This window comes from Amycolatopsis oliviviridis, assembly GCF_014654365.1.
Lineage (GTDB): Bacteria > Actinomycetota > Actinomycetes > Mycobacteriales > Pseudonocardiaceae > Amycolatopsis > Amycolatopsis oliviviridis.
This window is the reverse complement of record NZ_BNAY01000002.1, coordinates 113897-171567: the sequence shown is the minus strand read 5'-3', so window position 1 is coordinate 171567 and position 57671 is coordinate 113897. Positions and strand designations below refer to the sequence as shown.

General features: G+C 68.3%; 46 protein-coding genes (2 of these 46 running past the window's edge). 34 read left to right on the top strand and 12 right to left on the bottom strand.

Features of this window, described 5'->3' with window-relative positions; genetic code table 11:
- The 8 genes in view from IE302_RS08245 to IE302_RS08210 are tightly spaced (at most 31 nt apart) and all read left to right on the top strand, a layout consistent with a single transcriptional unit that may run on beyond the window.
- Nucleotides 1–630, top strand: partial view of an MFS transporter gene (locus IE302_RS08245; protein WP_191253447.1) — the end only. It extends 630 nt beyond the left edge of the window; only the last 630 of its 1260 coding nucleotides appear in the window; the start codon falls outside the window, past its left edge; it ends in the stop codon at nt 628–630.
- 31 nt (nt 631–661) lie between these two features.
- Nucleotides 662–2413, top strand: a complete 1752-nt coding sequence (locus IE302_RS08240; RefSeq protein ID WP_191253445.1) for an ABC transporter substrate-binding protein — start codon at nt 662–664, stop codon at nt 2411–2413.
- Nucleotides 2410–3690 carry an ATP-grasp domain-containing protein gene (locus IE302_RS08235; protein ID WP_191253443.1) on the top strand — a complete coding sequence of 427 codons (1281 nt, stop codon included), beginning with the start codon at nt 2410–2412 and terminating at the stop codon, nt 3688–3690. The genes IE302_RS08240 and IE302_RS08235 overlap by 4 nt, the downstream gene beginning before the upstream one ends.
- On the top strand, nt 3687–4151 hold the full coding sequence (locus tag IE302_RS08230; protein ID WP_191253441.1) for a cobalamin B12-binding domain-containing protein: 465 nt from the start codon (nt 3687–3689) through the stop codon (nt 4149–4151). Before IE302_RS08235 ends, IE302_RS08230 begins: the two co-directional genes overlap by 4 nt.
- Nucleotides 4148–5455, top strand: coding sequence for a methylaspartate mutase (locus IE302_RS08225; RefSeq protein ID WP_191253439.1), 1308 nt, complete (start codon nt 4148–4150; stop codon nt 5453–5455). The genes IE302_RS08230 and IE302_RS08225 overlap by 4 nt, the downstream gene beginning before the upstream one ends.
- Complete coding sequence (locus tag IE302_RS08220; RefSeq protein ID WP_191253437.1) at nt 5452–6447, top strand: asparagine synthetase A; 996 nt, start codon at nt 5452–5454, stop codon at nt 6445–6447. Before IE302_RS08225 ends, IE302_RS08220 begins: the two co-directional genes overlap by 4 nt.
- Nucleotides 6444–7697, top strand: a complete 1254-nt coding sequence (locus IE302_RS08215) for a glutamate synthase-related protein (protein ID WP_191253435.1) — start codon at nt 6444–6446, stop codon at nt 7695–7697. Before IE302_RS08220 ends, IE302_RS08215 begins: the two co-directional genes overlap by 4 nt.
- Nucleotides 7694–8023 carry an avidin-fold protein gene (locus IE302_RS08210; RefSeq protein ID WP_191253433.1) on the top strand — a complete coding sequence of 110 codons (330 nt, stop codon included), beginning with the start codon at nt 7694–7696 and terminating at the stop codon, nt 8021–8023. Before IE302_RS08215 ends, IE302_RS08210 begins: the two co-directional genes overlap by 4 nt.
- A gap of 361 nt (nt 8024–8384) precedes the next feature.
- On the opposite strand, the gene IE302_RS08205 is transcribed toward IE302_RS08210, so the two are convergent.
- Nucleotides 8385–8735: an MmcQ/YjbR family DNA-binding protein gene (locus IE302_RS08205; protein ID WP_191253431.1), complete on the bottom strand. Its 351-nt coding sequence runs from the start codon at nt 8733–8735 to the stop codon at nt 8385–8387.
- Nucleotides 8719–9426, bottom strand: coding sequence for a hypothetical protein (locus tag IE302_RS08200; protein WP_191253430.1), 708 nt, complete (start codon nt 9424–9426; stop codon nt 8719–8721). Before IE302_RS08200 ends, IE302_RS08205 begins: the two co-directional genes overlap by 17 nt.
- 188 nt (nt 9427–9614) lie before the next feature.
- Here IE302_RS08200 and IE302_RS08195 point away from each other — a divergent pair, with 188 nt between their 5' ends.
- From IE302_RS08195 to IE302_RS08160, 8 genes are all read left to right on the top strand, one after another.
- Nucleotides 9615–11081, top strand: coding sequence for a tetratricopeptide repeat-containing protein (locus IE302_RS08195; RefSeq protein WP_191253428.1), 1467 nt, complete (start codon nt 9615–9617; stop codon nt 11079–11081).
- 87 nt (nt 11082–11168) lie between these two features.
- Nucleotides 11169–12737 carry a carbamoyltransferase C-terminal domain-containing protein gene (locus tag IE302_RS08190; protein ID WP_191253426.1) on the top strand — a complete coding sequence of 523 codons (1569 nt, stop codon included), beginning with the start codon at nt 11169–11171 and terminating at the stop codon, nt 12735–12737.
- Nucleotides 12738–12838: 101 nt separating this feature from the next.
- Nucleotides 12839–13996 carry an NAD(P)/FAD-dependent oxidoreductase gene (locus tag IE302_RS08185; RefSeq protein ID WP_191253424.1) on the top strand — a complete coding sequence of 386 codons (1158 nt, stop codon included), beginning with the start codon at nt 12839–12841 and terminating at the stop codon, nt 13994–13996.
- Entirely contained in the window at nt 13993–15246 is a 1254-nt protein-coding gene (locus IE302_RS08180) for an ATP-grasp domain-containing protein (RefSeq protein ID WP_191253422.1), read from the top strand. The genes IE302_RS08185 and IE302_RS08180 overlap by 4 nt, the downstream gene beginning before the upstream one ends.
- A gap of 79 nt (nt 15247–15325) precedes the next feature.
- On the top strand, nt 15326–16138 hold the full coding sequence (gene ddaH / locus IE302_RS08175; RefSeq protein ID WP_191253420.1) for a dimethylargininase: 813 nt from the start codon (nt 15326–15328) through the stop codon (nt 16136–16138).
- A gap of 10 nt (nt 16139–16148) precedes the next feature.
- The gene (locus IE302_RS08170; protein WP_191253418.1) at nt 16149–17570 is read left to right on the top strand and encodes a cation:proton antiporter domain-containing protein; all 1422 of its coding nucleotides are present in this window, start codon (nt 16149–16151) and stop codon (nt 17568–17570) included.
- Between the two features lie 6 nt (nt 17571–17576).
- Entirely contained in the window at nt 17577–18590 is a 1014-nt protein-coding gene (locus IE302_RS08165; RefSeq protein ID WP_191253416.1) for a TauD/TfdA family dioxygenase, read from the top strand.
- 727 nt (nt 18591–19317) lie between these two features.
- Entirely contained in the window at nt 19318–19677 is a 360-nt protein-coding gene (locus tag IE302_RS08160) for a hypothetical protein (RefSeq protein ID WP_191253410.1), read from the top strand.
- A 10-nt stretch (nt 19678–19687) separates the two neighbouring features.
- On the opposite strand, the gene IE302_RS08155 is transcribed toward IE302_RS08160, so the two are convergent.
- Nucleotides 19688–20551 (bottom strand): universal stress protein, encoded by an 864-nt coding sequence (locus IE302_RS08155; RefSeq protein ID WP_191253407.1) that lies wholly within the window; start codon nt 20549–20551, stop codon nt 19688–19690.
- 212 nt (nt 20552–20763) lie between these two features.
- Here IE302_RS08155 and IE302_RS08150 point away from each other — a divergent pair, with 212 nt between their 5' ends.
- Nucleotides 20764–21057: an STAS domain-containing protein gene (locus IE302_RS08150; RefSeq protein ID WP_191253405.1), complete on the top strand. Its 294-nt coding sequence runs from the start codon at nt 20764–20766 to the stop codon at nt 21055–21057.
- Here the strand turns inward: IE302_RS08150 and IE302_RS08145 are convergent.
- The 4 genes from IE302_RS08145 to IE302_RS08130 all read right to left on the bottom strand — a co-directional run bounded on the left by IE302_RS08145 (nt 21054) and on the right by IE302_RS08130 (nt 25429).
- Nucleotides 21054–22310, bottom strand: coding sequence for a PucR family transcriptional regulator (locus IE302_RS08145; protein ID WP_191253403.1), 1257 nt, complete (start codon nt 22308–22310; stop codon nt 21054–21056). The genes IE302_RS08150 and IE302_RS08145 overlap by 4 nt on opposite strands.
- Nucleotides 22311–22332: 22 nt before the next feature.
- Nucleotides 22333–22734, bottom strand: coding sequence for an STAS domain-containing protein (locus tag IE302_RS08140; protein WP_229907671.1), 402 nt, complete (start codon nt 22732–22734; stop codon nt 22333–22335).
- A 173-nt stretch (nt 22735–22907) separates the two neighbouring features.
- Nucleotides 22908–25082 (bottom strand): ATP-binding protein, encoded by a 2175-nt coding sequence (locus IE302_RS08135; RefSeq protein WP_191253401.1) that lies wholly within the window; start codon nt 25080–25082, stop codon nt 22908–22910.
- A gap of 188 nt (nt 25083–25270) precedes the next feature.
- Nucleotides 25271–25429 carry a hypothetical protein gene (locus IE302_RS08130; RefSeq protein ID WP_191253399.1) on the bottom strand — a complete coding sequence of 53 codons (159 nt, stop codon included), beginning with the start codon at nt 25427–25429 and terminating at the stop codon, nt 25271–25273.
- A gap of 263 nt (nt 25430–25692) precedes the next feature.
- Here IE302_RS08130 and IE302_RS08125 point away from each other — a divergent pair, with 263 nt between their 5' ends.
- Nucleotides 25693–26679 carry a hypothetical protein gene (locus IE302_RS08125; RefSeq protein ID WP_191253397.1) on the top strand — a complete coding sequence of 329 codons (987 nt, stop codon included), beginning with the start codon at nt 25693–25695 and terminating at the stop codon, nt 26677–26679.
- A gap of 788 nt (nt 26680–27467) precedes the next feature.
- On the opposite strand, the gene IE302_RS08120 is transcribed toward IE302_RS08125, so the two are convergent.
- Nucleotides 27468–30173 (bottom strand): tetratricopeptide repeat protein, encoded by a 2706-nt coding sequence (locus tag IE302_RS08120; protein ID WP_191253395.1) that lies wholly within the window; start codon nt 30171–30173, stop codon nt 27468–27470.
- A 334-nt stretch (nt 30174–30507) separates the two neighbouring features.
- Between IE302_RS08120 and shbA the strand changes: the two genes are divergently transcribed.
- The gene (shbA, locus tag IE302_RS08115; RefSeq protein ID WP_373307962.1) at nt 30508–31098 is read left to right on the top strand and encodes an RNA polymerase sigma factor ShbA; all 591 of its coding nucleotides are present in this window, start codon (nt 30508–30510) and stop codon (nt 31096–31098) included.
- Between the two features lies 1 nt (nt 31099).
- Here the strand turns inward: shbA and IE302_RS08110 are convergent, their stop codons facing one another.
- The gene (locus tag IE302_RS08110; RefSeq protein ID WP_191253391.1) at nt 31100–32035 is read right to left on the bottom strand and encodes an SEFIR domain-containing protein; all 936 of its coding nucleotides are present in this window, start codon (nt 32033–32035) and stop codon (nt 31100–31102) included.
- A 246-nt stretch (nt 32036–32281) separates the two neighbouring features.
- Here IE302_RS08110 and IE302_RS08105 point away from each other — a divergent pair, with 246 nt between their 5' ends.
- The 6 genes from IE302_RS08105 (at nt 32282) to IE302_RS08080 (ending at nt 42480) form a co-directional block, all read left to right on the top strand.
- Nucleotides 32282–32875, top strand: a complete 594-nt coding sequence (locus tag IE302_RS08105) for a TIR domain-containing protein (RefSeq protein WP_229907670.1) — start codon at nt 32282–32284, stop codon at nt 32873–32875.
- Between the two features lie 3 nt (nt 32876–32878).
- The gene (locus IE302_RS08100; RefSeq protein WP_191253389.1) at nt 32879–34519 is read left to right on the top strand and encodes a CATRA system-associated protein; all 1641 of its coding nucleotides are present in this window, start codon (nt 32879–32881) and stop codon (nt 34517–34519) included.
- 23 nt (nt 34520–34542) lie between these two features.
- Nucleotides 34543–35169, top strand: a complete 627-nt coding sequence (locus IE302_RS08095) for a hypothetical protein (protein ID WP_191253387.1) — start codon at nt 34543–34545, stop codon at nt 35167–35169.
- Nucleotides 35169–38249 (top strand): ATP-binding protein, encoded by a 3081-nt coding sequence (locus IE302_RS08090; protein ID WP_191253385.1) that lies wholly within the window; start codon nt 35169–35171, stop codon nt 38247–38249. The genes IE302_RS08095 and IE302_RS08090 overlap by 1 nt, the downstream gene beginning before the upstream one ends.
- 53 nt (nt 38250–38302) lie before the next feature.
- Nucleotides 38303–41722 carry a hypothetical protein gene (locus tag IE302_RS08085; RefSeq protein WP_191253383.1) on the top strand — a complete coding sequence of 1140 codons (3420 nt, stop codon included), beginning with the start codon at nt 38303–38305 and terminating at the stop codon, nt 41720–41722.
- Nucleotides 41723–41811: 89 nt separating this feature from the next.
- Nucleotides 41812–42480: a DNA alkylation repair protein gene (locus IE302_RS08080; protein WP_191253382.1), complete on the top strand. Its 669-nt coding sequence runs from the start codon at nt 41812–41814 to the stop codon at nt 42478–42480.
- Here the strand turns inward: IE302_RS08080 and IE302_RS08075 are convergent.
- Nucleotides 42449–42853: a nuclear transport factor 2 family protein gene (locus IE302_RS08075; RefSeq protein ID WP_191253381.1), complete on the bottom strand. Its 405-nt coding sequence runs from the start codon at nt 42851–42853 to the stop codon at nt 42449–42451. The genes IE302_RS08080 and IE302_RS08075 overlap by 32 nt on opposite strands.
- A 125-nt stretch (nt 42854–42978) precedes the next feature.
- Between IE302_RS08075 and IE302_RS08070 the strand changes: the two genes are divergently transcribed.
- Both IE302_RS08070 and IE302_RS08065 read left to right on the top strand, forming a co-directional pair.
- Nucleotides 42979–43560, top strand: a complete 582-nt coding sequence (locus tag IE302_RS08070) for a PadR family transcriptional regulator (RefSeq protein ID WP_191253380.1) — start codon at nt 42979–42981, stop codon at nt 43558–43560.
- Nucleotides 43553–43975: a VOC family protein gene (locus tag IE302_RS08065; protein WP_191253379.1), complete on the top strand. Its 423-nt coding sequence runs from the start codon at nt 43553–43555 to the stop codon at nt 43973–43975. The genes IE302_RS08070 and IE302_RS08065 overlap by 8 nt, the downstream gene beginning before the upstream one ends.
- A gap of 404 nt (nt 43976–44379) precedes the next feature.
- On the opposite strand, the gene IE302_RS08060 is transcribed toward IE302_RS08065, so the two are convergent.
- On the bottom strand, nt 44380–46233 hold the full coding sequence (locus IE302_RS08060; protein ID WP_191253378.1) for a glycoside hydrolase family 5 protein: 1854 nt from the start codon (nt 46231–46233) through the stop codon (nt 44380–44382).
- 71 nt (nt 46234–46304) lie between these two features.
- Between IE302_RS08060 and IE302_RS08055 the strand changes: the two genes are divergently transcribed.
- The 7 genes from IE302_RS08055 to IE302_RS08025 all read left to right on the top strand — a co-directional run bounded on the left by IE302_RS08055 (nt 46305) and on the right by IE302_RS08025 (nt 57463).
- Nucleotides 46305–46847, top strand: coding sequence for a cysteine hydrolase family protein (locus IE302_RS08055; RefSeq protein ID WP_191253377.1), 543 nt, complete (start codon nt 46305–46307; stop codon nt 46845–46847).
- A gap of 570 nt (nt 46848–47417) precedes the next feature.
- The gene (locus IE302_RS08050) at nt 47418–48395 is read left to right on the top strand and encodes an aldo/keto reductase (protein ID WP_191253376.1); all 978 of its coding nucleotides are present in this window, start codon (nt 47418–47420) and stop codon (nt 48393–48395) included.
- A gap of 9 nt (nt 48396–48404) precedes the next feature.
- Nucleotides 48405–48839, top strand: coding sequence for a VOC family protein (locus tag IE302_RS08045; protein ID WP_191253375.1), 435 nt, complete (start codon nt 48405–48407; stop codon nt 48837–48839).
- Nucleotides 48840–49220: 381 nt separating this feature from the next.
- Nucleotides 49221–50090: a MerR family transcriptional regulator gene (locus IE302_RS08040; RefSeq protein WP_191253373.1), complete on the top strand. Its 870-nt coding sequence runs from the start codon at nt 49221–49223 to the stop codon at nt 50088–50090.
- A gap of 33 nt (nt 50091–50123) precedes the next feature.
- The gene (locus IE302_RS08035; RefSeq protein WP_191253371.1) at nt 50124–51620 is read left to right on the top strand and encodes a cryptochrome/photolyase family protein; all 1497 of its coding nucleotides are present in this window, start codon (nt 50124–50126) and stop codon (nt 51618–51620) included.
- 69 nt (nt 51621–51689) lie between these two features.
- A complete protein-coding gene (locus tag IE302_RS08030; RefSeq protein WP_191253368.1) occupies nt 51690–54662 on the top strand; it encodes an NACHT domain-containing protein in 2973 nt (990 codons plus the stop codon).
- A 194-nt stretch (nt 54663–54856) separates the two neighbouring features.
- Complete coding sequence (locus IE302_RS08025; RefSeq protein ID WP_191253367.1) at nt 54857–57463, top strand: ATP-binding protein; 2607 nt, start codon at nt 54857–54859, stop codon at nt 57461–57463.
- 50 nt (nt 57464–57513) lie between these two features.
- On the opposite strand, the gene IE302_RS08020 is transcribed toward IE302_RS08025, so the two are convergent.
- Nucleotides 57514–57671, bottom strand: the end of a protein-coding gene (locus IE302_RS08020; protein WP_191253365.1) for a hypothetical protein. Its footprint extends 430 nt past the window's final position; the window shows 158 of its 588 coding nt (coding positions 431–588); its start codon lies off the right edge, out of view — the gene reads right to left on this strand; it ends in the stop codon at nt 57514–57516.

The following is a 57671-nucleotide window of genomic DNA, read 5'->3' as shown; positions in this document are numbered from 1 at the left end:
GCCGTCGACTCGTCAGAGCCGGTCGAGGCGCCTGTGCACCAGCCGATCAAGCGGCTCGCGCTGTTGTACGCCAACGGGAACATCGGCCTGATGGTCGCCAACGTCATCCTGACGACACTGATCCTGCAGACCTTCGACCAGGGCGCGTGGATGATCGGCGTGGTCGACGCGCTGGCCGGGGTCGGGTTCATCGTCGGCGCCGCCGCGTACGGCAAGGTCAGTAAGCGGTTCAAGGGCATCCACCTTGCCGTCCTCGGCACGCTCGGGAACCTGATCTGCCTAGCGATCCAGCCGCTGCACTACATCGCGCTGATGGTGGCCATCCCGTTCGCCGGGTTCTGCTTCGCCCAGGGGCGGATCGCCGCCCGCACCCTGCTGATGCGGGCGAGCCCGGAGGACCGGGTCGGCCGGATCTTCGGTGGCACTCAGGCGGTCGGCCTCGGTCTGGGTGTCGCAGCGACCGTCGGGCTGTCTTCCCTGGCGGACGCGACCACCGTGCCCTACGCGTTCTGGGGTCTCGCGATCCTGCAGGGCGCGATCGTGATCGGCACCTACTTCAGTCTGGCGAAACCGCTGTCGGCGCAGGAAAAGAAGCAGCCGGCCGAGGTTCTCGAGGCGACCGCCGCCTGAGCGCGGCCGAAATGCGGAGGAAGCGAAAGTCATGACGGACAAGCCGATCAAGGGTGGCGTCGCCACCTGGGCCTGCCTGCCCGGGTTCCCGCCCGCGGTGATCTTCCCCTTCACCCCGGGCGAACGCTTCGGCGTGCGGAGCCTCTACGAGTTCCAGATGCTGATGTACCGGCCGCTGTACTGGCTGGGCCGGGACGGCGCACCGGAGATCGACTGGGACCTCAGCGTCGGCGAAGAGCCGGTCTGGGACGAGACCGGCCGCACCTGCACGGTCCGGATCAAACCGTGGAAGTGGTCCAACGGCGAGACGGTCTGCGCGGACAACGTCATCTTCTGGATGAACATGCTGAAGGTGAAGGGGCCGAGGTTCGGCGCCTACTCCGAGGGCTACTTCCCGGACAACCTGGTGTCGTTCGGGAAGGTCGACGACGACAAGGTCAGCTTCACCTTCGACAAGGCGTACTCGAAGAACTGGGTGCTGCTGAACCAGCTCACCATGATCACGCCGATGCCGAAGGCGTGGGACCGCACCGCGGACGGACCGGCCGACGCGACGCACGACATCGAGCAGGCCGAAGCGGTCTACGAGTTCCTGATGGCGGAGAACGGCGACGTCGTCGAGGAGGACAACTCGCACCGCACCCGCTGGGCCGACAGTCCGGTGTGGAGTGTCGTCAACGGACCGTGGCGGCTCAAGAGCTACACCGAGGAAGGCGTCGTCACCTTCGTCCCGAACGAGCACTACAGCGGACCCAACCCGCCGCATCTCGACGAGTTGCGCCAGGTGTCGACGACGTCGGACGAGCAGCAGTACGAGCTGCTGCAGTCCGGTGACGTCCAGGTCGGCTTCCTGCCGCCGGGGATGGGCGTGCAGCCGGACGGTGACCCGACCAAGGGCGGGCCGAACCCGCTGGGCGAGGGTTTCCAGCTGGAACCCCAGATCCTGTTCAACATCAATTTCATGGCCGTCAACTTCAGCAACCCGACGGTGGCCGGGAACATGATCAGGCAGCCTTACGTCCGGCAGGCGCTGCAGAGCTGTTTCGACCAGGAGTACGGGGCCCGCGAGGTCTACCAGGGGTACGGCTGGAGCCAGACCGGATCGATCCCGGTCCTGCCCAAGAGCGACCTGGTGTCGCCGAAGATCGCCGAACGCGGCGGGTTCTGGCCCTTCGACCTGGAGAAGGCGCGGCAGCTGCTCGCCGACAACGGCTGGGACGTGAGCGCGTCGCCCGCGGTGTGTGTGCGTCCCGGCACCGGTCCCGGTGAGGCGGGCGAAGGCATCCCGGCCGGCACGGAGCTGAGTTTCTCCCTGCGCTACTGGGAAGGACGGCCCTCGCTGGCGCGGCTCATGGCGCAGTTCCGGGACGACGCGGCCAAGGCCGGGATCGAGATCCGGCTCGAAGAGGTGATGGGTTCGGTCCTGGTGGCGGAAGACGGGCCGGGCGAGAAGCGGATGTGGCAGCTGTCCTGCTGGGGCGGCGGCTGGGTCTACAACTACCCGACCGGCGAGAACCTCTTCCAGAGCGGTGCCGCCTGCAACTTCAGCAACTGGCGTGACGCCAAGGCGGACGAGCTGATCGCGAAGACGGTCACCACCGACTCCCTCGAAGCGCTGTACGAGTACCAGGAGTACATCGCCGATCAGGCGCCGGTGATCTTCATGCCGACGTTCCCGCGGCGGCTGTTCGAGGTCGCGGGCAACCTGCGCGGCTTCTCGCCGATCAACCCGTACGGGCTGATCAATCCCGAGAACTGGTACTACGTGGAGGAAGGATCATGACGCGGCCGGTGGTGCTGGTCGGGTTCGTGGCCGCCGCGCTGGGTTCGTCCATCAAGGACTTCCAGCCGGACGGTTCGGTCATCTTCGTCGAGGAGCCCGACGTCGTCCGCAAACGCGGCGCGCGGGAGACGGTGGCCGGTTCGGCGCTGGTGCGGGAACTGATCGAATGGGAGTTCCACCTTCCCGGCAAGGCTGACGAGTTCTACCACGTCCACCGCGATCTCGATCCGGCCGCGGTGGTGCCGCTGACCGAGTACGCGACGCCGTTCGCGGCCCGGCTCGCGGAGCGCTACGGCCTGCCGGGCGCGGGGTTCGGGGCGGCGCAGATCCTGCGGGACAAGGCGCTGCTGCGGCTGGTCAGCCGGGCGGCGGGGATCGCGAACCCGGCGTCGGCCCGCGTCGAAAGCCCGGAGCAGGTCCGCGAGTTCATGGCGCGGCATCCGGGGAAGATCGTGCTCAAGCCCGCGAACCGGCAGGCGTCGGTGGGGACGCGGGTGCTCACCGACCCGGCCGAGGCCGAGCAGGCGTGGGCGAACTGCGTCGTGCAGGACGAGGGCGTCTTCGTCCCGGACCGCGCGATGGAACTGAAGATGCTGGCCGAGAGCTTTGTCGAGGGTGACGAGTACAGCGTCGAGATGCTGCTGCGGGACGGCGAACCGCTGTTCGCCAACGTCACCGGCAAACAGCTGTTCCCCGGGCCGCGACCGGTGGAGCTCGCGCACATCGTTCCCGCCGACATCCCGGACGAGCTCACCGCGACGCTGAACGAGGAGACGCGGCGGCTCACCGACGCGGCCGGGTTCCGCACCGGGATCGTCCACTGTGAATGGATCGTCTCCGACGGCGTCCCGTATCTGGTCGAATGCGCCGGTCGGTTCGCCGGCGACGGCATCATCGAACTGATCCAGCGCGCCTATCCGGTGGAGCTCAACCGCGCCTACTTCTCGGTGATGAAGGACGAGCCGGTCGTGGACGTGCTGCCGCGCCGGGCCGAACGCGGGGCCGCGGTCCGGTTCGTGTCCATCGAGCCGGGGCTGATCGAAGACGTGCGCGGGGTGGAGAAGGCGTCGCAGGCCGAGGGCGTGTTCCTGTGCGACGTCAGCGTTTCGGCCGGTGACCGGTTCGGCGGGCTGCGCAGCTCGTGGGACCGCGTCGGCGATCTGATGGTGACCGCGGACAGCCCGGCGGAGGCCTCGCGCCTGGCCGAAGAGGCGGTCGCGCTGATCGAGATCGACGTGCGGCCGGACGGCGAAGAGAGGGAGAAAGCCGCACGATGAGTATCGAAGCCGTCCAGCCCGCACTCCCGGTCGCCGGTCTCGACGTGGTCGTGACCGGGCTCTCGTCCGACGCGCACACCTGGAACCTGGTGTACCTGGAGCTGTTGCTGGAGGAACTGGGCTGCCGGGTGACCAATCTCGGCGCCTGCGTCCCGGACGCGACGATCGTGCGCGAATGCGCGGTCCGGCGGCCGGACCTGGTGGTGATCAGCAGCCTCAACGGGCACGGCTGTCAGGACGGCGTCCGGTTGATGGACACCTTCCGCGCGCACGCGGAACTGGTCACGACGCCGGTCGTCATCGGCGGGAAGCTCGACGTCGTCGGCGGCAGCAACGCGGCGCGGCTGCTGGAGGCCGGCTTCGACGCGGTGTTCGAGGACTCGGGCGGGCTGACCCCGTTCCGGACTTTCCTCCGCACCTTGTCCGTGCGCACCTCCGGTGTCCCGCTGGGCGCCGGATGAGCGTGCTCGCCCCGCGGCGGGGACTTTCGTTCGGCGAGGTGGTGGCGCGCCACCACGCCAAGGGGGACCTGGTCGTCCAGCCCCGGATGGGGTTCGCCGATCCGGGGCGGATGACCAGGGGGCTGCTGGCGACCAGGGCGGCGCGGGCCGCGACGGTCGGGACCATCACGATCGACAGCTACACCAGGGTCGGCGACCACGAGGCGGCCCGCGCGGCGCTGGCGGCCGACGCCGATCTCAACGGGTACCCGCTCGTCGACCACGATCCCGTGACGACGACGGCGTTGCTCGACGGCGTGCTGACCAGGGATTTCCCGGTGCAGATCCGGCACGGTTCGGCGGACCCTCGCCGGATCGTGCGGACGCTGCTGGACTTCGGGCTGCACGCGACCGAGGGCGGGCCGGTGTCGTACTGCCTGCCGTACAGCCGGATGCCGCTCTCGGCGGCCGTCGACAACTGGCGGCGTTCGTGCGAAACGCTGGCCGAGGCGCGTGGCCCCGAACTGGAGCCGCATCTGGAGACGTTCGGCGGCTGCATGATGGGCCAGCTGTGCCCGCCCGCGCTGCTGGTCGCGCTGAGCGTGCTGGAGGGGATCTTCTTCTGGCGGCACGGGATCCGGTGCCTGTCCTTCAGCTACGCGCAGCAGACCCACGCCGGGCAGGACGAGGAGGCGATCGCCGCGCTGCACGCGCTGATCAGGGAGTACGTGCCGCACGCGCGGACGCATGTGGTGATCTACGGCTACATGGGCGTCTACCCGAGGACCCCGGGCGGCGCGCTGGCGCTGCTCGCGGAGTCCGCGCGGCTGGCCGCCCGCACCGGGGCGAGCAGGCTGATCGTCAAGACGACCGCCGAAGCGCACCGGCTGCCGACCGTGGCGGAGAACGTGACCGCGCTGGAGCACGCAGCCGAGGCCGCCGGGGCCGTCCCGCGGATCGGCCATCTCGGCGACACCGGGATCCACGCGCAGGCGAAAGCGTTGGTGGACAACGTTCTTTCGCTCGACAGCGATCTCGGGAGGGCTTTGGTCACCGCGTTCGCGCGGGGGCAGCTGGACGTCCCGTTCTGCCTGCATCCGGACAACGCCGGCCGCGCGCGTGGACGGCTGGACGCGAACGGGCGCCTGGAGTGGCAGCGGATCGGCGCGATGCCGCTGGGCGACCTCGTCGACCTGCCCGCGGACCGGCGGATGACGTCGGGCGATCTGCTGGACGCGCTCCGGTACGTCGAGCGGACGTTCGACGAGAAGTACGGGATGCCCGGAATCGAAACCGCGAAACTGATACAGGGGAGCAGAACATGACCGGAACACCGGAAGCGGCGCTGCCGCCGGGCACCCGCGAGCACCTGACGTCGCCGGTGACGCAGGCGGCGTTGCGCATCCAGAACAGCATCACCGCGGGCACCCGCGAATACCTCGGCATGAACGGGTTCGTGGAGCTCCAGCCGCCGCTGATCGGACCGGTCACCGACCCGGGCTGCCGCGGTGCCAAACAGGTCGACGTCGACTACTACGGGCACAAGTACAAGATGATGACCAGCGTCATCCTGTACAAGCAGGCGTCGCTGCTCGCGTTCGACAAGATCTTCTACGTCGCGCCGAACGTGCGGCTGGAGCCGCTGGAGACCTCGACCACCGGACGGCATCTGGTGGAGTTCACCCAGATCGACGTCGAGGTCGCGCGGACGAGCCGCGAGGACGTCCTCGACCTGGCGCAGGGCCTGCTCCGGCACGTGGTCACGTACACGCTGCGGGAGTCCAAAGTGGACTTGGCCACGCTCGGCCGGGACCAGGCGGCGTTCACGGCGCTGCTGGACGAGGACTTCGAGCGGATGACGCATCGCGAGGCGGTGTCGCGGCTGCAGGGCTTGCTGCACGGGCAGAGCGCCGACGCGGAGATCGACTGGCAGGGCGAGCGGATCATCTCCGGGCAGACGAACCGGCCGTTCTTCATCGTCGACTACCCCAAGGGGTCGCGCGGTTTCACCGACGGCGAGTCGAGCACCGAACCGGGAGTGCTGCGGAACTTCGACCTCATCGCCGCGGAAGGCTTCGGGGAGCTGTGCAGTGGCGGTGAGCGCACGCACGAGTACCGGCGGCTGATCGAACGGATGCGGGAGACAGGGGAGAACCCGGCGAAGTACGCCTGGTATCTGGATCTCGCGCGCGAGGGCCTGCCGCCGAGCGCGGGCTTCGGGATGGGCCTGGAACGGGTGACGCGCTACATCGCCGGGCTGGACGCGATCTGGCAGGCCAACGCGTACCCGAAGCTGCCCGGGATCGCGGCGCCGTGATCACCGCGCGGCAGCTCCCCGAAGACGCGATCCGGGCCCGGGCACGGGAGGGCAGCGCGGCGATCTTCCCCGACGTCGGGGGATATGGCCGGTCGCTGTTCGGCGCGGACGTCGACGCGGGTGGCGATGAACTCGACCGCGCGCGGATCGTGCCGCCGGTGTTCGTCCCGCGGCGGCTGGAGAAGATGTTCGACCTCGCGCGCGAACCGGTCTACGGCGATGTCGGTCTCTCGACGGTCCTGGGCGGCTTCACCGCGCCGTCGCCGGTGTTCCTCTGCGCGTTCGGATCCACGCAGGTGGCGGGCAGCGGTCTCGGGATCGCCGCGAGCGAGCAGGCTGGCAGGCTCGGAATGCCGATGGTGATCGGCGAGAACGTCGTGCCCATGCACGGCTACGGCCGGATGGGCGAAAGCGCGGAAGACGGCCTGCTCGGCCGGATCCGCGCGTACGCCGGCGCGGTGCCGGACGGGCTGGGCGGCGTCGTGGTGCAGCAGAGCACCGAAGACGCCGACGCCGAGGTGTGGAACCTCGTCTACAGCGACCCGTCCGCGACGAAACTGCTGGAAACCGGGCGGCTGGCGTTCGAGCTCAAGGTCGGTCAAGGCGCTAAACCGGGGCTCGGCGGGATGACCGTGCTCTCGCGCACGGCCGCCGGCGAGATCGCCGAACAGTACACAGTGGACGAAGCCTTCGGCACGGACACGGCCATGGTGCTGCGTTCCAGCAGCCCCGGCACGTTCACCGGGGAGATCCTGCGCCAGCAGATCCACCTGATGCGCAACAACTACCCGCGTGCCCGCGCCTGGGTGAAACTGCACCCGGGCCGCGACGTCGGCGACGCGGCCCGGGTCGCCTGGGCGGCGGGCGCGGACGCCGTCACCGTGGACGGCGCCGAAGGCGGCACCGGCTGGGCGCCGTCGGTGTTCCTCGACCAGGTGGGGTTGCCGCTGGTGGAATGCCTGCGCCGGGTCGGCAAACCCGACTCGTCGCTGCTGGTGTCCGGGCGGATCTGGGAAGGCGCACGCGCGCTGAAGTGCCTGGCCATGGGCGCCTCCGCGGTCGGCCTCGGCCGGGCGGCGCTGCTCGCCGTCGACGAGGACGCGACCGAAGGGCTCGTGCGGCTGGTGCGGTGCCTCGAACTCGAACTGCGGCTGCTCGCCAGCGCGCTCGGGAAGTACGACCTCGCGGAGCTCACCCCGGACGACCTCTGGTTCCCCGGCTCTCCCGGACGAATGGAGCAGGACGGATGATCAACTACGACGGCAAGCGGTTCCGCAAGGTCAGCACCGACCCGGACGCGCCGGTCACCCTGTACCGGCAGAAGGACGACCTGGTGTGGGCGGAGCTGACCGGCGGCGGTGTGCGGCTCGGGTCGCTGACCGGGAAGTGCGGCGAGGACGGCACGATCGACATGGCCTACACGATGGTGCTGGCCAGCGGTCAGGTGATCTCGGGGCACAGCACGAACACCCCGGAGCTCCTGCCGGACGGGCGGATCCGGCTGAACGAGGTGTGGGAGCGGTACGGGACCAACGGCTCCCGTGGTACGTCGGCGATCGAGGAGGTCGACGAGTAGGTCCAGTGGGTTTGCGCGTGAAGGCCCCCTTCCCTCGGCTCAGCCGAGGGAAGGGGGCCTTCACGCGCTTCCGCCTCGGCGCCGCACTCGCGTGATTGGAGACGGAACTCGCGTGCTTGAGCGCGGAACTCGTGTGATCAGTCGCCGCGCACCGCGAGCGGCCTCCAGTCACGTGAGTTCCGCCCTCAAGCACGCGAATCACGTTCCTGATCACGCGAGTCACGACTGCGAACCCCTGCTACCTCCACTGCGGCGACGTGCGTTTTGTCGTGAACGGGCCTTTTCGATCGCGCGAAAGGCAATTCACGGGACCGAAAAGGGCAGCCGACAGGGCTGAACGGCGCACTCCGAAAGGAGTAACTCAGCTCGGGTTCTTTTCGAGGTATTCCGTCCAGACCTTCTTCGGGACGCACATTCGCCAGGAGTCGACGATCAGCTCTCGTAACTCCTCGTAATCAATCGCGGACAGCCGGACGCGAACCCACTGATAGCGCATATCGGACGGAATCGGCATCATGAACTTCTCCGGCTCGCCCGCCACCAGCGCTTCCCGCTCCTCTTTGGGATAGCCGAATCCCATCACCGTTTCGTCGGGCGAGAGCGAAAGGAAGACGATTCGCCCCACGCGGAACTTCGCCCGGTCCCGGACCAGCGCCTCATAGGCGCGGGGCAGCTCCGAGGCGATCCGTCTGACGTCATCTCCGGTTACCATTTTTCCACCATTCTCCGCTGTCTGTTCCCCAGTCACCCTTGGCGCCCATGGTGAAGGCGACGTAAAGGTATTCGTCGAGGACCTTCGCCAGTGACACGGGTCTGCCCACAAGGGCGGGGATCTTCTCCCCGTCGTCCCCCGCCTCCGCGATCACCGCGGCGGCCCACTCGCGCCCGAGGCGCAGGTGCCTGCCGAACGCGGAGCCGTCGCGGGCGCCGTGGAGGGTGGCCGCGATGGCGGCATCCCACGGCATGATCGTGTTGGGCCGCAACGCATACAGCGCCTTGGCCGCGGCGGTCGGGCCCAGCGTACGCCTGGTCTGTCCCGCTGAGACGACGACACCCGAGAGATCCGCGTACGCCTCCGCGGCCGCGTCGATTCCCGCGTCCGTCAGCCGGACGAGGTCGACAGTGGGCAGTGTGGAGCCCCAGGTGTCCCACCAGGTCCGGACCCCGTCGTCGAACGGGGCGGGCTCGCCGTCCCGCGGATACCGGATGCGGCATCCCCACGAGTTCAGCCAGCGCAGAAGAATTGTGCGGTGTGCGGCCTGTGACAGGTCGATCGCGGAGAGCCCGTTTTTATCGGACGTAGCTCGCAACAGCCGGAGCCAGGAGGTGTCGGCATTCGCGAAGCCGTTGAACACTTCGGCGGCGCGCCGGAGTTCGGCGAGTGGGGGCAGGGGGCCAGACATGGGCGAACCCTATCCGGTGCCACCAAGGGGGTGAATTTCCCCGTCCAACTATTGGACTTTGTACATTGAGTCACCTATTTGTATCTGCTGCATGGTTCATTGGTCCTTTAGGGTTGTGGCCAGGAAGGCCGCAAGGATGAAGGTCACGCAGAGCGATCGCGTTGCCTCATCCAGGGGAGGAGTAAGGCATGGGCAGACCCGAGCGACCGTTGGACGGCTCCACTGGTCCGATCGCCGCATTCGCTCATGATCTGCGCGTTTTGAGGAACCGGGCGGGAAACCCGAGCTACCGGGAGCTCGCCAGGACGGCACTGTTCGCACCTTCCGTACTGTCCAGCGCGGCCAGCGGCCACCGGTTGCCCACTCTCGCCGTGACACTGGCGTTCGTCTCCGCGTGCGGGGGAGACCGGGCGGCGTGGGAACGGCGGTGGCGGAGTCTCGCCGGGCAGACAGGAGGCGGCACCGAGGTCCGGGAGGAGCGTGCACCCGCGCCGGCGCAGGCGGAGATACCGGCGGACGGCGCACACGCGCTGGCATCCGGCGTCATCCACCTCGCCCGTCCGGCCCAGCTGCCCATGGGATCGAGGACTTTCGTCGGCAGGGAAGGGGATCTGGCCGAAGCCGCCGAGATGATCGGGGCGTCCGGTCCGATCAAGGTGCCGCTGCTCGTCAGTGGTCCGATCGGGGTGGGCAAGACCGCCTTCGCGTTGCGGCTGGCCGAAGAGGTCGCGGCGGACTTCCCGGACGGGCAGCTCTACGCCGACCTGAGCAACAGCGGAACCGGGGGCCGGTCGGCCAACGGGATCGTGCGCGGCTTCCTGCGCGCGCTCGGGGTGCCGGCGCATCTCGTGCCCGACGACCCGATGCAGCGGATCGGGTTGTACCGATCCCTCCTGGCGGAACGCAGATTGTTCGTCCTCCTGGCGGGCGTCAGCGACGAGGGACAGGTGCGGCCGTTGCTGGGGCAGGCCCCGCACAGCCAGGTCGTGGTGACCAGCCGCGCCCGGCTGCTCGGGCTGGAGGACACGAACCGTGTCGAGCTGGATACTTTCTCCCGCAAGGAATCGCTGGCATTGATCGGCCGGATCGCCGGCCCTGGCCGGGTGCGTGCCGAACATGACGCCACCGACTCGATCGCCGAACTGTGCGGGGATCTTCCGCTGGCGGTCAACATCGTCGGCCGCAAGATCGCCGCGCGCCCGGAATGGGCGATCGCGTACACAGCTGGCCAGCTCGCCGATCGCGAACGGCTCATGGACAGCCTCAGCGTGGGCGACGTCAACGTCCGCGACCGGTTCACCGCGGCGTACGAACATCTGTCGCCCGCCGAACAGGAGGCCATCCACCACTTCGGGCAGAGCGGGGCGGGCTGGACGACGTCGATCGGCGTGGCCGCGGCGATGGGCATCATGATCGAGACCGCCGACGAGCTCCTCGAGTCCGTCGTGGACGCCGGACTTCTCCAGCGCGCCAACGTCGCCGGCCGGTACGCGGTCTCCCGGCTGGTCAGCGCCTTCGCCGCCGAGCGGCAACGGGACCCGAACCCGCTGGCCGCCGCCGTCCCGATGGTCGGCCGCCGCGCACGGAAGAACGCGTTCGAATCGCTGCGCCACGAGGCCGTGCGCACCCTGCCGGGTGGCTCGTCCGAAGGTTGATTGTTCTCCTCGCGCGGCGCTTCCGGTCAACGGGCCGCGCGGTTTGAATGAGTCGACGAATGAAGGCGAGCGAAATTCGGTGACACAATGCTGATTCTGTCGATGAAAGAGGGCCACGATGGCGGGATCGTGGCCATCGAGGACGGCAAGCTGCTGTTCGCGCTGGAGTCGGAAAAGGACAACTACCCGCGCTACGACCGGATCACCGGCGAGCTGATGGCGCGCGCGGCGGGCATGCTCGACAAGCAGCCCGACGTGGTCGCGCTCGGGGGCTGGGTCAAGGGTGAGTTCTCGGTGGAACCGCCGTCTCGCACCGGGTACTTCGGTGTCGGCGAAGGCGCGATCTCGGACGAAGCCGGCAAGTTCTTCGGCAAGGACGTGCGCTACTTCTCCTCCACCCACGAGCGCTCGCACATCTACACCTCCCTCGGGATGGCCCCGGCCGCTCCCGGTCAGGCGTACTACTCCCTGGTGTGGGAAGGCAACATCGGGGACTTCTACCGGATCGACGAGCGCGGCGAGGCCACTCACCTGCAGCATGTGCTGACCGACCCCGGCGCGAAGTACGCGTACCTTTTCGCGCTGGCGGACCCGGGTTTCCCGCTCGGCAAGGGGAAGTTCCGGTTCAACGACGCCGGCAAGCAGATGGCGCTGACCGGATTCGCCGAACCGGGCCCGCTCACCCCCGACGAGCAGAAGACCATCGACTTCATCCTCGACCGCGACGGCATCATCCTCGGTCTGTCCAAAGAGGAGATGTCCTGGTCCCATCTGTACAACGCGGGCGTCTGGTCGCAGGAGTACCGCAACGCCGCGGCGAAGCATTCGCAAGCGATCTTCAACCGGTTCTACGACTACGCGAAAGAGAACCTGACCGAAGGCCTGCCGCTGCTGATCTCCGGCGGCTGCGGCTTGAACTGCGATTGGAACCGGTTGTGGCGTGAGAGCGGCCTGTTCTCGTCGGTGTTCGTCCCGCCGTGCCCCAACGACAGTGGTTCCGCGCTGGGCACGGCCATCGACGCGCAGTGGTTCTACACCGGACAGGCGACCATCGAGTGGGACGTCTACGCGGGGGAGAACTTCGTCGAGGACGTCGTCCCGGACCCGGCCAAGTACGAGACGCGGCCGCTCGTGGCGAGCGAGGTCGCCCGGTACATCAAGGACGGCAACATCATCGGCTGGGCCCGCGGCCGGTACGAGATGGGCCCTCGGGCCCTGGGCAACCGGTCCATCCTCGCCGCGCCGTTCACCGTGGACACCACCGTGCGGCTCAACAAGATCAAGCGTCGCGAGGAGTACCGTCCGATCGCCCCGATCGCGCTGGAATCCGACGCGCCCAAGTGGTTCGTCGGTTCTGTGCAGGACCCGTACATGCTGTACTTCAACCACGTCACCTCCGACGAGCTGAAGGCGATCACGCATGTCGACGGGACGGCGCGCACCCAGACGGTGACGCGGGAACGCAACGCCGGCATCACCGACCTCCTCGAGGCGTTCCGTGAGCAGACCGGGTTCAGCGTGCTGTGCAACACCTCGCTGAACAACAACGGGCGCGGTTTCCTCAACCGCACCAGCGATCTCATCGAGTACGGGGAGACGTACGGCCTCGACGGCTACGTCATCAACGACACGTTCGTGACCCCCCGCGCTTCCTGATTCCTTGCCCAAACGGGGTAAGGCCCGGATGCCACGTCCCCAGCCGTGGCGTCCGGCACCCCGTGGTGCCCGAACGAAGTCTCGCCCGGAGGGGGAAGGCCATGCGAGTCGTGCTCGCGGGCTGCGGAGTCATCGCGTTGCTGACCGCCGTGGAATGCGTGTCGGCCGGGCACGAGGTGGTGCTCGCCGACCAGGCGGACATCCCGTTCACCGGCGCCACGTCGTTCGACCGGCATCGCGTGTTGCGTGCCTTGCACCCCGGTGACCTCGCCACCACGTCGGCCGCGGTCGGCGCGCATCACGCGTGGATCGAACTCGAACATCTTTTGTCCACGGCGTTCTACGAACAGTCCGGCGCGCTCACCGCGGTCGCGGCGGGCGAGGCGACGGCCGTGCGGGACCTGCTGAACGCGGCCGGCTCCAAGGCCGAAGTGTTCGGCGCGGACGAACTCGCCGCCGAATTCCCGCACGCCGGGTTTGTTCCCGGGACGGGCGCGGTCTTCGAATCGCACGCCGGGATCCTGCTGGCCGACCGGGTATTGGCGGCGTGCGCCGGTTGGCTGCGCTGGCGGGCGAACGCGGAGCTCCATCCGCACCGCAAGGTGATCGGGGTCGACGCCGACCGGGCCGAGGTCCGGCTCGCCGACGGCGGGATCCTGCGGGGCGACGCGGTCCTGCTGGCGGCGGGCCCGTGGTCACGGGAGCTGCTGGCCCCCGAACTGGCGAGGGAACTCGTGCTGCACCGGCAGACGCTGCTCTACTGCGACGTCCCGCCGGCCGACGCCGCCGCCTGGGCGGCGACACCGGCGATCACCTCGCTCGGCTCCACCGGCGGCGCGTGGCTGGTGCCGCCGGTCGCCGGGACGCCGTTGAAACTCAGCGCCGCGAGCGCCTGCCGGGTCGTCGACGAGATCGGTGGTCCCACGGCGCCCTCGTGGTGGCGTGAGCACCTGATCGACACCTTCACCGCGCTGATCCCGGGCTTCCGCCGGGACTGGCTGATCGACACCCGGGACTGCCACTACCTGGCCCGGCGCTCCACCCTCGGCCCGATGCTCGCCGTCCTCGGCGACCGGGTCCTGTCCTACGCGGCGTGCGGCGGCTCGTCGTTCAAGTTCGCCCCGCTGATCGCCCGGTCCCTGGCCGCGCGCCTGACCGGCGCGGCTCCGGCCCCGACCGGACTCGAACCGCTCGACCGGCCGCTCGTGCGCGCGTCCGGCGTCCATCCGATCCGTCCTGCCCTACGAGGTGTGTCGTGAAACTGCTCGCGCTGGAAGCCAGCCAGAACTCCTACTACTACCTGCCCCGGTACCAGCAGATCGAGGACTTCGGCGGGGTGCTGTACGTGCTCAACGGGGTCGGCACCGAGGATCTCTGGCCGTCCGAGCGCTACCGGATCGCCGGCAGCAACCACATCGACGACCTGATCGAGCACGCGAAGGCCTGGCACGCGGAGGAGTCCTTCGACGGCGTGCTCACCTTCTCCGAGTCCGGGGTCGTCCTGGTCGCCGCGGTGGCCGAGGCCCTCGGCCTGCCCGGCATCGGCGTGGACGCGGCCCGCACGAGCCGCAACAAGCTGATCATGCGGCAGGCGCACGAAAAGGGCGGTGCCGCGCATCCGGACTACCGGTTCGTCGAGGACCTCGACTCGGCCCTGCAGGCGGCCGAAGACTTCGGCTACCCGGTGATCCTGAAGCCGACGCTCGGGGCGGCCAGCAACTTCGTCTTCCGCGTCGATGACGAGGAGAAGATGCGGGAGCGCTACGCGCAGGCACGCGAAGGCATCGACCGGATGACCTGGTACAACATGGAGGCCGAAGGACTGGACCTCGGTCCGCACGGCCTGCTCGTCGAGTCCTTTCTGGACGGTCACGAACATCTCATCGAGGCGCTCGCGTGGGACGACGAGGTCTATCTGGGGTCCATTGTGGACAGGGTCACTTCGGAAGGCGAGACCTTCGACGACGACGTGCACCACGCGCCGACGTCACTGACCCCGGACCAGGTGGCCGAGGTGCACGCCGTGGTGACCGCCGGGGTGCGGGCACAGGGCATCACCCGCGGCGCGCTGCACGCCGAGATCCGCTTCCACCAGGGCAAACCGTTCCTGCTGGAGATCGCCGTCCGTCCCGGTGGCGGGGGACTCGACCACATGGCGCGGCTTTCGGCCGGATACGACCCGATCAGGGGGCTGATGGACGTCTCCCGCGGCGTGCGGCCGGACGTCCACCACTTCAGCCCGACCGGGCTGCACACGGCCGCGATGTGCCTGATCTGCCCCGGCGGCGTGATCGCCTCGATCGACGTCCCGCCCGCGGTGAACGAGTCGGAAGCCCTGTACTACCTCAAGATCTTCGCGAAGCCGGGCGACCTGATCAAGCGCCCGCCGCTCGGCAACAACATCTTCGGCGGCATCGGCGCGCTCGGCGCGTCGTTCGACGAAGCCATGCGCAACGCGAACGACCTGGCCGGGAAGATCGAGGTCAAGCTCAGCGAAACCCAGAAATAGCAAGGGATCCCGTTCCGCGAAACCGGACCCTTACCCAGGGCCCGGTGGAGGAAGACGCCCAAAACCGCGTGGAGGAAGCGTGTCACGGACAGCCACTCAACGGCATTACCTGATGGTCAGACCGACGTACTTCGACGTCGAGTACTCGATCAATCCCTGGATGGACCCGAAGAAGCCCACGTACACCGAGCTGGCCCTCGCCCAATGGGAGTGGCTGCACGATCTCTATGTCGACCTGGGGCATCGCGTCGATCTCCTCGAACCCGTGCCGGGCCTGCCCGACATGGTGTTCGCGGCCAACGGCGCCACCGTGGTCAACGGGCAGGTCCTCGTCGCGCGGTTCCATCACATGCAGCGTGCAGGCGAGTCCGACGCGTACCTGGAGTGGTTCCGGGCCAACGGGTATCGCTACGTGCGGCAGGCGCAATGGGTCAACGAGGGGGAGGGCGACTATCTCGTCGCCGGGAAGAAGATCCTCGCCGGGACCGGGTTCCGCACCAATCCCGAGGCGCACAACGAATCCCGAGAGTTCTTCGGTTGTCCCGTGATCGGGCTGACGCTGATCGACCCGCGGTACTACCACCTCGACACGGCGCTCGCCGTGCTGGACGACGACACGGTCATGTACTACCCGGAGGCGTTCTCCGAGGACAGCCGCCTGGTGCTCAAGGAGATGTACCCCGACGCGATCCTGGCCTCGGAGCGCGACGCCGCCGTCTTCGGGCTCAACGCCGTGTCGGACGGAAAGCACGTCGTGCTCCCGCAAGCGGCCACCGGGCTGACCGCGCAATTGCGGGAACACGGTTTCGAACCCATCGGTGCCGAGTTGTCCGAATTGCTGAAGGCGGGCGGCAGCGTCAAATGCTGCACGCTGGAATTGCGTGCCGGTTAAGGAGAACTCCATGGAGTCAGCTGCGCGGGAGCGGACCGGGCGTACCACGCTGCGCCGGGTCCTGGTCGGGACGATGCTGATCGCGGTGCCCGCGGTGGTGGTCGTCGTGGTGCTCGGGCTGGGCTCGGCCTACGAACCCGTCGCGGGCACGGCGGCCAAGGCGGCGAGCGCCGGACCCGACACCTACGCGCGCCTGCTGGTCGCGCTGCCGGTGATCCTCGGCGCCTGCTACCTGGCCGGCGTGCTGGCCAAGCGCCTCGGCCAGCCCCCGGTGATCGGCGAGATCGTCGCGGGCATCCTGCTGGGACCGTCACTGTTCGGGCTCGTCTGGCCCGGCGCGTTCGGCTGGCTGTTCCCCGGCGGGGTGGTCTCGGCGATCAACATCCTGGCGCAGCTGGGCCTGATCTTCTTCATGTACCTGGTCGGTTCCGAGATCGACCTCGACGCGGTGCGCAAACGCGGGTTCACCGCGGCGACGGTCAGCCAGGTCAGTATCGCGCTGCCGATGGTCTCCGGCATCGTGCTCGCGCTCGGCATGTACCCGGTCTTCGGCGGTGACGTCGGCTTCCTGCCGTTCGGGCTGTTCATCGCGGTCTCCATGAGCGTGACGGCGTTCCCGGTGCTGGCGCGGATCCTGACCGACCGGGGGATTTCGAAGACCCCGCTGGGCGCGCTCGCGCTCACCTGCGCCGCCGTCGACGACGTCGCCGCGTGGTGCCTGCTCGCCGTCGTGGTCGCCGTCAGTCAGGGCGGCGCGCCGTCGGAGGTCTTCCTGACCGTCGGGCTCACCCTGGTCTTCGTCGTGCTGATGCTCTACGTCGTGCGGCCGCTGCTGGTCAAGGTGCTCGCCCGGGTGCCGGAGCCCGCGGTCCTCGCGATCCTGCTCGGCGGGATCATGCTGTCGGCCCTGGCCACCAACGAGATCGGCATCCACGCGCTCTTCGGCGCCTTCCTGTTCGGCGTGATCGCGCCGAGGAAGGACCCGGTCGTCGCCCGCGCCGCCGGGAAGCTCGGCAGCGTGACACTGACCCTGCTGCTGCCGCTGTTCTTCGCCTACACCGGTTTGCACACCGAATTCAGCCTGCTCGGCTCCGGATCGCTGTGGCTGTGGACCCTCGCGGTCACCGCGGTGGCGGTGTTCGGGAAATGGGCGGGCAGCACCACCGCGGCCCGGCTGACCGGTGTCGGCTGGCGCGAGTCGCTGTCGCTCGGGGCGCTGATGAACTGCCGGGGGCTGACGGAACTGGTGGTGCTCAACGTCGGCCTCCAGCTGAAGGTGATCAGCCCGACGGTGTTCGCGATGCTCGTGATCATGACGCTGGTTTCGACGATCGCCACCGCCCCCGCGCTCACCCTCATCGCCAAGTTCGGGAAGAAGTCCGAAAAGGACTCGGAGAAGACCGCCGGTCCAGCGGCGGCGGAAAGTAGATAGGACACCATGACCAGCAAGCAGGAAACCCTAGTCAGCACCTTCGCCGAAGTCGTGCTTCCCGACGAGGTCCGGGACAGCATCGGGAACGACCTGCGGTCCTTCGCGAACCCGGTCGGAGACATCGACCGGTCGCTGGCGATGCTCCGGGTCACGTTCTCGAAGCTGCCCATCGACCAGTTGCAGACGATCCTGGACTTCGGCAGGCACGTCGACACCCCCGGTGTCGCGCTCGTGCGCAACCTGCCGGTGGACCCGGAGCTGCCGGAGACGCCGATCGACGGGGAACCCAGCAAGGACAAGAATACCTTCGTCGCCGAGACCGTCCTTTTGGGACTGAGCCAGCTGCTGGGCGAACCCGTCGGGTTCACCACCGAGAAGAGCGGGCGGCTCGTGCACGACGTCGTCCCGGTTTCGGCGGGCGCGACGAGCCAGACCAACCAGAGTTCGCACGTGTTCCTGAACTTCCACAACGACATCGTGCACGACGAGGTCGGTCGTTACGATGTGTCCAATCCGGACTTCCTCGTGCTGAACTGTGTCCGCCAGGACGGGAACAAGGAAGCCGTCACCTATTACGCCGACGGCCGCGACATCTCCGCCGCCCTGGACCCGGAGGTGCTCGACGTCCTGCGTCGTCCGCTGTTCCGGCTCAACGCGCCCGGCAGCTATGTGCGCGACGTGGCCAAGGGGGCCGACGTGCTGTCCGACCTCGTACCGGTGATCTCGGGGCCGGCGGACTCGCCGGAGGTGGCGGTCTCGGCCAACGGCGTGGTGGGGGAGACCGTCGAGGCGGAGCAGGCGCTGGAGCACCTGCAGCGGATCTGCCGCGAGGTCGCGCACCAGGTCAAGCTGGAGCCGGGGACGGCGCTGCTGATCAACAACCGGAAGGGCCTGCACGCGCGGTCGCAGTTCTTCGCGCGGCACAACGGGCGTGACCGCTGGCTGCAGCGTACGTACATCCGGCGCAGCCTGTGGACGATCCGGTACCGGGGCACGGCCGAGGACCGGCGGGTGCACTGAGCCGTCGGTACCGGCTCTTGCTCACCTGCTGTCCGTGAAGGCCTCCTTGCCTACCCGGAAGGTAGTGAAGGAGGCCTTCACGGACTCTGGGTCCCTCAAGGGGCCCTTCACGGACCGCCTTGCCGCCTCAGGAACCCTCATTCGCCCCAGTAACCCCACACGTCACGACGGGTGCGCGTGAAGGCCCCCTTCACGCGGCTCAGCCGAGGAAACTCGACCTTCACGGCGACTCAAGTACATGAAGGGGTCCTTCACGGAGCCAGGCGCAAGCAAGGGGGGCCTTCATGTACAGGCAAGCGGGCAAGCGCCGGTATCGAGTGGGTCGGATGGGTCGTGAGTGGCAAGTGCCGCTCTAACGGACTCGCATTGCTTACCCACTGAGATGGCTGGCTTTCGGATGTGGAGGATTTGGGAGGTGCAACGTCCTGAATCCTCCACACTCGGTCTCGTGCGGGTGGCGGGGGAAGATTCCGGCCGTTGAGCGTCCGGAATCTTCCCCTGTCACGTCGTCTGCCACCGGTCGTGACCGGCACGATCTTGATCAACGGAGGATTGGGGGCGTTGAGTGTCCCGGATCTTCCGTTGATCAAGGTCCGAGCTTGGCAGCCACGGAACCGCCACCCTCACGCAGCTCAGGCGTAGGTAGGCAAATACCGGTCCGCTCTAACGACACTTACCACTCACGACCCTTGGTTTTCGCAGGTCGCGGAGGGGGTATTCGAGGGGTATGAGACCCCATTCGGAGGTGCCTCCGTACGTGCTCGCCGCCCAGGCGGGAGGCGCCGCGCGCCACTTGTGCCGTCGGATGCGCAACGGCGAGCCTGCCTCGCCCGCCGACCTCAGCCGGACCATCGGCGCGTTGCAGCAGCTCGCCGGTGACCTAGCCCACGTCCTGCCCAGCCTGCAAGATCAGCTGGAAGAACACCTGCTGGCGGGGCGGATCGGCGCGGGGGACACGGCGGGAGAGGCCTGGGACAAGGTCGCCGACGTCGGTCACGCGCTCGCCCAAGCCCACGCGAGCAGCGTGGTGATGGCCTCGGAACTGCGCGCTTCACAGCGGGTGCTCGGAGAACTCGCCTCTTCGTGACCCGCCGGACTCAGCCGACCGACTGAGTCCGGACCACCGCCACCGGGCAGTGCGCGTGATGCAGCGCGTCGTCGCTGATCGAACCGAGCAGCAGGCGCCGGAGGTCACCGTGGTCGCTCCGGCCGAGCACCAGCAGCGCGGCCTCGCTGGACTGCACGGTCAACGCCTGCGCGGCGGGCCCGACCCCGTGCACCAGCTCCACGGAGACGTCCGGATAGCGCTCCTGCCACGGCTTGAGCTGCCGGGCGACGAGTTCGTCGGCGACTTCCTGGGGGAGACCGGGTGCCGGATCCAGGACCGGCCCGCCGAGCAGGGGTTCGCTCGCGGGACCCCAGATCGGCATCCGCGCGACGTGGACCGCGTGCACGGTGAGCCCGTGACGAGACGCGAAGTCGAACGCGAAACCCGCCGCCTGCGCGCTCTGCTCGGAGCCGTCGGTGCCGAGGATCACCGGCCCGTCCGGCGCGGGCTCTTCCCCGCGTACGACCACGACGGGACGCCCGGCGGTCTTGGTCACCCCGGATTCCGTCGAGCCGAGGACGGCCCGGGTGAACAGCCCGGTGTGGGATTCGCCCAGCACGATCATCGCCGCGTCCGTCTCCTCGGCGATCGCGGTCAGGACCTGCTCGGGGGTGCCGCCGCGGACGAGCGTGCGGACGTCGAGGCCGGGATCGGACCGCTCCAGGGCTTCCGTCATCGACGCGAGCTGTTCTCGCGCGTGCTCCACCTCGGCCGGGTCCCCGGCGTACGCGAGGAACAGGGCGAGGCCGCGCGCTTTCGCTTCGGCGGCCGCCCAGCCGACGGCGCGGCGGGCCTCCGGCGATCCGTCGAAACCGGTCACGACAGGTCCGGGGAGGGTTCGGTCGGCGGACATGGGACATCACCTCCGTTTTGCCGGTGATACCCGCTTTTCGCCTCGTTCAAGCCACCGAAGTACCCCGCCCGGTTTCGCCACACCCCTCGCCTGGGTACTTCCACCGTATGACTTCCCTGTCGACGCCCCGCGCGCTTGACACGAAGCGCGCACTCTCGGTGCCCTGCGAATCCCGGGCACTGGAAGAACCGCGGGGACGTCTGCGACTGCGCGTGAGCAGGCCGACCAAGGGGACCGCCGTCATCACGGCGAACGGCGAGGTCGACCTCGGTACCGCGCCCCGCTTGTGGGACATGCTGAATCAGCGGCTCCACGGCCACGGCGCCACGTTGATCGTCAACCTGTCCGATCTCGATTTCTTCGGCGTGACGGGCATCCGGGTGCTCGAACGGGCGCAGCTGCTCGCCGACGACACGGGCACGCTCCTGTTCGTCTTCCCCGGTGAATGTCGTTCCGCCCGGCGGGCGCTCGACCTCTATGACGGCGAGGGTCTTCACGCGCTTTAGGGGCTTTCAGTGACGCGCCACAGTCGGCGACGGGCCGAGAGGGCCGCGTTCAACAAGGCGATGTGTTCGAGCCGGGTGGGGTCCAGTCCGGTGAGATCGGCGATCCGGCGCAGCCGGTAGTCGACGGTGTTGGGATGGACGTGCAGGTCGGCCGCGGTCTGCCGTCGTCCGCCGCGGCGGAGGAAGGTCTCCAGCGTCTGCAGGAGCTCTTCGTTGCCGTCCAGCGGGGCCAGCCGGGTGGCCAGGCGGTCCAGCGCCGGGCCGGGGCGGGAAAGCTGGTATTCGAGCAGGACGTCGTCGAGCCGGTACAGCCCGGGCGGGCGTCCGGTCCCGGTGGCGACGGCGAGCACGTCCTGCGCGAGTTCCACCGCGGCGGGAACGCCGGCCGGTTCGGCCGCGGCGGTCCCGGCGATGACCTCCGCGCCCGCCGTGCGCGCGACGTCGGCGAGCACCCGCTCCAGCCGCGCCCAGTCGCGTGTGGACAGTTCGTCGGCCGCGGTCTCGTGCGGCAGCAAGGCGATACCACCCTCGGGAGTGAGAGAGGTCAGGACCGTGCCGCGGATCTGCCGCTCGAGTTCGACCCGCAGCCGCCGGAGTTTCCGGCGTCCGGCGATCAGCGGGTCGACCCCGTTGTCCTCCTCGTCCGGATGCGCCCCGACGGACGCCGCGAGGACGATGTAGCACGGCGGCAGGCGCAGACCGGCCTGCCCCGCCGCGACGTCCACGGGGTCGCCGTCGAGCAGGGCGGACAGCACCGTGTGCCGCGCCGAACGCTCGTCGTCGAACATCGTCTGGCGCTCGTCGAGGTACCCGGCGCCGACCGCGGGGGTGACCACTTCGAGATAGCGCAGGGTCAGCGCGTTGACGGCCAGGACGTCGCCGACCTCGTCCGGGCGCGCGTCCGGCGTCACCGACGCCCACACCACCTGGATACCGATGTGGTACGCGGTGAGCACGATGTCGATCGGGATGCCCTCCTCCGCGCGCCGGGCGGCGGATTCGCGGAGGAAGTCGAGCTCTTCCCGCGTCGGCGTGTCCCCGGTGCGGAGGGTGTCGATGAACGACCGCAGGTTCTGCTCGATGACGTGCGTGATGTCGCCGCTGAGCTCCTCGGCGGGTAGCAGGCCGTACTCCGGGATCCGGGAGACGATCTCGGACAGGACGGTCTTCGTGAGCGACGGCAGGACCTCGGTCAGCCGCTCCGCCAGTGGGCGTCCGCCGATGCGGAATCCCGGATCCTTGTCACCCGTCACAACCGCCCATCATGACAGCCGGTCAGCGAGTGAGCGCGTCCCGAGCCGAATCGAGGGTCGGGTGCACGACGAAGACGCTGTCGAGACCGAGCAGCGACATCGGGCGCAACAGGGCTCGCTCCTGGGTGACCAGGATGAACGGGACCCCCGATTTCTCGGCCCGGGTACGGATCTGGACAAGGGCGGTGAAACCGGATGAATCGCAGAACGTGACCGCGGACAGGTCGGCGATCAACGCCGCCGGGGTGAACCGGAGCTCCTCGTCCAGGGCCTGTCGCAGGCCGTCCGAGACGGCGAGATCGATTTCACCGGACACGGTGACCACGGTGTCGGCGCTGGACGTGGTGACCGAGATGTCGAGAGGGGACACGAATCTCCGTGCTGGACGCGGCGGATCGGAAGCGGGAGCGCGGTAGTCGGTCAAGGTGACTCCTTGCCGGTATGGGGGACCGGCGACTGCCCGGTGGACATGCCGGACCCCTTGAGAAAGGGCCCGGCGGCTGGTGTCTGAACCGCGACGAGGTCAACCGTAGCAGCCTCGCGGCCCGTCTCGCCGATTGAGCGGTGTCCGGCCGGTCAAGGGGTCGGTGCCGCTGGTCAGGCCCCGCGCACCCTGGCTTCGCCGACCATGATCCGGTCGAGATCGGGATGGATCTCGTCGGCCCGGTCCCACAGCTCGGCCGCCAGCGCCGCGGAGCCCTCGGCGGCCGCGACGTTGCCCAGGCCGGTGTAGGCGCGCGCGGTCTCGTACTGGCTGCCGCAGGCTTCGGCCCGGTCCGCGGCGGCGCGATAGGCCGAAGCGGCGAGGTCGTGGCGGTTCGCGTGGTACCAGGCCCAGCCGACGCAGTTGAGAGCCATCGTGGCGTCGAGGTCCAGCCCGAGTTCGTCGAAGACGGACAGCGTTTCGATGGCGAGCGCGGCGGCCTCGGCCGGCTGCCCCGTCGCGACCAGCACCAGCGCGATGCCCCGGCCGGTGATGGCGGCGTTGCGGCGATTGCCGTCACGGATGAAGAACGTGTGCGCCTGCCGGAGGTCTCGAAGCGCGTCGTCGTGATTGCCTCGGTAGTGCTCGGCCCAGCCGCTGTGCGCCAGCGTCGTGGTCTCACCGTGACCGTCACCGATCCGCCGGAACAGCGCGAGCGCTTCGCCGTAACAAGCCGAGGCCTCGTCCAGATCGCCGCGATCGATGTGCGCGACCCCCAGGTTGGCCGTCGTGGTCGCGAGCGCCCACGTGTCCCCGATCTCCTCGGCGGACGCGCGCGCCCAGTGATGGGTCTCCAGCCACGGGTCCCAGAGTTTCGCCACGAAGAAGAAGTCGCGCAGGAAGAAAGCGAGCTGCCAGCACCTCTCGTGCTCGCCGCGTTCCCGCGCCGTCCCGCACAGGGCCACCAGCCCGGGCCATTCGGCGCGGAACCAGGACATCGCCATCTCGCCGTCGTCCAGCCGGACCGGTTCCGGGGTGCCCGGATCGAAGACGATCTCCGGGAAGAAGCGGTGCGGGGTGAGTTCCCTGCCTGCCTGGGCGGCACTGCGAACCGCGAAAGCGGTGAGCCTGCTGAACGCTTTCATTTCGTCCTCCGGGTCGGTGAGTACGAATTCGGTCGCGAACGCGCGCAACAGATCATGGAATCCGTATCGGTCGGGTTCTGGCTGGGTGATCAAATGGGCTTCGTGCAGGCGATCCAGTAAATGATCTGTCTCGCGAAGCGGGAGGGCGCTCAGCGCACTCGCGGAATGGATGTCGAGATCGGTACCGGGATGAACGGTGAGCAGGCCGAATAGCCTCGACTCGGCTTCACTCAGCTGCTGGACGGACAGCCGGAACGCGGCGGTCAGCGTGCGTTCGCCGTCGTCCAGTTCGGCGAGCCGAGCGGTTTCGTCGTCCAGGCGCCGGTCGAGCTCCGCGACGTCCCACGCCGGATGGGCGCGAAGCCGTGCCGCGGCGATCCGGATCGCGAGGGGGAGCCGGGCGCATCGCCTGACCACCCTGGTGACGGCGGCGCCGTCGGGAACTCCGGTGACAGTGGTGAAAAGATCCACCGCGGCGGCGAGCGGGAGCATGTCCAAGGAAACGTGCGCCGCGTCGTCGAGCGCGCTCAACCTGGACCTGCTGGTGATCAGCACCCGGCATTTCGGCTCGGCGGGGAGCAACGGGCGTACTTGGGCCGCGCTGACCGCGTTGTCGAGGACGAGGAGAAGACTGCGGCCGCGAAGCCAGGACCGGTACAGCGCCGCACGATCGGCCGGGTCGGCGGGGATACGTTCCGCCGGGACGCCGAGCACGCGCAACACCCTGTCGTGGACCGCGGTGCCGGACTCGTGGCCGCGCAGGTCGATGAACAGACAGCCGTCGGCGAAGCCGGATTCCAGCCGGTGCGCGCACCGGACCGCCAGTTCCGTCTTGCCGACACCGCCCATGCCGGACACGACGCAGACCCCGCCGTCGGCTTCGAGCGCCGTGCGGATCGCCCGCAGTTCGGTGGCGCGACCCGTGAAAGCCGTTGTCGTCGGCGGTAATCCGGACGGCCGGACGTCCGGCCGGGTCCTGCGCCGCACGGGCTCACCCGGCAGCAACGGGGTCAGTCGCCCTGCCACGCCGAGTTCGGTTTCGCACAACGCTGCGAGTGCGGGATTCGGTGCGGAGATCCCGGTCTCGACCTTGCTGAGATAGCCCTTGCTGTAGTGGGTGCGAACGGCGAGTTCGGCGAGTGAAAGGCCCGCCGCTTTGCGGAGACGTCGCAGTTCGGCTCCGAAGGTGGCTCTCTCGTTCATCAGTACCCATCCTCGTCGGAGGATCAGTATGACTGTGTGGACGGTGCTCCGGCAGTGTCCTTCGTTCGCCGGCCGGGTCCGCGGCCCCGGCCGGCGAAAGCGTGCGCGTTCCATGGTCGTCGGTCGTCCTCAGCCGAGCACGAAGCCGAGCAGGGCCAGGATCAGGCCGATGGCGTGGGTCTGCATGATCAGTCCACCTCCTTTCCATGCGTGGCGACCACGGGTTTTCCCGGTGTCGCGGGCGCGGTTCCCTGTGCACAGCCGAGTGCGAGCCCGACGACGAGCGCGACCACCCACAGCCAGAAAGCCAGCCGTAAGAGCAGTGAGAGCGAGCACTCGACCTTCATTCCGACTCCTTCGGTGCGCGTGTCAGGGCAGCACTCGGCAACGCGGGAAAACCGCTGGTTGGGGTGTTATTCGCCGCGAATTGCGGCTGCTCACCAAGAATGCGTCGGCGCTCAGGGGGCGACAAGGAGTTTCCTGTTTCCCGTATGAGCGGGAAAGGAAAACCCAAAATAACGATCGGCGATACACCGCGGTGCGCGGCTGGACACGGGCGGTCGGGCTGACGACTATTGACGACCGTGCTCGAACCACTAGGGGAGGACTGGTGACCGTCAGCGCAGCGGACCTGGCCGGCGAATTGAAGCAACTTCGGCGGGGCAGGGGAATCGCGGCACCTCAGCTCGCCGAGCGAGCGGGCCCCGCGCTGCGCGCGGTCTGCGGAACGACCGAGGACGACGAAAACGCGGCGATCCGGCGAAGGCTGACCGAATGCCTGTCCGAGTGGACACGGGCGCTGCCCGACGATCTGCGCACCGCGGTGCTGGCCGCGTTCGGGTTGCACCCGGACGCGGTGAAACCCTTCTATCAGGACCGGGTGCGCTGGCTGGCCAAGTATCTCGAACGGGACGACCGGACCGCGCGGCGGCGTATCGACGAAGGCATGGATCGGCTGGCCGAGGTCGCCGTGGCGTCCACAAGCGAGTCCGACGCCGAAGCCTCCCGGCCCAGCCGGAGATGGCATACCGAGGACTTGCGCGTGACCTTGGCGCTCGATCAGCCGATTCCGGAGGCCTTCGAATTCCGCCGGATCGTCGCGGACGCCGACGAGATCACCGAACTGGACCTGGCCTTGACCCTGACCGACTCGGTCTACCGCGGCGAAGCCATCGGCACCGACGATCTCCGGGTCGACGTGTTCCACGGCGGGCTGCTGATCGGCCGGGCGATGGAGTCCACCGACCGGGTGGGGCTGGCGTTACGCCTGCCCGAACCGCTCCGGCGGCACAGCAAGCACGAAATCGCCTTGCGGTTCAGGGCGGAGATCCGGCACCCGCATTTCGTCTGCGTCCCCCGGCATCCGGTCGATCAGTTCGACCTGCACGTCCGGTTCGCCCGGCCGATGCCGACGGAGGTCGTGAAGCTGGAGCGGGTCTTCCAGGACGACGCCAGCGACGATGCCGCGCGAGGGGACTCCCTGATCGCGGACGCATCCGGGGAGGTCCACGTCCACTTCCGTGGCCTGGAACCGGGTTTCGCCTACGGGGTGCGCTGGAAGGTGCCGGAATCCGGGTCACGCGGTTTGGAGAACTGACGGCTCGCTGCGTCCCGGTGGTGCGGCCGAGGTCGTGAGTGACGATTCGGGTTAGAACCCGAATCGCCACTCACGACCACCCTGACCCACTCGATACTGGCGCTTGCCCGCTTGAAGTACATGAAGGCCCCCTTGCTTGCGCCTGGCTCCGTGAAGGACCCCTTCATGTACTTGGGTCGCAGTGAAGGTCGAGTTTCCTCGGCTGAGCCGCGTGAAGGGGGCCTTCACGCGCATCCGCTGTGGTATGTGGGGTTTCTGTGGCGACTGGGGTTCCTGGGGTGATGCGGCTGTCTGTGAAGGCCCCCTTGAGGGACCCAGAGTCCGTGAAGGCCTCCTTCACTACCTTCAGGGTAGGCAATAGGCAAGGAGGCCTTCACGGACAGCAGGTGAGCAAGCGCCGGTACCGAGTCGGGCAAGGCGGTCGTGAGTGGTAAGTGTCGTTCTAACGGACTCGTATTTGCTTACCCACTGGGGTGGCTGGTGGTCGAGTGTGGAGGATCTAGGACGTTCAACGGCCGGAATCTTCCCCCGTCACCTCGTCTGCCACCGGACGCGACCGGCACGACCTTGATCAACGGAGGATTGAGGACGTTGAGTGTCCCGGATCTTCCGTTGATCAAGGTCCGAAGCCCTTCCGCCACCCCCTCGCCAATCCGCCAGAACGTGATGGCTCCCTTCAGTGCGTTAGACGCAGTGAAGGGGCCATCACGGACTTGGCGCCCAACACGACACCTCTGACTCTCGCCTCAAGAACCCGAATCGCCACTTACGACCACCTCGGCCAACGCCTAACCGTCCAGCGGCGCGGAGACGAAGGGAAGGGGGAGCCGGATCGCTCGTTTGGCGGCGATCGCCTTCGCCGACAGTTCGGTCGCGATGCCGTGGGCCGCGATGATGTCGTCCGCGGTGGCGTCGACGAGTTCCAGGGCGTGCTGGTCGCGCTCGCTGAAGGCCAGTGCGAGCCCCAGGTCGAGCCTGCTTTCCAGGGTGTCCGGATGAGTCGCGCCCAGCAGCCTCAGCTGTGGCCGGACGACGTCCTCCAGGAGGGCTGCCTGGCGGCGGAACGCGCGCGACTGGCCGTGGGCCAGGGCCATGCCGTGCCTGATCCGGTAGCGCAACGGGTTGTCGCCGCCGAGGACACGGACGACGGTCCGCTCGGTCTCGCTCAGCGCGCGCAAGGCCCGCTCCGGCTGGGCGAGCGCCAGCAGGGCGCGATCGGCCGTGGCCGCGACGGTCAAGGTCAGAGCGCTCTCGGCGCCGTACCGTTTTCCGTACGTGCTTTCGAGCTCACGGAGTTCCGCGGCGAACCGCTCCCGATCGGAGTGGCCGGGGCGAAGGCTTCGCAGTTCGAGGGCGACCGTTGCTTCCGCGTGCAGCAATTCGGCTTCGGTGCACCGGAAGTGCCGCTCCCTCCCGGTCGTGTGGAAGATCGTGACCACCTCCGCGGCGACCCGGCCCGCCCGCCGCGGGTGGCCGTCGAGCAGCAGGGCACGCGTGTATTCCAGGAGAGCCGAGGGCAAGAGGTCGTCGCGCAGCGGTCCGGGTGTCGTGGCGCGCAGTTCCGGCAGGATCGCGTCGAGCGAGGCCAGCGTCTCGCGAGGACGGCCGCGGAGCCGCATCGCCCGCGCACGCGCGACAACGGCCGGAAGCCGGTCACCGCCGGGGAACTCGTGCCAGAACGCCCGGTCACCGGCGGCATAGTCACCTTGGGAGTCGAACGCCTGAGCCGTGATCAGCCTGGCGGTCTGCCGCTCGTCCTCGGTGTCCGCCAGCACCAGCGCGCGCCGGGCGTGCCCCACGGCCTCCGGGTGGAGACCGCAGGCGATCTCGACGCGGGCCGCCGTCGCGAAGTCCGCGCCGGTCGCCCCTTCGGTGGCCAGGATCATGGCGTGGATCTCGCCTGCCGCCAACGGATCCTCGTGTTTCTCGTGAGCGGCCGCGATCGGGCGCAGCAGCCGGATCCGGTACGCCGCCGAGGTGCGTTCGGCGAGGGAACGGGCATGCTGGAGGAGGAAATACCGATACTCGGCGCTGTCGCCGGAAAGAAGCCGCAGCAAGGCATCCGCCGCGGATTCGGGCAAGCCGCCCGGTTCGGCCCCGGCTCTGGCCACTTCCGCCACGAGCGGGTGCAGCCATAACCCTTCGTCCACGCGTGAGGCGAATCCCAGCGCCACCAGTTCACCGGCGGCTTCCGTGAAATCGAACCCGAGAACTTCACGGGCGAAGCCGGAAGGAAGGGGGACCGGGGCGAGCCGGCTGCCCAGCCGGACGACGTCGGACGCGGCGCCGCCGAGGCCCGCGAGGTGGTCCCGGATCGCCCGCGGCGCGGTGTCCGGACAGGAGGCGAACGCGAGGTCGTCGAGCCGCCCCGGCCAGTGCCGGGCCGCCGAAGCGGTGGCGCGCAGGGTGATCGGATGCCCGCCGCAGCGATCGACGTACCTGAGCACCGCTTCCCGTTCGAGGTCATCGCGTGACGTGCGGTACTCGCCGAACAGGCGGAGTCCTTCCTCCGGCGTCAACCCGGCGAGGTCCACGGTCGCGACGTCCCAGGATGAATCCCTCTCCCGGCTGGTGATCACCGTAGATACCTGCGGAGCGCGGAGCAGCAGCCGGTCGAGGACGTTCGGGGGAAGCCCTGCCGGAACGTCGTCGACGAGGACGAGGACCCGGCGTCCCGCCGTGCCGAGCCGTCCGGCGACGTGCTGACGCAGCCGGTCGAAATCCATTCCGGACAGATCCGCGCCCAGCCGCTCCCCGGCCGCGTGACTCAACGCGAGGTGGAATTGGGGAAGCACCTCGTCGGGCGCGTGATGTCCGAACGGGCCCAGCCGGAGGACACCGCCGTCGAAGACGTCGTGGAAAAGGGAGGCGTACCGTTCCACCAGCGCGGTCTTGCCCACTCCCGGCAGCCCGCGCACCATCAGGACCGATCGGGCGCTCAGGCCGTCGTGGACCGCCCAGAGCTCCCGGTACCTCCCGGTCATCCGGTGCGCGGGCCGCCGTCCTCGCGCCCGGGCGCCGAGCGGGTGACCGGCGCCGGCCACCTTGCCCAGGACTCGCTTGACCAGGGCGGGCAGGGTTCGCGGGGTGACGGGCCCAGTGAAGAATTTCGCGCCGGCCAGTTCCGCGGGCGCGATGTGCCCGCCGGGGTCCGGATCGATGACGAGCACGCGGTCCGCCGGATCGCCATGACGCCTCGCGGCGGCGAAGGCCGCGGTCAGTTCCCACTGACACGTGTGGCGGGCAGGGAAGGCGCGGGAGTAATAGACGAGCACGACGCGAGAGCCGGCGATCGCGTCGGCGATTTTCGGAGGGACCGGCGCGAACTCGTCTTCGTCGGTGTCCCGGAAGACTCGGAGCCCCGCGTCGCGAAGTGCCGCTTCGATCGTGGTCATCCGCGCCGTGCCGTCGGGATCGGCCCGGCTGAAACACAGGAAGACATCGAAACGATCGGTGTCATGGGCATCGGACAGGCCAGGGTCGGGATCCGTCATCTGTGTTCTCCCCAGTGGTCGGGTCGGTTCGCCTGCGCAAGGATCGGACCGGGAAACGATTTCGCTACCGATGAGCGCGCCGGAACGAGAACTGTCCTTGTTCTGCCAGGTATTCCCACGAATTCACGGACAAAAGCAGGACAAGAAACCACGGCCCGCAACGCCGGTGCCGCGCTCCCCGATTACCGGGCATTCGGATCGTGAACGCCCGGGAGAGAGCATGGGAATCGCCACTGAAACCGCGAACGAGGGGACCGGCACGGCCGATCCGAAGAGGACCGTCGGCAGCCACTCGATCGGCGATGACATCAAGGGCTACAGCACTTTGGAGGCCGTGGCGCGCCCGGCGGGACGGCTGACCAAAGAGGTGCTCGACCCGCTCGTCCTGGCCGCGAAGACCGGCGATCCGGACGCGGTCCACGCGTTGCTGGCCGTCGTGAAGCCGGTACTGGTGCGCTATTGCCGCGCGCGGATGGGTGGCCGCGATCTTTCCTACCTGTCGGCCGACGACGTCGCGCAGGAAGTGTGCCTCGCGGTCTTCAAATTGCTGCCGTCCTACGAAGACCGGGGCGGATCGTTCCTCTACCTCGTCCGGGCCATCGCGGCCAACAAGGTCGCCGACGCCTTCCGCGTGGTGTCCCGTGACCGATCCGACCCCGTGGCCGAACTGCCGGAGGCCGGACCGGTCCGCAACGAGCCGGAGAACCACGTGCTCGGCGTCGACCTCGGCGCGCGTCTCGGCAGGCTCGTCGCCCAACTCCCCAGGTCGCAGCGGGAGGTGCTGACGCTGCGGATCGTCGTCGGGTTGACGGCCACCGAGACCGCCGCCGCGGTCGGGCTGACGCCGGGCAACGTGCGGGTCAAGCAGCACCGTGGGCTGATGAAGCTCCGTGAGCTGATGAACGAGGAGGACGGCGAGTTCTGAGTCACTCCAGGACCGGATCACCCCAGGCCAGTTCCGGGAACCACAGGGTCTCCGTCGTGCCCGGCCGGTGGAACTCCAGCCGGAGCGTCAGCACCCCGGTGACGTCGACGTCGATCTCGGCCGGTTTCCCCAGCGCCACCTTGATCTCGGGGGAGGGCCTCCCGTCGAGGAGCACGCGGAAGTGTCCCACCTGGAAGGGTTCGAAAGTGTCGTCGAGGACGCCGGCCGTCGCGGTCAGCCTCCGATAGGCCATGCCGAGCTCCACCTCGACGAAGGCGAGCCGTTCGGCGTCCCGTACGACGATGCTGTCGGTGTAGTGCACGTCGTTGATCCGCGCGCCCTCCGTCCGGACATGCGTGCTGCACGCCCGCCATTTCAGGCCGGTCGCCAGCGAGGTCCGGCGGGGGACGGGCCCGCTCACGGCGCCTCCGCGCCACTGCCCGCGTTCGGGCCGCTGATGTTTCGCCCGGCCGGTGATCGCGGTCAGCAGATCCTCCACGCCCTCCTCGGTGAGCGCCTCGACCGGGTACCTCGTGGTCGAGTACGGGTTGAGGAAGTTCGGGATGTCCTCGACGGACTGTTGGGGAAACACGACCGGCAGCACTCGCTTGATCTCCCCGCCGAGATCCCGGGTCAGCCGGTCGCGGATCCGTGCCGCTTCGAACTGGGACCCCCGTCCTTCGTCGAACGCCGCCGTTCCCTCGGCGCGGCGCTTGTATTCGGGGGAGGCGACGACCACCACGAAATTCGCCGTGTCGAGATGCTTCAACGCCCACAGCGACCAGTCGCGACGTTCGTCGTCGTCCCATTGATCGAGATGGACTTCGAGGCCGATCCTGCCGTGCAGGAATTCCGCGAAGAGCCGCACCCGCTCTTTGTGCTCCGGCGAATCATGTGCGTAAGTGACGAACACGTGCGGTGCCTCGTTGTCGGCCATCGAAACTCCTGTCCGGTGAAGGGAACCCGGCCGTCCGGGTGGGTCGCATTCTTGATGCGGGACGCGGCCCGCCGCCCCCATTGTCCCTTGCTTGTCAGCTTTCTGTCTTTTCCTGAATCCCTGGTGTCCAGGACAGCGCCTTCGGTGCTCCCGTGTCCAGTTTTTGTCGCGTTTTTGTACCTTTTTCGAAGACGTCACAGGCCCCTACGATCGGGGCTGTCAAGCGGATCGGGGTGCGAAGGGGCGATGGCGCTCGTGTACGAGTACGACGTCTTCATCAGCTATCGCCGAGGTGGGGGAGACGCCCCGGACTGGGTCCGGAATCACTTCCATCCTCGGCTGCAGAGACTTCTGGACGACAATGTCGACTATGACGTCAAGATATTTCTGGAGGACGGCGTTCCGGTCGGGGGAAAGTGGCCGCAGGAGGTCAGGGACGCGTTGCAGCGAACCCGGATCCTGATCCCGGTCTGCTCTCCGAAGTACTTTTACGACGAGTGGTGCCTCGCTGAATGGCACACGATGGCGAAGCGGGAAGAAATCGTCGCGAAGGACGGTTCGGCGAAGCCCGGCAGGTTGATCTATCCGGTGATCTTCAGTGATTCGGAAAACTTTCCCCGCTGGGCGCACGAACGCCGGATGCGTAGCTTCCGGAACTGGAACAAGCCGTATCCGCAATATCAGAACACGCCCGAGTACCTCGATTTCGACCGTGAGATGACGCGGATGGTGGAAGACCTGGTGGAGATCATCCCGCAGGCGCCGCCGTGGTGTGCCGGATGGCCGGTCGAGACACCGCCGCCCGACCCGCCCAGGCCGTCGAAGCTGCCGAGGTTCTGACCCATGGCGGGGACCGTGGTCACGTTCTACTCCTACAAGGGCGGCGTCGGGCGCAGCTTCACCTTGGCCAACATCGCCGTTCTCCTGGCCCGCTGGGGATATCGGGTGCTGTGCCTGGACTGGGATCTCGAAGCACCCGGCCTGGACACCTATTTCCGGCCGATGATGAGCGCGCCCCCGGAGAGCGGCGTCATGGACCTGATCGACGACTTCCGCGACGGCAGGCTTCGTCCCGGCGCGCACACGACCCGGGTACGGCTGCCCGACAAGGTGAAGCTCGACGTCATGACCGCCGGCGTGCCGGGCGCTCCCTACGTCAGGCGGGTGCAGGAACTCGACTGGGAATCCCTCTACGAGCAGGGGTTCGGCGACTATCTCGAACAATGCCGGGAACAGTGGACCGCCGACTACGACTACGTCCTCATCGACAGCCGGACGGGGATCTCCGACATCGGCGGCATCTGCACCGCTCATCTCCCGGACCGGCTCGTGGTCCTGTTCACGGCGAACGTGCAGAGCATGCGGGGCGCCGTCGACATCGCCGAACGCGCCAACGCCGCCCGTGATCGCATGCCCTACGACCGGCCTCAGCTGACCGTCATGCCGGTACTGTCGCGATTCGACGCCCGCGAGGAGTACGCCCGCTCCGAGGAGTGGCGACGCATCTGTCTCGATGAGACCAAGGACCTGTTCCGCAGCTGGCTCGACTGCGAGGTCCCGCCGGATGTGATGTCGCGTCACCTGACACTTCCGTACGTCTCCTTCTGGACCTTCGGCGAGCAGCTCCCAGTGATGACGGAACTCAGCCCGACCGTCGACCAGATCAGTTTCGCCCTGGAGACCGTCGCGGCCGTCGTCGCGCACGACTTCGACCGGACGGACCTGCTCGCGGAGAACCGGGACGCCTTCGTCGCCGCGATCCGCGCGGAGAAACGCGTGTTCGCCCACGACGTCCGGGTCAGTACGACCAGGTTGACGATGCACCTCGCCGACGAGCTCATGAAGTACCTGGGAGAGCTGGGTTTCCGGCCGGTGTTGTCGCTGTCGGGGGAGCGGTCGCTGCTCGAAAAAACCGAGGACGACGCGAAACATCTGTGCCTGATCGTCGACCGGGAAGTGAGCCGGTGGCAGTCGGCCGAGGTCGAACTGTTCCTGCACCGCACTCTCGGTCAGGATCGCCGGGTCGTCCCGGTGCTCACCGAGGACACCGATCCCAACGCCCTGCCCGGTTATGTCGGCAATCTGCGGCATCTCCAGTTCGGCCCGTCGCGCGGGCCGGTGGAGGTCGCCCGGAACCTGGTGGACCAGCTCACCGGGACGATGGCGCTCGTCGAACCGGGCGACCTCGACGTCGCCGGCGTGCTCCGGCAGGCGGCCCGCGCGCGACTGCGCCCGCTGATGTGGGGACTGGTGGACGAGATCGTCGCGGAACTGCAGATCGCGATCGGCGCCGGTGAGCGTGAACGGGTCCAGGACCTCGCGGAGGAACTCATGTCGGCCACGCGGGCCCGGGCGACCGATACCGGGCAGAACCATCGTGTCGTGATCCCGCCCGGCACCCGCTCGGCGATCGACTGGGCGGTGCGGACCGCCGAGGCGAGGGTGAAGCGCCACGGCTTTAGCGGATTTCTCGATCAGCCATAACCCAGGCAGTGAAAGGACCACGGATGACGGATCACTTGGGACAGAAGCAAATCGCGGCGATGCTCGTGCTGATGGTGCTCGCGCGCGAAGTGTCGAACCCGGAGCTGCGCGAAATTGTCGGATTTGTCCTCGACGGCAAGGAACGTCGTCAGCTCAATGACCTCGGTCTTGTGGCCAGTGAACAGCGGGGCCGTCCCTTCTACCACGAGCTTACCGAGCGAGGCTGGGCCTGGTGCGAGGAGGAGCTGAACGTGGAGGAGATGCCGTCGCCCCGGACCAGTCTCGGCAGCGCCCTGTACGTCCTTCTCGGCGGGCTCGGCAGGCACCTCCGCCGGGGAAATCTCAAGCTCGCTGACCTCTTCATGCCCGCCATCGAACTGACTGCCGAAGAGATCGAGACCCGGATCCGGCTCGCCTATCGAAAACTGTCCGATGCTCCCCGTGACTGGGTCGCGCTCGTGGAGCTAAGGCCGATGCTCGGCGAAGTGTCTACTGTGGACGTCGACGCGGTGCTGAAGGAACTCAGCCGCTCCGAGCAGATTCGTCTTGTTCCAGAGTCGAACCGCAAGACACTCACCGCCGCCGCTCATGCCGCCGCCGTTCGTATCGGCGGTGAGGACAATCATCTGCTCTCGATCGAGGAGCCGTGATGGATCCCCAGGCGGCGCTCGCGGCCCTGCGCTTCGACTGGGCTGACACACCCGACCATGTGTGGCGTGATTCGCCCTACCACGTCGACGGCCTGCACACCGGCGTCCTGACCCAGGTGAGCGCGGGAATCAGGGAAGCTGTTGCCAGCAACGGACCGAGCCCCATAGGGCTGGTCCTCCAAGGGAAGAAGGGAGTGGGCAAGACCCACCTGCTCGGCCTCGTCCGAAAGCAGGCACACGGCGCTCGCGGCTACTTCTTCCTCAACGACCTCACGGCGGGCGACGCCTTCTGGGAGGACACCGCGGAGGCGATGCGCCGCGGCCTTTCGCGGCTCGATGGATCCGGCGTGCCTCAACTCGCCAGCTTCCTCCGACGCGTCTGCCTCCGCGCGAGTATCGATGCGAACGTCACCAAGAAGATTTTAGGCGGGCGTAGCCTGTCGAGGGGCGACCTCGACACGTTCATCGACGGCCTGCGAACCCTCGATCGAGATGTGGCCAGGGAATGCGCCGATACGGCGCGGGCGCTGGTGCTTTACGCCAGCGAGGATTCGAGCAAGAACTACGTCGGGGACGACTATCTCGGCGTGTTCCTCGAGTCGAAACCCGGGGACCGCCGTAAATGGGGTATCCGATCAGACCCCAAGTCTGCGATGACCCAGGTCAAGAACATCACGCGGTTGCTCGCGCTCACCGGCCCGATCGTGATCGCTGTGGATCAGCTCGACACCCTGGTGGCCCGCTCCACGGTGGGTACCGAACGTGTGCGTGGAACCGCCGAGGAGGACCAGCTCGTCGCGGATATCGCGGACGGACTCATGGGGCTGAGGGAAGTCACCAGGCGAACCCTGACAGTGCTCGCCTGCTTGCCCGGCACTTGGGAGCTGCTCAAGAAGAAGGCCACCGACACGGTGCCGGACCGCTTTCGTGAAGCCGAGTTCCTCGGCCGGGTCACGAGTGCGGAAGTCGGCAGAGCTCTGGTCGAGAAGCGTCTCGCAGTCGCGTACGAGGCGATGAAGTTCGTACCGCCCCACCCCACTTGGCCGGTATCGGCTGTCGCATTCGACGGTGTGTGGGAAGAGACGTCACCGCGAGAGCTCTTGAAGCGGATAGTCGCGCACATCGATTCCTGTGTGCGCGCGGGCCGGCTCAGCGAGCTGACCACATTCGACGAACGTGGCGTGCGCTCGGCCGGTCCGCCGCGACCGGCGATGGCTGCTGATCGGTTCGCCGAACTGGACAAACGGTTCGAGGAATATCGCTCGGAGGCCGATCCGTCGGCGCTGCTGGACCCGAAGGTCGAGGACAAGGTGATGCCCCGGCTGCTGTCCGCCGCGCTACGGGGATGGATCACCGAGGTGGGCGACGACAACATGGAATGGGTCCATGGGGCGAAGAGCGACCGGAACGAGCTGCACGCCTGGCTCACCCGGACGTTGGACGAGGCGTCAGATCTGGAAGAACACTGGGCGTTCCGTGCTATCGCGGCGTCGCACCCCATCGCCGCGTTGCACCGGTTCCGCAAGGCGCGATCGGCGGCCGGAGTGCGGAAGGGCGCGGAAAATCGACATCTCGTCCTGATTCGCAACCTGGAATGGTCGAAAGGAGACAAGACACAGGAAGAGCTTGAAGCGTTCACAAAGAACGGTGGCAAGTCACGGGAACTGTCCGATGAGGACATCCGCACGTTTTGGGCGCTGGACAAGATGTTCGCCGAGGGAAGCCGGGAGTTCCACGAATGGCTGGTCGACCGACGCCCCGCCAGCCGGTCCGAACTCCTGGCGGAAGTCCTGCCGGAGCCTCTTCCCTTGCAGGCGGAAGGTGAGGCGTACACGCCGTCCGCCGAAGGGCAGATCACCCTCGGGACCGTGGCGGGCAGCGGGAAACCGGTCAGGATCGAGCTTGCCGCCCTGCGCAAGCACGCCGCGGTCTTCGCGGGTTCCGGTTCCGGGAAAACGGTGCTGCTGCGGCGGATCGTGGAGGAGTGCGCGCTGCAGGGCGTTTCGGCGATCGTGCTGGATCCGAACAACGACCTCGCCCGGCTCGGCGACGCCTGGCCGGAACAGCCCGAGGCGTGGGGGCCGGACGACGCCCAGTCCGCCAAGCGGTACCTGACCGAGACCGACGTCGTCGTGTGGACGCCGGGACGGGCGAGCGGCAGGCCGCTCGCGTTCCAGCCGTTGCCCGATTTCGCGGGTGTCCTCGACGACGAGGACGAGTTCACCGCTGCCGTCGAGGTCGCGGTGGCCGCGCTCGCGCCCCAGGTGAAGCTGACCGGAAGCACGGCGAAGACCACCGTCGGGCTCGCGGTGCTGCGGCAGGCGGTCGTGCACCACGCCCGTACCGGGTCCCGGAGCCTGCCGGAACTGATCGAGGTGCTCGAAGACCTGCCCGACGGGGTGAGCACCTTGAACAGCGGCAGGAAACTGGCGGCCGAACTGGCCGAACTGCTGAAGGCCTCGATGGTCAACGACCCTCTCCTGGCCGGCGGCGGCACCCCTGTCGACCCGGGTCTTCTGCTCGCTCCCGGGGAAGGAAAGCGAGCGAGGGTTTCGGTCATCAGTTTCGTCGGGCTGCCTTCGGAGAAACAGCGGCAGAACTTCGTCAACCAGCTCCAGATGGAACTTTTCGCCTGGGCCAAGCGGAATCCGGCCGGCGACCGGCCACTCGGTGCCCTGTTCGTCATGGACGAGGCGCAGATGCTCGCCGCGTCGGGCACGCTCACGGCGAGTACTCGCAGCACCATCGTGCTCGCCTCGCAAGCCCGGAAGTACGGCCTGGGACTGCTTTTCGCGACGCAGGCGCCGAAGGGACTGCACAACCAGGTCGTCGGCAACGCGATGACGCAGTTCTTCGGCAGGCTCAACAGCCCGGCCCAGATCGCCGCGGCCAACGAACTGGCCAGGGCCAAGGGCAGCCCGGTCGACGACATCTCGCGGCTGGAACGCGCCCAGTTCTACGTGGCGGGGGAGGGCTTCGGGTTCCAGCGGGTGACCACCCCGCTGTGCCTCACCCACCATCCGGCCAGCCCGCTCAGCGTCGAGGAGGTGCTCGCCCGCGCTCGCGCCCAAGCCGAGTGAAACCCACGCCCGTCCGCCTCACCAACCATGCTCGCTGGAAAGGATTTCGCACCATGGCAGGAATCTTCATCGTCGCCCGGCCCGGTGACGGCCAGGACCTGATCCCGGGTCTCGACCGAAGCCTGGGTCACGTGTTCGGAAAGGACCGGGTGCTCCGGTCCGGCGGCCCCGCGTCCGTCCTGGTGGTGCCTGTCGGCGCCGAAGGACTCGACGACCTCGACGAGGAAGGCCATCAGAAGATCGCCGACGCGCTGCGGCTCGGCGAGAAGGTCGTCCCGGTGCTCACCGAGGACGCCGTCATGCCCGACGAGAGCGAACTGCCGTCCGAACTCGCCGGGTTCGCCCGCCTGCGGTACCGGCAGCTGGGCGGGCACGCGCCGGAACAGGACATCGCGGGCCTGATCGGCGAGCTGATCCGGGTCTGCCCGGAATTGGGCATCGGTGTCGTCGAAGGTCTGGAGGACCTGTCGGAGTGGCTCGACGCCTGGCGGCACGAGACCCGTCCCGTACTGCCCAGGACGCTCCCGGTGCTCGGCCGGGACCGGGAGGTGGAACGGCTGTGCGCGTGGCTGGACGCCGAGCCGTCGGTCCTGCCCGTGTACGCCGGCAGCCGGACCGAGGCGGCGGCGTTCGTGGCCACGGCGCTGGCGGCCCACCGGCCCGGTCTGCGAGCGGTCCGGGTGTCCGGCCAGGAAGGCTGGCGGCATTGCCGGGACCTGGAGATCCCCTTCGTCGCCGTGGTGGACGGTGCCGGAGCCGAGGTGGCGGAGAAGGACAGCGGTGGCGGCCATGTCGTCGTGGTGCGGAGCACGCCGGATCGGAACGGTTCCGATCTCTTGGTCCTGCCCGGGATTCCCCGCGACGAGGCGGCCGAGGTGTTCGCCGCGACAGGGATCTCGCCCGCCGACGTGGACACGTACGCGGATCTCGCCCGGCGGAGCATCGGCAGCCTGCGTCGACGGCTCGGCGTCGCCGGTGACCTCCCGAAGTGGGTGAACCCGCTGGAGCGTGATCTCGCCGCACCGCTTCTGCTGATCGGCCGGTGGTCGGCGGGGTCGCGGCACGATCTGGACGAGATCGCCGCGATCGCCGGACGCGAGACCGAGGAACTCAAGCGCTTCTTCACCAGCTCCCAGGGCGGAGAAGATCCGCTCCTGGCCCGGTCGGGCGACCGCGTTCGGCTGGCGGATCCGCACGATGCCTGGGCTCTCCTGCACGGCAGGCTCGGCGCGCAGGATCTGCGGCGCTGGCACGACGAGGCCGTCAAGGTGCTCGGCGAGCGGGAACCCGGCCGGAAATGGTCGGCGGAGCTGAGGCACGGCTTGGCACGGAGCGCGGCGTTCCTGGCTTCGCAGGGGGAGACGACCTTGCCCGGTGGCGTCGTCTGCGCCGAGCACGCCGCGCGTCTCGTCCGTGACCTGCTCGGGCAGGCCAACGACGACGTGGACGGGGTGCTCTGGCGGTCGCTCGCCGATGTGCTGCCCTTGCTCGCCGAAGCCGCTCCTCACGAGTTCCTCGGGGCCGTCGATCACGCGCTGACCAGCAACCCGTCCCCGCTGAGCGGGAGTTCCGACGGTCTCGTGGCGGCGTTGGAAACGGTCTGCTGGTCCGACGACGCGTTGCCGATGGTGGTCTCGCTGATGGCCGAGCTGACCCGGCCGGTGCGCGGGACGGACGACGGGCCGTTCGCCTCGCTGATCACCCTCGTGCAGCCCTGGTATCCGTACCTGGAGCTGCCCGGCGGACAGCGCGCGGACCTGGTGAAGGCGATCGGACGGCGTAACCCGGAAACCGGCTGGCGGCTGGTTCTCGCGCTGTTGCGCGGTCCGCGGGGGCACCTTCTCGCGGCTCCCCGGCGGCCTCAGGTCCGTCTCGAATGGACGATCCCGGTGCCGCCGGTCGCCGTCTCCGACGGTCCGGAATTCGAAGACGGCTTGGTCACCGCGGCGCTGACTGCGCTGGAGGAACGGCCTCAGCGGTGGTGCGAGTTCTTCGAGCAGCAGGCCGAGCTGAACGCCGCGCGATGGGACCGGGTCGTCGAGGCCCTCACGAGGTTGGACGCCGATCGGCTCTCGGCGGACGAACGTCTTCACCTGTGGGACCGGCTCACCGAACTGACCGCCGAGCACCGTCATCACGCGGGTGCCGAGTGGGTGCTGCCGGAAGAACTGCTGCAGTGGCTGGAATCCTGCGCCGAGATGATCGAGCCCGCGATCAACCCCGGGCGGCACGGCCTGTTGTTCGGCCGGTCCCCGTACCTCGAAGGTGGCGACTCGCTCGATCCGGAGGACCGTGAAGCCGAGATCGACCGCCTTCGCCGCGAAGCCGTCAGCGGTGTCCTCCGCGAGCACGGTGTCGACGGGCTGAGCGCGCTCGCCGCGGAGAGTGCCCGGCCCCGGCTGGTCGGGATCGTCGCGGCCAGGGTGGCCGCGGACGAACTCCAGGAAGACGCGCTCGCGGAACTGGGCCACGAGGACTGGGCGTCCGGTTGGGCGGGCGAGATGGCCCGGTCCCAGGGCGAGGAGTGGCGGCAGGAGGTCGCGACGCAGCTCAAGGAGCAGGACAGGCTGGTCGACTACCTCTTGGCCGTGCCCGTGGACCACGCGCTGCCGCTGCTGGATTCCGCCGACGACGCGGTCCTCGAGAACTTCTGGACGCATGTCGGCCCCTGGCCGCTCCCCGAGGGCCAGGAATCGTTCTTCGTCACGCAGCTGGTGCGGCGGCGGCCGTGGGCGGCGGTCAAGGCGCTCGCGCTGGGCGTCCGCGCGGAGGAACCGCCCTCGTTGCCCGCTTCCCTGGTCGAAGACGTGCTGCTGCAGGCGTCCGCCGAAGGTGTCGAGCCTCCCGACCGCAAAACCGTCGCGGGAGTGGGGCCGCTGCTGGACCATCTCGTCGTGGCCGGCGGTTCGGACGTCGCGGTCGCGCGGCTGGAACTGCGGTTCCACGCGGCGCTCAAGCACCGCCGGAAGCCTCGGAGCCTCCATCGGATTCTCGCCGAGAACCCCGACGCGTTCGTCGATCTCTGCACCCGGATCCAGCCCGCCGACGACGGCACCCCGAGCGTGGAACTGGTCAACGCGTGGCTCGCGATCTTCGAGACGCGCACCATGCCGGGCGAGACGGACTCCGGTCTCGACGGTGCCGCGCTCAAGGACTGGGTTTCGCGTGCCCGCGCCGAGTTCGCCGAGCGCGGCCGGGCCGGGTTCGGCGACCGGGCGATCGGCACCGTGCTGGCGAGCGGTTCCCCGCTCTCGGACGACGGGTGGCCGCCGGAGCCGGTCCGCGACGTCCTGGACGTCGCCGACGGCGGGTATCTCCGGGACGGTTTCGCCAGCGGCCTGAACGTCCAGGACGGCGACTCCCGGGAGCTCGCTCAGCGGCATCGTGGCTGGGCCCGGCGGATCAACGTCGGCTGGCCGCGGGTCGCCGCGCTCCTGCGTGAGCACGCCGACGACCTGACCCGGCGCGGCTAGCGGTCGTGCCCGTGTGGAGGGGCCGAACGGCTCCTCCACACGGGCCGCCTCCTAGGCTGAACACCACACGCGGTGGACGGGAGGCCAAGATGACCGGGACGACGACGGCCGGGGTGATGGCCGAGCTGGCCGCGCTCGAGGACCCGCGGGCACGCCAGGTGAACGAGAAACACGGCGACGACCACGGGGTGAACCTCGGCAAGCTGCGCGCGCTCGCGAAGCGGCTGAAAACCCAGCAGGACCTGGCGCTGGAGCTCTGGGCCACGGACGACACCGCGGCGAAACTGCTCGCGCTCCTGATCTGCCGTCCGAAGGCGTTCGAACCTGACGACCTGGACCGCATGGTGCGCGAGGCGCGTACTCCGAAGGTGCACGACTGGCTCGTGAACTACGTGGTCAAGAAGAACCCGCACGCCGAAGAGCTACGCCTGGCCTGGTCCGCCGATCCGGACCCCGTGGTCGCGAGCGCGGGCTGGGCGCTGACCACCGAACGGGTGGCGAAGAAGTCCGAGGGCCTGGACCTCACCCGGCTGCTCGACGTCATCGAGGCGGAGCTGAAGACCGCGCCGGATCGCCTGCAGTGGGCGATGAACCATTGCCTGGCGCAGATCGGGATCGACCACGCTGAGTACCGGGACCGGGCGATCGGCATCGGGGAACGCCTGGAAGTGCTCAAGGACTACCCGACGCCACCGAACTGCACGTCTCCGTTCGCGCCCGTGTGGATCACCGAGATGGTGCGGCGGCAGCACGCGTAGCGTCCGCCTTGATGTCCTCGAACTGGGCACCCATGCGCGCCGCGAGCGCCTGCGCCGCCCGCAACGGCCGGACCATCACCTTGAAGTCGGTGATCTTGCCGTCGGCGTCGAAGGTCAGGAGATCGCAGCCGTTGATCTCCAGCCCGTCCACCGTCGCTTCGAACTCGTACACGTGGTGCGCGCCGTCGTGGATCTCGCGGACGTAGCGGAAGTCCTCGAACACGCGCAGGACACCGCGCAGGATCGCCCCGGTGATCGCCTTTCCCTGGTAGGGCTTGAAAGCCACCGGGCTGGTGAAGACCACGTCGTCGGCGAGCATCGCCTCGATCGCGGCGGCGTCCTTCGCTTCGACTGCCTGACGGAACGTGGGCATGACGATCTCCTCATAGTCAACTTGTTGAGTAGACGCCGCCGAGCCTAGGTGATCGCCGCGCCTGCTGTCCATCAAAGTGACTAATCAACTTTGCGACTAGTCCACGCGGGCTCTATCATCGCGCCATGGCGTTGCGGAACGCGATCCTCGCGATGCTCCTGGACGGCGAGTCCTCGGGCTACGACCTGGCGAAGGGGTTCAACGCGTCGGTCGCCAACTTCTGGACCGCGACCCCGCAGCAGCTCTACCGGGAGCTGGACAAGATGGAGTCGCAGGGCCTGGTGGCGGCCCGGATCGTCGAACAGGAGCGGCGTCCGAACAAGCGGCTGTTCTCCTTGACCGAAGCGGGTGCGGCCGAACTCGCCGAGTTCACCACGCGCGCACCGAAACCGACCGCGATCCGCGATGAGCTGCTGGTGCAGATCCAGGCGGTGGAGGCCGGTGACGACGAGCGGATCCGAGGCGCCGTCGCCAACAGGATGGCCGTCGCCGAAACGAAACTCAAACGCTTCGAACGCCTCCGGGACCGCCTGCTCGGCGAGTCCGCCGAGGTGGACTTCCTCGCGACCGCGCTGCGGGTCGGCCCGTATCTGACCCTCGCCCGCGGGATCGCGTTCGAACAGGAGAACATCCGTTGGTGCGAACAGGTTCTCGCGGTGCTCGACCGGCGCGCGGCCGCCGGTTCCGGAGGTGATCGGCTTGACTGAACGGGAAAAGGGCCCGGCGTTCCGGCAGGTGGTGCTGGACTGCACCGACGCCCGCGCTCTCGCGGAGTTCTACCGGCGGCTGCTGGTGTGGGACTATCGCCCGGGTGACGAACCGCCCGGGTCCGGTGCCGAGGACAAGGACTGGCTGGTGCTGCGCAACCCGGACGGCGGGGCACAACTCGCCTTCCAACAGGTCGAGCGGCTGGAAGAAGCGAGCTGGCCGGACGCCGAGCCGATACCCCAGCAACTGCACCTGGACCTGACCGTGGACTCGGCCGAGGAACTGGAGGCGCAGCACGCCCGGGTCCTCGAACTCGGCGGACGGCTCCGGTACGACCGCAGTGACGATCCGGACGAACCCCTGCGCGTCTACGCGGATCCGTCGGGGCATCCGTTCTGCATCTTCGTCGCCTGAAGACCCGCCAGGCCGCACCGGGGCGGTGTCCCGAGCGCCACGCCGGGGACACTCACCGTCTCGAGCGTGGCGCTCGCGACATAGCGCCCTGACGTTCGTGTACAGCATGTCTAGGCAGGCGGCTCTCCCGGTCCTCCGCCGCCGAGACGTCACCCAAGACCGCCGACCCGTACCACGAACGCGCCACTTTTCGCTTACCCCTCAAGAGAACGACACTGCCACTCACGACCCCCCGACCGACGCGGCCTGGCGGGTCAGCGGCGTTGCGAAAGCCACTTTCGCAACGTTGAAGGTTGCGAAAGTGGCTTTCGCAACCTTCGAACCTGGCGACAGCCGCCAAGCTAGCAGGACACCTTTGCCTTACCTGTCAAGAGAACCCGAACCGCCACTCACGATCCCGGTCCTCAGGAGCGGCAGAGCAACGCGTCCGGAGTGCGATTCGAGCCGACGCGGCCGGTGTACGCGACACCGGCGACGTATTCGCCGGGCGCGCACTGACCCTTGTAATGGCCCGACGCGAAGTCGCCACCGGGAGACCCGGACGGCCGGTTGTCGCCGCGGTCGAACCAGACCGTCCGGCCGGTGCGGCCCAGCGGGGTGGCGGATTTGCCGCACAACAGGGCGGAGAACGCCGCGCCGGTGACGCTGTAGCCGACAGCGGCATGATCGGGCGGGCATTGCACCTTGGTGTACCCGGACGCCCAGTCAGTGTCCACATAGGTCTCGTCGCGGACCGCGGAGTAGCCAGCCGGAACGGCGAGCGTGCCGGTGCACAGGCCCCGGTTGCCGGTGTGGGCGAGACCGGTGAGCCGCTGGCCGTCGGGACAGGCACCCTTGCGCGCGCCCGGATTCCAGTCCGTCATCGCGCGGACCTTGCGGGACGCTGGGAAATCGGCGTGGTCGAGGTTGAGCATCGACCAGCGCTCGGTCACCGGGATCTGTCCGGTGCGGGAAGGCGAGTCCACCAGCCGCCGCCAAGCCGGGCCGCGCCAGTCCGTCCCGTCGAGCACGTCGACGCGTCGGCCCGCGGTGTCCCATGAGAGCAACGACCATCCGTTGCCCCCGTTTCCGGTGTGGAAACCGACCGCCGGCCAGTAAGCGAAATCGGTGTCGTTCTCGGCCAGATAGCCGACGAAGTTCTCGAACCAGGCCCTGCTCGCCGCGTCGGTGGTGTAGCGGCCTTCGCCGAACTCGCTGATCCAGAGCGGGGCGGTGTAATGCTTGCCGGTCTCCGCCGAGACGAAGAACGCTTGCCGGTACAGGACATCGCGGAGTTGCTGCGGTGACAGGTCCCGGTAGCGCGGGTCGTGGGTCTCACCGGTGCCGGTCGCTCCGGAATGGTTCGGGCCGGTGTAGCCGTAGAAGTGCGCCGCGTAGACCAGTTTCCCGGAATCCACGAGCGTGTGCGACAGCGTGCGGGCGGGCTCCAGCGTGGGCCTGCCGTGGGGAAGGCCGTCCACGGGCAGGCCGGTCCAGTTGATGCCCTCGACGATCAGCAGCAGGTCGGGATTGGCTTCGGTCAGGATGCGGTCGGCGACCTGCTGACTGGCCCGCTGCCAGTCGGTGCCGTTGCCCCAGCCCCAGTTGGGATCGTCGAAGACGTTGCGGCGGACCTCGTTGTACAGGTCGGCGCCGACCACCCGCTTGTTCGCGGCGTAGCGGCGGGCCATGAACAGCCAGTCGTCCTGCCAGCGCTGCTCGGACTGCGCGGTGTTCCAGCGCTCGTTGCCGTCGAGACCGCAGCACCAGCGCGACGTCGTGGTGTGATTGTTGAGGATCACCGCGAACCCGCGAGCGGTCAGCCGCGCGACGACGCGGTCGTAGACCTGCAGCGGGGTCAGGCCGCGCAGATCCGGGTTCGCCGCGAGATCGGGAACCTTCGCGGTGTCGTGGATCATGGCGTTGGAGAAGGGCAGCCGGACGCTGTTCAGGCCCAGCTCCGCCAGCCCGTCGATGACGGTGTCGATCGAGACCCGGTCCAGTCCGAGCGGCGTCTGGTAGGCGATCTCGCCGGCGTGGTGCGTGGCGGGATCGTTCACATCGCCCGACCCGGTCCACGTACCGCTCGCGCCGTGCCAGTTGGCGGCCCTCAGCTTGAACCGGTTGCCCGCCGCGTCGACGATGTAGCGGCCGCGCGTGCCGAGCGGCGCGACCCAGCCCGACGGGTCCGCCTCGGTTCCGGCGGCCGCGAGCGGGGGAGGGGGAACCACGACACCGACGGTCACCAGTACCGCGAGCAGCACACTCTTGATCGTCACACGCCGGAGCTAACCAGCCGCACGGCCGGTTGTATACGGACGATCGGGTTCACTGTTGGTAGCTTCCCCGCATGACCACCGCGTTGATCATCGGTGACCTCCAGCGAGGTATCACGGGCGGCTACCCGTTCGCCAGGCAAGTCCTGCCGCCGCTCACGGCCCTGGTGCCTCGCGCCCGCGAGTCCGGCGCGCTCGTCGTGTTCGTGCACTTCGCGTTGCGGGGCAACGGAGCCGACCTGCCGCCGGGAAACGCCTTGTTCAAGACGTTCCACGAGTACGGCGACACCTTCCACGAGGGTTCGGCCGGGACCGAGATCGACCTGCCGGTCGCCGACGAGGACGTGGTCGTGCTGAAGCGCCGGGCCAGCGCGTTCGCCGGCACCGACCTCGATCTGGTGCTGCGCGCGCAGGGCGTCGACACCGTCGCGATCGCCGGGGTCGCGACCAGCGCGATGGTGACCGCGACGGCCTACGACGCGGCGGACCGCAGCTATCACGTGACCGTGCTGCGCGACGGCTGCGCCGACGGTGACCAGGCGATGCACGACTTCTTCGTGGACACGGTCTTCCCGAGCCGGGGGTTCGAGGTCGTCTCCTGCGCGGACTGGTCGTGAGCGGCGTTTCAGGTTCTGATGCGGGTAAGGCGAAGATGTCAGGCTCGCTCGCCCGCACGTCGGCTTCGGATGTTGCGAAAGTGGCTTTCATAACCTTCAGCGTTGTGAAAGCCACCTTCACAACACCGCCCTGCCCCAGAGCAACCGCACGGACGCTCGCTTGCCTCCGCCGACGTCGCGAAAGCCACTTTCGGGACATCAGGTGTCGTGTCATGTCTCGGGAGGTGTGACACAGGTTGGTATCAGCTGCTATGACACAGTTTTCTTGTGGTGATCAGCTTGACGTCGGGTCCCTGCGCGAGCCAGGCCGGGCTGAGGTCGGGCAGCAGTAAGGCTGCCCGGCGCGCAGGCTCCAGCGTATGGCCCGCGCCCCCAACATCAAGCTGATCGACGGCTGTGTCACATCTTCTGAGACTTCATCTGTGTCAAAGCAGCTGAGACTCAACAGGACATCAGGTGTCGCGAAAGTGGCTTTCGCGACGCTCCGGCCGCCGTGGCCTTCGATAAATCCCAGGCGGGATCGGTCCCCGATATGGCACCGTGCACGGGAGCTGATCAAGGGGGCGGTGGATGCAGACGTGCAGACTCGGGCGCACCGGCGTCGAGGTGACCCGGCTGGGGTTCGGCGGCGGTCCGCTCGGCGGGCTGTTCGCCCCGCTGGACGACGAGACGGCGGCCGGGGCACTGGCCGCCGCGTGGGACGGCGGGATCCGGTACTTCGACACGTCGCCGCACTACGGCATCGGGCATTCCGAACGCCGGATCGGCGAGTTCCTGCGTACGCGGCCGCGTGATTCCTACGTCCTGTCGACCAAGGTCGGCCGTCTGCTGGTGCCGCAGGACGCGGACGGGAAGAACGATCCGGCCGGGTTCCATGTCCCCGCGACACATCGCCGGGTCCGCGACTTCACGCGCGACGGGATCAGGCGCAGCGTCGAGGACTCGCTGGAGCGGATGGGCCTGGACCGGATCGACGTCCTGTACCTGCACGACGCCGAGGAATACTTCGGCGACGCCGTCCGCGAGGGGTATCCGGCCCTGGCGGAGCTGCGGTCCGAAGGGGTCGTCGGCGCGATCGGCGCTGGCATGTACGACACGGCCCTGCTGACGACTTTGGTGAAGGAGACCGACGTCGACGTGGTCATGCAGTCCGGCCGCCACACGCTGCTCGATCACAGCGCGCTCGACACGTTCCTGCCAGCCTGCCGGGAACGCGGTGTCTCGGTGATCGCGGCGTCGATCTTCAACTCGGGCCTGCTCGCCGCGCCGCGGCCGGTCGAGGGCGCGTACTTCGATTACGAGGCCGCCACGTCGGACGTCGTGGAGCGGGCGAACAAGATCGCCGACGTATGCGAGGCGCACGGCGTGACACTGCCGCAGGCGGCCATGGCCTTCCCGCTCCGGCATCCGGCGGTCGCCGGGATCGCGGTGGGAATGCGGTCCGCGGAGGAGGCTCGGCGCAACGTCGATTCCTTCGCCGTGGAAGTGCCCGCGCGGGTCTGGGACGACCTGGGCGCCGCGGGCTTGATCCGTTCGAACAACGATTAGGGTGAGTTGATGGTGTCGGTCAAACAGGTCCAGATCACTTTCGATTGCGCGAAACCCGAGCGTGTAGCCCGTTTCTGGTGCGAGGTGCTCGGGTATGTCGTGCCGCCGCCACCGGAAGGGTTCGCCTCCTGGGACGACTACACCCGTTCGCTGCCGCCCGAGAAGCAGGACGCGAATTTCGTCTGCAGTGATCCCACGGGAGCGGGTCCGCGGCTGTACTTCCAGCGTGTGCCGGAAGGCAAGGTCGTCAAGAACCGGGTGCATCTCGACGTACGGGTCGGCACCGGGCTCGTGGGCGAAGAACGTCTCGCCGCCCTCCAGGCCGAGTGCGCCCGGCTGGTCGCGCTCGGCGCGACCCGCGATCAGGTTCTGCTCGCCGACGAGGAAAACGAGTCCTGCATCAATATGCGGGACGTCGAGGGCAACGAATTCTGCCTCGACTGACACTCTTTCGGCTGACCGCCATTCGCGGGATCGATTCGCAACCGATGCACAACTGGTGTATCGTCTTGGATCGCTCACGAAGCGAAAATGACCACCTCAGAAACGTGGGTGACGTGCCGTTTCGTCACCCTGCGGGCCCGGCCACCCTCCCCCTCGAGCCGGGTTCCGTGTGCCCGGTGGCGCCCGGGCGAAGCCGGCCCCCTCCCGGTCGATCCGAGGCGCCGCCGGGTACTCACCCGTGTTCGTGGTCCCGGACCGTCGCCGTGGGAAGACACGCGAGGCCGCCTCGTCGCTGCGGTCGGAACGAGGAGTGATCTCGTAAGCTGACCGCGGTGTGCACCCGCGCAAGGGGAGGACTACGCCTGAATTCGTGAGGTGTCGATGGACGTCGATGAGGTGAGTGCGGGTTCCTGGACCCCGGGCATGGTCGCGGAGGAACTCGGCATCTCGCCGGTGACGCTCCGGACCTGGGCGTCCCGCTACGGCGTCGGTCCCTCGCTGCGGCCCGACGGGCGCCATCGCCGCTACTCCGACGCAGACGTCCGCAAGCTCCAGTACATGCGGCGGCTGATCGGCCGCGGCGTCCGGCCGCGCGAGGCGGCGGCCGCCGTGTTCTCCGGCCTGGCCGAAGCGGTTCCCGAAATCTCCTTCGACGAACGGGCGGGCGAGCTGGAGCGGGCCGCGGAGGAGCTCGACTTCCCGGTCATCGCGGCTCTGCTGGACGAAACGCTCGACACGATGGGCGCGGCGAGGACGTGGACCGAGATCCTGTTGCCGATCCTGCGCGACCTCGGCGGCCGCTGGGCCGGGGGCGACGTGTGCTTCGAGTCCGAGTGGGCGCTCACCAGCGAAGTGTCGTTCGCGCTCCAGCGTTATGTCGCCCGGTTCGCCTACACGCCGTCGGAGCGGCGCGTGCTCATCGCCTGCTGTCCCGGGGAACGCCACAGCCTGCCCGTCGAGATCCTGCGCGCGTCGATGGCGGAGGTCGGCATCCCCGCCGTCTATCTCGGGCACATGGTGCCGGCGGAGACCACGGCGGGGATGGTCGCCAAACTCGAACCGGTGCTGGTCGTGCTGTGGTCGATGTCCCCGGCGACCGTCGACGACCTGCTGCGCCAGCGCCTTCAGCGCCGCGGGTTCGACGTCGCCGTCGCGGGCCCGGGCTGGACGGGGCTCAACGTCCGCGGTGCCCCCTGGGTGAACGACCTGGCCGGGGCGATGGATCTCGCCGCCGAGCGGATGAAGGCCTGACACCCTACGATCGCATCGATTATGAATCGAAACATGAGTGGCTCCGACCCGCTGTGGCTGTTCGGTGATCAGCTGGGGCCGCATTTCCACGGCACGACGGGGAACCGGGACCGTGAGGTGCTGCTGATCCGCTCGGCCGCGGCCTTCGCGCGCCGTCCGTTCCATCGGCAGAAGATCCACCTCGTCGAGGCCGGGATCCGGCGGCTCGCCGCGGAGCTCGGCGACCGGGCCCGGATCGTCGACGCGCCGACCTACACGGCCGGGTTGCGCCGCTTCGGACGGCCGGTCGTGGTGCACGAACCCGGCTCGCACGCCGCCGAGGCGCTCGTGCGGCGCCTGCAGCAGGAAGGTCTGGTCACGGAAGTCCTGCCGACACCGGGTTTCGTCCGGTCCAAAGTGGACTTCGCGAGCTGGGCGAAGGACCGGCGGCGGTTCGTGATGGAGGACTTCTACCGCGATCAACGCCGCCGGTTCGGTGTCCTGCTCGAACCGGACGGCGGCCCGGCGGACGGGAAATGGAACTTCGACCACGACAACCGGCGTCCCCCGCCGGGCCGGTCGACACTGCCCGTTCCCGCGCCCTGGTTCCCGGTCGAGGACGACGTGGACGAACAGGTGCGCGCGGACCTCGACAAGGCGGAACGGGACGGCGAGATCCAGCCGGTCGGTGTCGACGGGCCACGCCGTTTCGCGGTCGGCCAGGTCGAGGCGGAGGAGGCGCTGGACCGGTTCCTCGACCACCGGCTGGCGACCTTCGGCCCGCACCAGGACGCCATGCTCAGCGCGGACTGGGCGATGTCGCACGCGTTGCTGTCGGTACCGCTGAATCTCGGCCTGCTCGACCCGCTCGACGTCGTCCGCCGCGCCGAGGAACGCTACCTGTCCGGCGCCGCGCCGCTGGCGAGTGTCGAAGGGTTCGTCCGGCAGATCCTCGGCTGGCGTGAATGGATCTGGCACCTCTACTGGCATCTGGGGCCGGATTACCTGAAGAGGAACGAACTCCAGGCCCATCGGAAGCTGCCTCGGTGGTGGCGGGAACTCGACGCCGACTCGGTCGAGGCGGCCTGTCTCCGCACCGCGCTCGCCGGTGTGCGGGACCGCGGCTACGCCCACCACATCGAGCGGCTCATGGTGCTGGGCAACCACGCCCTGCAACGCGGTTACGACCCGGCCGAGCTGACCGGCTGGTTCGCCACCGCCTTCGTCGACGGATTCCCGTGGGTGATGCCCGCCAACGTCATCGGGATGAGCCAGTACGCGGACGGGGGAATCGTCGGCACCAAGCCGTACGCGGCGGGCGGCGCCTATCTCAACCGTATGAGTGACCACTGTGGTGGCTGTGTCTACGACCCGAAGAAACGAGTGGGCGACAAAGCCTGCCCATTCACCGCCGGGTATTGGGCTTTCCTCGACCGCAACGCGGATCGCCTGCGGGGCAATCCGCGGATGCGGCAACCGCTGAACGGCTTGGGCAGGCTCGCCGACCTTCCGGACGTCGTGGCGCGGGAAAGCCGGCGAAATCGATTCTGACCCACGAACCGGCGAAAACGCGCGCAACGTCCTCCTCGCGCTCATCGATACAAGGGGAGGAGGTCGAAGATGCCGAAGGCTTTGAGCTACGCGGACGCCGTCCGGATCCTGGGCGGCGGAACACCCGACAAACTGGTGACCGCACTCGATCGCCTCGCCGGTGGCGCGTTGCTCGCGTTGTCCGCCACCGGATCCACGCTCGCCTTGAGCCTCTTCGACGCGAAGTCCGAGTTCTTCCGCCTGACGGGTGAACTGGTCTCCAAGCTGACCACTCGCCTTCGTGACACCGGACGAAGGGAGCGCGGTGAGCAACTCGCCGCCGCGCACAGCGTGATCGTCGTGGCGGCCTTCTTCGAAGCCCTGTCCACGGTTCGCCTGCCCTTCGATGTCGCCGAACTCGAGTTCACCCCGTCGGACGGGCTCACCGTGGCGTTGTTGCGGACACCCGCTCCCGTGCTGGCGCCGCACCGGCCCTACGAACGCTCGATGGAGGAACTGACCGGCTTCTACGCCGATACGGCCCGCGTGGTGCTGGAATTCCTCACCGGACTGTCGGTGTGGGACCGCTTGGACGACCGTGACCGGCGCGCCGTCGAGGACGTGATCCTCGGTGAGACCGCGACCAGGGCGCTCACGAGGTACGAGGACCTGTTCCGGCGTCTGGCCACGGACTTCCCCGAGGTGGGTTTTTGGGCCAACCTGGTCGATCACCAGGCGACCAGGGCCGAGATCCGTGAGCTGCGGACAGGCCTGGCAGGCGTCGCGGAGGTGCTGTCGGAGGTCGCTTCCGGGCGTGCTCCCGACGATCGGCGGCGGACGCTCGCCCGCTTCCACGAGGCCGTGCTGCACCGGTCACTCCTGCCGGTGACCCCGGATGGTGTCCGGATGCCGACCGTCGCCGAGGCGTACGTCAATCCCCGCTTCCGGGTGGTGGCGGACGTGGCCCACGACCACATCGCCGACGAGGACTGGTGGCTCCGGCAGCCTGTTCGCGCCGACCTCCAGGAGTTCCTCGTCGGGCACCTGACCTCGCCCGCCGCCACCGAGGCGCCGTTGGTGGTGCTTGGCCAGCCGGGCTCGGGGAAGTCGATGCTGACCAAGGTGCTCGCCGCCCGTCTCCCCGTGAGCGAGTTCGTCGCCGTGCAGGTGCCGCTGCGAGAGGTGCGGGTGGACGGTGACGTGCAGACCCAGATCGAACAAGGGCTTCGTATCTCGACGGGGGAGCGGCTGTCCTGGCGCGACTTCGTCCAGGCGACGGACGACGCGGTCCCGGTGGTCCTGCTCGACGGATTCGACGAGCTCCTTCAGGCGACCGACATCAGCCAGTCCGATTACCTCCACCGCATCGCCCGGTTCCAGCAGCGGGAGGCCGATCTCGGGCATCCGGTCGTCGTGGTGGTGACCAGCCGGGTGTCGGTGGCCGACCGTGCCCGGCCCGCCGGCGGCATGGTCAGCCTGTTGCTCGAACCCTTCGACGACGAGCAGATCGAACGATGGCTGGTCCCGTGGCGCCGCCACAACGACACCGATCTCACCGTCGACGTCCTGCGCCCGCACGCCGATCTGGCCCGGCAGCCGCTGTTGCTGCTGCTCCTCGCGATCTACGACCGCACCGAGTCTCCGCTCAAGGAGCACCGGGACGCCCTCGGCCAGAGCCAGCTCTACGAAGGACTGCTGACCGGATTCGCCCGGCGCGAGGTGCTCAAGCAGCACGTCGGTGAGTCCGACGACGAGGTGGCACGCCTGGTCGAGCGGGAACTACTCCGGTTGTCGGTGGCGGCGTTCGCGATGTTCAATCGCGGCCGGCAGTGGGTGACTCCGGAGGGACTCGACGCCGACCTCGCCGCGCTTCCCGTCGGTGAGATCAGTTCCCGGGTGATCATCGGGAGCTTCTACTTCATCCACACCGCGCAAGCGCTCAAAGAGGATGGGCGGCGGCTCCGGACCTACGAGTTCCTGCATCCCACGTTCGGCGAATATCTCATCGCCAGGATCACCGTGCGGGAACTCCTGGCCCTCGCCGAAGGCCGTCGCGAGAACGATGACTTCTTCCACGCGTTGCTGTCGTTCGAACCGCTCACCATGCGGAAGACGGTGCTGGGTTTCCTGCGCGGCCTCGTCCTCGAACTGCCCGCCCGCTGCCTGCGGCCGGTCCAGGAGACCCTGCTGTCCCTTTTCCACACCGCGCTGCTGGAGAGGAACTCCTCTTTGGCGGGCTACCGGCCCGGCAGCGTCCAGGTGCCCAAGCGGTGCGCGGTGTACTCGGCGAATCTGTGCGTGCTGCTGGTCACGGGGCCCTCGTCCGAAGTCACGACCGATCAGCTCTTCCCCGATGCCGAGAAGCCGGTGACGGCATGGGCGAGGATGTCGGCTCTCTGGATTTCCCAGCTGCCCAGCGAAGGACGCCAGGGACTCGTCCGGGCGTTCAGGCTGGAGCGGTTCTGGCAGGACGGCAGACGGGGCGTCCGGATCACGGGCGAGTTCGGAGATCCCAGTGAGCGAAGGCCGGCCGCGGACCCGTATTGGACCTACCGGATCGCGCCGGACGATCAGTCGACCGGGGAACGCAGCTTCTACGGCTGGATTCGCCTCGACTTCGACGCGCTCGAGTCGGAACTCGAATTCCTGTGCAGTGTCGAAGGCGACACGGTGGCGCACACGCTGGCTCCGTTCGCGGACGGCTACGGCACGATGGTCACGACGTTCTACGGGTTCGGCGACGCCCGTCCCGTTTCGCCCGCCCATTTCCTGATCGATCTTTGGCTCAAGGACGGGAGCGGTGCCGGCGAGGGAGAGCTGGCCGCCGCTTTTCACCTCTGTCTTCGGCACGCGGTGGACGGCTTTGCCCCCTTCGACAGCGAGACGCGGCGAAAGTTCCGGGTCCTTTTCCTGCGTCAGTTTCACCGCCTGCGCGATCGGCTGCCGTCGTCGATGGTGGACAGTGCGGTGGAGGAGATCCTGCGCACCACCGGCCCGGAGATCATGGAGCGTGAAGACTTCCTGGCTTTGACGAGAGAGATCTGTCCCGGCCTGCTGCCTTGAGACCGGACGAAACGGAATGGCCGGATGTTCCGGCTTTGACAAATTCTTCCGGTTCGTTCGGAATTATCGCACCGGAAGCTCGCGGTGGTACCTTCGAGGCAGGGAATCGGCGCGGTTGCAGTGTCGCAAGGTCGCCGTGAGGGGATAGAAAGATGGAGCGCCGGCAGCAGGCGGTACATCGGACGATTGTCATCGTGGACGTGGAGGCGTTCACCGATCAGCGCCGGACCACACCGCACCAACTCGTTGTCCGCGAAGCGTTGTACGACGCTTTGTCGCAAGGTTTCGAGGTCGCCGGTGCGCCCTGGTCGGAATGTCATCACGAAGACCGTGGTGACGGGGTTTTCGTGCTCGCACCCGCGCATATTCCGAAGGCGCCGTTCATCGAAGTGCTCCCGAATGCGCTGGCGGCCGGATTGACGCAGCACAACATCGCGCATCCCGCGGAACAACGAATACGGTTGCGTATGGCGCTGCACGCCGGGGAAATCGTCTATGACGATCATGGTGCGACAGCGGAATCGGTCAATTTCACCTTCCGTCTGCTGGAGGCCGCCCCACTGCGGACCGCGCTCGCCCGCTCGGAGGGCGTGCTCGCGGTGATCGTGTCGAAATGGTTCTTCGACGAAGTGGTGCGCCACAGTGGAGAGATCGATCCGGCCACGTTCCGGCCCGCCAGGGTGCTGGTCAAGGGCACATCGGCGGTCGGCTGGATCTGGCTGCCGGACCATCGGTATCCGGCCGATCTCACGTATCTGGCGTCGTCACGCGGGCGTACGGAGCCGGAATTGCGGCAGTTGCCCGCGGCGCCGCGGTCCTTCACCGGCCGTGCCGAAGAACTCGCCGTGCTCACCTCCGTGCTGGAGGCCGCGGCCGAGCAGTCCACGACGATCGTGATCTCCGCGATCTTCGGCACCGGCGGTGTCGGCAAGACCTGGCTCGCCCTGCACTGGGCGTATCAGCATCTCGACCTGTTCCCGGACGGTCAGCTCTTCGTCGACCTCCGCGGTTTCGCGCCGGAGGGGCAGCCCCTGTCGCCGAGCGCCGTGGTGCAGGGATTCCTGGACACCTTCGGGGTCGACCCGGCGCGGGTGCCCGCCGAACTGGAGGCGCAGGCCGCTTTGTACCGGAGCATCTTGGCGGACAAGAGAATGCTGATAGTGCTGGACAACGCCCGCGACACCAAACAGGTGATCCCGCTCCTGCCCGCCAGCCCCGGCTGCGCCGTCGTGATCACCAGCCGAGACCGGCTGGCGGGTCTCGTCGCCGCCCACGGTGCCCGCACGATCCCCGTGGACGTCTTCTCCGCCGCCGAGGCGCGGGAAATGCTCGTGACGCGACTCGGTGCGGCCAGGCTGAACGCCGAGCCCGAAGCTGTCGGGGAACTCCTGTCCTGCTGTGGCGGGTTTCCGCTGGCGTTGAGCATCGTCGCCGGCCGGGCCGAAGCGCACCGGGACTTCCCGCTCGCCGTCCTCGCCGCCGAACTGCGCGACGAGACCACCAGACTGGGTGCGCTCGACGAAGGCGACCCGGCCGCCAGCCTGCCCGCCGTGCTGTCGTGGTCCTACGCGGCGCTGTCCGACGATCAGGCCAAGATCTTCGAGCTGCTGGGCATGGCACCGGGGGTCGACATCGATCTCACCGCCGCGGCCGTCCTGACGAACCTGCCCGCCGGTCGCGTTTCCGCGGAACTGCAGGCACTGGAGCGGGCGTCCCTCATCCACCAGCACGTTCCGGGACGATGGCGGATGCACGATCTGATCAAGCTCTACGCGGACGGTCAGGCCGAGCGACGGCACGACCAGGCCGCACAGGACGACGCACTCCACCGGTTCGTCGACTTCTACGTGCACACCGCCCACGCCGCCGACCTCCTGCTGGATCCGGACAGCCAGTCCATCGACCTGCCCGCTCCGCACGAGGGCTGCTCGCCGCGCGTCATGCGGAATCCCCAAGACGCGCTTTCGTGGTTCAACGCGGAGCATCTGAACCTCATTTCCGTACAGCAGGCGGCGCTGGAGCGGCGATGGTTTTCCTCCGTCTGGCACCTGGCCTGGGGAATGCACGCGTATCACTGGTGGCAAGGCCATATCCATTCCGACGTCGCGGTCTGGGAGACGGCCCTCACCGCGGTCGAACGACTGGGTGAACCACTGCCCTTGACCCTGGCGCACCAGATGCTGATCCAGGCCTACTCGCGTCAGGGCGACCACGGCAAAGCACTGGAGCACGGCAGGCAAGCGCTCGCCGGAGTCGACGACGTGAGTGTCGTGTACCGGGCCCCTGTCCACCACGCGGCCGCGCATATGTGGGCCCGGCAAGGAGAATTGGCGAAAGCGCTCGACCACGCCATCCAGGCGATGACGTTCTACCGCGAAGCGAACCGGCCGATCCGGGAAGCGTGGGCGCTGACCATGGTGGCGTCCTTCGCCATCAAACTCGGGCAAAACGCGCGTGGCGAAAGTGCGTGCGAGGAGGCACTCGCACTTTTTCGCGAACACGCCTATCCCGTAGGCGAAGCGGCCGTTCTCAATACCCTCGGCGAACTCGCCTTCGCCAACGGCGACTACGCCGAGGCGCTCGCGCAGTTCGAAGACACGCTCACGCTTCGCCGCGAACTCGGCACGACCTACGCGTCGGCGGACACACTGGACAACATCGCCCGGACACACGTCGCACTCGGAGACAAGGACAAAGCGCGTGAGTCGTGGCTCGACGCGCTGCGCCTGTACCAATCCCAGCTTCGCAACGACGAGTCGAGCCGGGTGCAGAAACAGCTGGACCTGTTGGACGGATCCTGAGCCGGGCGGGGTGTCCTTCACGGACCGGTGTTCTGGGGTGACGGACGTCCTCAGACGTCGCGAACGCTGAACGTCGTGAGACAGAAGTCGCCGTCGGCCTTGCGATCCGCGATCACGGTGCCCCTCGCGGGCCGGTTCTCGACGGTTCCGGTGACCTCGGCCAGGACGAATTTGGACGTTCCGCCTGCCCTGGTGATCGTGACGCGTG

What these genes read in the sequence shown, in the direction of transcription:
- IE302_RS08220 (WP_191253437.1), top strand. Translation starts at nt 5,452, where the DNA reads ATGACCGGAACACCGGAAGCGGCGCTGCCGCCGGGCACCCGCGAGCAC.
- IE302_RS08170 (WP_191253418.1), top strand. Translation starts at nt 16,149, where the DNA reads ATGGAGTCAGCTGCGCGGGAGCGGACCGGGCGTACCACGCTGCGCCGG.
- IE302_RS08105 (WP_229907670.1), top strand. Translation starts at nt 32,282, where the DNA reads ATGGCGCTCGTGTACGAGTACGACGTCTTCATCAGCTATCGCCGAGGT.
- IE302_RS08210 (WP_191253433.1), top strand. Translation starts at nt 7,694, where the DNA reads ATGATCAACTACGACGGCAAGCGGTTCCGCAAGGTCAGCACCGACCCG.
- IE302_RS08205 (WP_191253431.1), bottom strand. Translation starts at nt 8,735, where the DNA reads ATGGTAACCGGAGATGACGTCAGACGGATCGCCTCGGAGCTGCCCCGC.
- IE302_RS08160 (WP_191253410.1), top strand. Translation starts at nt 19,318, where the DNA reads ATGAGACCCCATTCGGAGGTGCCTCCGTACGTGCTCGCCGCCCAGGCG.
- IE302_RS08225 (WP_191253439.1), top strand. Translation starts at nt 4,148, where the DNA reads ATGAGCGTGCTCGCCCCGCGGCGGGGACTTTCGTTCGGCGAGGTGGTG.
- IE302_RS08185 (WP_191253424.1), top strand. Translation starts at nt 12,839, where the DNA reads ATGCGAGTCGTGCTCGCGGGCTGCGGAGTCATCGCGTTGCTGACCGCC.
- IE302_RS08070 (WP_191253380.1), top strand. Translation starts at nt 42,979, where the DNA reads ATGGCGTTGCGGAACGCGATCCTCGCGATGCTCCTGGACGGCGAGTCC.
- IE302_RS08045 (WP_191253375.1), top strand. Translation starts at nt 48,405, where the DNA reads ATGGTGTCGGTCAAACAGGTCCAGATCACTTTCGATTGCGCGAAACCC.
- IE302_RS08135 (WP_191253401.1), bottom strand. Translation starts at nt 25,082, where the DNA reads ATGAACGAGAGAGCCACCTTCGGAGCCGAACTGCGACGTCTCCGCAAA.
- IE302_RS08090 (WP_191253385.1), top strand. Translation starts at nt 35,169, where the DNA reads ATGGATCCCCAGGCGGCGCTCGCGGCCCTGCGCTTCGACTGGGCTGAC.
- IE302_RS08055 (WP_191253377.1), top strand. Translation starts at nt 46,305, where the DNA reads ATGACCACCGCGTTGATCATCGGTGACCTCCAGCGAGGTATCACGGGC.
- IE302_RS08100 (WP_191253389.1), top strand. Translation starts at nt 32,879, where the DNA reads ATGGCGGGGACCGTGGTCACGTTCTACTCCTACAAGGGCGGCGTCGGG.
- IE302_RS08155 (WP_191253407.1), bottom strand. Translation starts at nt 20,551, where the DNA reads ATGTCCGCCGACCGAACCCTCCCCGGACCTGTCGTGACCGGTTTCGAC.
- IE302_RS08235 (WP_191253443.1), top strand. Translation starts at nt 2,410, where the DNA reads ATGACGCGGCCGGTGGTGCTGGTCGGGTTCGTGGCCGCCGCGCTGGGT.
- IE302_RS08195 (WP_191253428.1), top strand. Translation starts at nt 9,615, where the DNA reads ATGGGCAGACCCGAGCGACCGTTGGACGGCTCCACTGGTCCGATCGCC.
- IE302_RS08050 (WP_191253376.1), top strand. Translation starts at nt 47,418, where the DNA reads ATGCAGACGTGCAGACTCGGGCGCACCGGCGTCGAGGTGACCCGGCTG.
- IE302_RS08240 (WP_191253445.1), top strand. Translation starts at nt 662, where the DNA reads ATGACGGACAAGCCGATCAAGGGTGGCGTCGCCACCTGGGCCTGCCTG.
- IE302_RS08030 (WP_191253368.1), top strand. Translation starts at nt 51,690, where the DNA reads ATGCCGAAGGCTTTGAGCTACGCGGACGCCGTCCGGATCCTGGGCGGC.
- IE302_RS08165 (WP_191253416.1), top strand. Translation starts at nt 17,577, where the DNA reads ATGACCAGCAAGCAGGAAACCCTAGTCAGCACCTTCGCCGAAGTCGTG.
- IE302_RS08190 (WP_191253426.1), top strand. Translation starts at nt 11,169, where the DNA reads ATGCTGATTCTGTCGATGAAAGAGGGCCACGATGGCGGGATCGTGGCC.
- IE302_RS08035 (WP_191253371.1), top strand. Translation starts at nt 50,124, where the DNA reads ATGAGTGGCTCCGACCCGCTGTGGCTGTTCGGTGATCAGCTGGGGCCG.
- IE302_RS08130 (WP_191253399.1), bottom strand. Translation starts at nt 25,429, where the DNA reads ATGAAGGTCGAGTGCTCGCTCTCACTGCTCTTACGGCTGGCTTTCTGG.
- IE302_RS08200 (WP_191253430.1), bottom strand. Translation starts at nt 9,426, where the DNA reads ATGTCTGGCCCCCTGCCCCCACTCGCCGAACTCCGGCGCGCCGCCGAA.
- IE302_RS08080 (WP_191253382.1), top strand. Translation starts at nt 41,812, where the DNA reads ATGACCGGGACGACGACGGCCGGGGTGATGGCCGAGCTGGCCGCGCTC.
- IE302_RS08095 (WP_191253387.1), top strand. Translation starts at nt 34,543, where the DNA reads ATGACGGATCACTTGGGACAGAAGCAAATCGCGGCGATGCTCGTGCTG.
- IE302_RS08230 (WP_191253441.1), top strand. Translation starts at nt 3,687, where the DNA reads ATGAGTATCGAAGCCGTCCAGCCCGCACTCCCGGTCGCCGGTCTCGAC.
- IE302_RS08085 (WP_191253383.1), top strand. Translation starts at nt 38,303, where the DNA reads ATGGCAGGAATCTTCATCGTCGCCCGGCCCGGTGACGGCCAGGACCTG.
- IE302_RS08110 (WP_191253391.1), bottom strand. Translation starts at nt 32,035, where the DNA reads ATGGCCGACAACGAGGCACCGCACGTGTTCGTCACTTACGCACATGAT.
- IE302_RS08040 (WP_191253373.1), top strand. Translation starts at nt 49,221, where the DNA reads ATGGACGTCGATGAGGTGAGTGCGGGTTCCTGGACCCCGGGCATGGTC.
- IE302_RS08120 (WP_191253395.1), bottom strand. Translation starts at nt 30,173, where the DNA reads ATGACGGATCCCGACCCTGGCCTGTCCGATGCCCATGACACCGATCGT.
- IE302_RS08075 (WP_191253381.1), bottom strand. Translation starts at nt 42,853, where the DNA reads ATGCCCACGTTCCGTCAGGCAGTCGAAGCGAAGGACGCCGCCGCGATC.